Annotated in this window: 51 protein-coding genes, 2 tRNA genes and 1 riboswitch (1 of these 54 only partly in view); of the genes, 35 read left to right on the top strand and 18 right to left on the bottom strand. The window is 72.2% G+C overall.

The window, feature by feature from the left end; translation table 11 throughout:
- The 5 genes from ACIQK6_RS23120 to nudC all read left to right on the top strand — a co-directional run.
- Positions 1-228, top strand: the 3' portion of a protein-coding gene (locus ACIQK6_RS23120; RefSeq protein ID WP_329099165.1) for an MGMT family protein. The gene continues 135 nt to the left of window position 1, outside the view; only the last 228 of its 363 coding nucleotides appear in the window; its start codon lies off the left edge, out of view; its stop codon occupies positions 226-228.
- Positions 229-486: 258 nt separating this feature from the next.
- Positions 487-4,227, top strand: coding sequence for a UvrD-helicase domain-containing protein (locus tag ACIQK6_RS23115; RefSeq protein ID WP_402695469.1), 3,741 nt, complete (start codon positions 487-489; stop codon positions 4,225-4,227).
- 63 nt (positions 4,228-4,290) lie between these two features.
- A complete protein-coding gene (locus tag ACIQK6_RS23110; protein ID WP_402695359.1) occupies positions 4,291-8,223 on the top strand; it encodes a UvrD-helicase domain-containing protein in 3,933 nt (1,310 codons plus the stop codon).
- 9 nt (positions 8,224-8,232) lie between these two features.
- Positions 8,233-9,639, top strand: coding sequence for a dipeptidase (locus ACIQK6_RS23105; RefSeq protein ID WP_402695358.1), 1,407 nt, complete (start codon positions 8,233-8,235; stop codon positions 9,637-9,639).
- A 54-nt stretch (positions 9,640-9,693) separates the two neighbouring features.
- Positions 9,694-10,650, top strand: coding sequence for an NAD(+) diphosphatase (gene nudC / locus ACIQK6_RS23100; protein ID WP_329099161.1), 957 nt, complete (start codon positions 9,694-9,696; stop codon positions 10,648-10,650).
- 94 nt (positions 10,651-10,744) lie between these two features.
- Here the strand turns inward: nudC and ACIQK6_RS23095 are convergent, their stop codons facing one another.
- Positions 10,745-11,005, bottom strand: a complete 261-nt coding sequence (locus ACIQK6_RS23095) for a mycoredoxin (RefSeq protein WP_329099160.1) — start codon at positions 11,003-11,005, stop codon at positions 10,745-10,747.
- 110 nt (positions 11,006-11,115) lie between these two features.
- On the opposite strand from ACIQK6_RS23095, the gene ACIQK6_RS23090 reads away from it, so the two are divergent.
- From ACIQK6_RS23090 to ACIQK6_RS23070, 5 genes are all read left to right on the top strand, one after another.
- Positions 11,116-13,350: an ATP-dependent DNA helicase UvrD2 gene (locus ACIQK6_RS23090; RefSeq protein ID WP_402695468.1), complete on the top strand. Its 2,235-nt coding sequence runs from the start codon at positions 11,116-11,118 to the stop codon at positions 13,348-13,350.
- A gap of 179 nt (positions 13,351-13,529) precedes the next feature.
- The gene (locus ACIQK6_RS23085) at positions 13,530-13,841 is read left to right on the top strand and encodes a hypothetical protein (RefSeq protein ID WP_329107659.1); all 312 of its coding nucleotides are present in this window, start codon (positions 13,530-13,532) and stop codon (positions 13,839-13,841) included.
- 179 nt (positions 13,842-14,020) lie between these two features.
- A complete protein-coding gene (locus tag ACIQK6_RS23080) occupies positions 14,021-14,392 on the top strand; it encodes a WhiB family transcriptional regulator (protein ID WP_030010480.1) in 372 nt (123 codons plus the stop codon).
- Positions 14,389-14,718, top strand: a complete 330-nt coding sequence (locus ACIQK6_RS23075; protein ID WP_329099158.1) for a hypothetical protein — start codon at positions 14,389-14,391, stop codon at positions 14,716-14,718. The genes ACIQK6_RS23080 and ACIQK6_RS23075 overlap by 4 nt, the downstream gene beginning before the upstream one ends.
- A gap of 221 nt (positions 14,719-14,939) precedes the next feature.
- Positions 14,940-15,146, top strand: a complete 207-nt coding sequence (locus tag ACIQK6_RS23070; protein ID WP_329099157.1) for a hypothetical protein — start codon at positions 14,940-14,942, stop codon at positions 15,144-15,146.
- A gap of 13 nt (positions 15,147-15,159) precedes the next feature.
- Here ACIQK6_RS23070 and ACIQK6_RS23065 read toward each other — a convergent pair whose 3' ends face one another.
- Positions 15,160-16,488: an AarF/ABC1/UbiB kinase family protein gene (locus ACIQK6_RS23065; RefSeq protein WP_329099156.1), complete on the bottom strand. Its 1,329-nt coding sequence runs from the start codon at positions 16,486-16,488 to the stop codon at positions 15,160-15,162.
- Between the two features lie 72 nt (positions 16,489-16,560).
- Positions 16,561-17,694 carry a ThiF family adenylyltransferase gene (locus tag ACIQK6_RS23060; protein WP_329099155.1) on the bottom strand — a complete coding sequence of 378 codons (1,134 nt, stop codon included), beginning with the start codon at positions 17,692-17,694 and terminating at the stop codon, positions 16,561-16,563.
- 195 nt (positions 17,695-17,889) lie between these two features.
- Between ACIQK6_RS23060 and ACIQK6_RS23055 the strand changes: the two genes are divergently transcribed.
- From ACIQK6_RS23055 to ACIQK6_RS23040, 4 genes are all read left to right on the top strand, one after another.
- On the top strand, positions 17,890-18,528 hold the full coding sequence (locus tag ACIQK6_RS23055) for a M48 family metallopeptidase (protein WP_402695357.1): 639 nt from the start codon (positions 17,890-17,892) through the stop codon (positions 18,526-18,528).
- A 162-nt stretch (positions 18,529-18,690) separates the two neighbouring features.
- Complete coding sequence (locus ACIQK6_RS23050; RefSeq protein ID WP_402695356.1) at positions 18,691-20,346, top strand: TerD family protein; 1,656 nt, start codon at positions 18,691-18,693, stop codon at positions 20,344-20,346.
- A 20-nt stretch (positions 20,347-20,366) separates the two neighbouring features.
- Positions 20,367-21,047 carry an AIM24 family protein gene (locus ACIQK6_RS23045; RefSeq protein WP_266606616.1) on the top strand — a complete coding sequence of 227 codons (681 nt, stop codon included), beginning with the start codon at positions 20,367-20,369 and terminating at the stop codon, positions 21,045-21,047.
- Positions 21,048-21,064: 17 nt separating this feature from the next.
- Complete coding sequence (locus ACIQK6_RS23040) at positions 21,065-21,820, top strand: AIM24 family protein (RefSeq protein WP_329099153.1); 756 nt, start codon at positions 21,065-21,067, stop codon at positions 21,818-21,820.
- 74 nt (positions 21,821-21,894) lie between these two features.
- Here ACIQK6_RS23040 and ACIQK6_RS23035 read toward each other — a convergent pair whose 3' ends face one another.
- Positions 21,895-22,425: an NUDIX hydrolase gene (locus ACIQK6_RS23035; RefSeq protein WP_329099152.1), complete on the bottom strand. Its 531-nt coding sequence runs from the start codon at positions 22,423-22,425 to the stop codon at positions 21,895-21,897.
- On the bottom strand, positions 22,422-23,828 hold the full coding sequence (locus tag ACIQK6_RS23030; RefSeq protein ID WP_329099151.1) for a zinc-dependent metalloprotease: 1,407 nt from the start codon (positions 23,826-23,828) through the stop codon (positions 22,422-22,424). Before ACIQK6_RS23030 ends, ACIQK6_RS23035 begins: the two co-directional genes overlap by 4 nt.
- Before the next feature lie 192 nt (positions 23,829-24,020).
- Here ACIQK6_RS23030 and ACIQK6_RS23025 point away from each other — a divergent pair, with 192 nt between their 5' ends.
- The 4 genes from ACIQK6_RS23025 (at position 24,021) to ACIQK6_RS23010 (ending at position 27,415) form a co-directional block, all read left to right on the top strand.
- A complete protein-coding gene (locus ACIQK6_RS23025; protein ID WP_329099150.1) occupies positions 24,021-25,187 on the top strand; it encodes an SDR family oxidoreductase in 1,167 nt (388 codons plus the stop codon).
- A 145-nt stretch (positions 25,188-25,332) separates the two neighbouring features.
- The gene (locus tag ACIQK6_RS23020) at positions 25,333-25,794 is read left to right on the top strand and encodes a molybdenum cofactor biosynthesis protein MoaE (protein ID WP_329099149.1); all 462 of its coding nucleotides are present in this window, start codon (positions 25,333-25,335) and stop codon (positions 25,792-25,794) included.
- A 145-nt stretch (positions 25,795-25,939) separates the two neighbouring features.
- Positions 25,940-26,155 carry a hypothetical protein gene (locus tag ACIQK6_RS23015; RefSeq protein WP_329099147.1) on the top strand — a complete coding sequence of 72 codons (216 nt, stop codon included), beginning with the start codon at positions 25,940-25,942 and terminating at the stop codon, positions 26,153-26,155.
- Between the two features lie 174 nt (positions 26,156-26,329).
- Positions 26,330-27,415, top strand: a complete 1,086-nt coding sequence (locus ACIQK6_RS23010) for a PDZ domain-containing protein (protein WP_329099146.1) — start codon at positions 26,330-26,332, stop codon at positions 27,413-27,415.
- Positions 27,416-27,475: 60 nt separating this feature from the next.
- Here the strand turns inward: ACIQK6_RS23010 and ACIQK6_RS23005 are convergent, their stop codons facing one another.
- Complete coding sequence (locus tag ACIQK6_RS23005; protein WP_329099145.1) at positions 27,476-28,045, bottom strand: PPA1309 family protein; 570 nt, start codon at positions 28,043-28,045, stop codon at positions 27,476-27,478.
- A 127-nt stretch (positions 28,046-28,172) separates the two neighbouring features.
- Here ACIQK6_RS23005 and ACIQK6_RS23000 point away from each other — a divergent pair, with 127 nt between their 5' ends.
- From ACIQK6_RS23000 to ACIQK6_RS22990, 3 genes are all read left to right on the top strand, one after another.
- Positions 28,173-31,052: a UPF0182 family protein gene (locus ACIQK6_RS23000; protein WP_402695467.1), complete on the top strand. Its 2,880-nt coding sequence runs from the start codon at positions 28,173-28,175 to the stop codon at positions 31,050-31,052.
- Between the two features lie 49 nt (positions 31,053-31,101).
- A tRNA-Met gene (locus tag ACIQK6_RS22995) sits at positions 31,102-31,175 on the top strand.
- A gap of 201 nt (positions 31,176-31,376) precedes the next feature.
- Positions 31,377-33,239 (top strand): tetratricopeptide repeat protein, encoded by a 1,863-nt coding sequence (locus ACIQK6_RS22990; RefSeq protein WP_402695355.1) that lies wholly within the window; start codon positions 31,377-31,379, stop codon positions 33,237-33,239.
- A gap of 27 nt (positions 33,240-33,266) precedes the next feature.
- Here the strand turns inward: ACIQK6_RS22990 and ACIQK6_RS22985 are convergent, their stop codons facing one another.
- Positions 33,267-33,452: a hypothetical protein gene (locus tag ACIQK6_RS22985; RefSeq protein ID WP_402695354.1), complete on the bottom strand. Its 186-nt coding sequence runs from the start codon at positions 33,450-33,452 to the stop codon at positions 33,267-33,269.
- Positions 33,453-33,632: 180 nt separating this feature from the next.
- Between ACIQK6_RS22985 and ACIQK6_RS22980 the strand changes: the two genes are divergently transcribed.
- Both ACIQK6_RS22980 and ACIQK6_RS22975 read left to right on the top strand, forming a co-directional pair.
- Positions 33,633-34,229 carry a TetR/AcrR family transcriptional regulator gene (locus ACIQK6_RS22980; RefSeq protein ID WP_329099142.1) on the top strand — a complete coding sequence of 199 codons (597 nt, stop codon included), beginning with the start codon at positions 33,633-33,635 and terminating at the stop codon, positions 34,227-34,229.
- Positions 34,230-34,276: 47 nt separating this feature from the next.
- Positions 34,277-34,350, top strand: a tRNA-Met gene (locus tag ACIQK6_RS22975).
- A gap of 129 nt (positions 34,351-34,479) precedes the next feature.
- Here the strand turns inward: ACIQK6_RS22975 and ACIQK6_RS22970 are convergent.
- Complete coding sequence (locus ACIQK6_RS22970; RefSeq protein WP_266604713.1) at positions 34,480-34,896, bottom strand: Fur family transcriptional regulator; 417 nt, start codon at positions 34,894-34,896, stop codon at positions 34,480-34,482.
- 148 nt (positions 34,897-35,044) lie between these two features.
- Between ACIQK6_RS22970 and ACIQK6_RS22965 the strand changes: the two genes are divergently transcribed.
- A complete protein-coding gene (locus ACIQK6_RS22965) occupies positions 35,045-36,496 on the top strand; it encodes a catalase (RefSeq protein WP_329099141.1) in 1,452 nt (483 codons plus the stop codon).
- Between the two features lie 69 nt (positions 36,497-36,565).
- Here the strand turns inward: ACIQK6_RS22965 and ACIQK6_RS22960 are convergent, their stop codons facing one another.
- Both ACIQK6_RS22960 and hisN read right to left on the bottom strand, forming a co-directional pair.
- Positions 36,566-36,958: a CBS domain-containing protein gene (locus tag ACIQK6_RS22960; RefSeq protein WP_329099139.1), complete on the bottom strand. Its 393-nt coding sequence runs from the start codon at positions 36,956-36,958 to the stop codon at positions 36,566-36,568.
- A 169-nt stretch (positions 36,959-37,127) separates the two neighbouring features.
- The gene (hisN, locus tag ACIQK6_RS22955) at positions 37,128-37,931 is read right to left on the bottom strand and encodes a histidinol-phosphatase (RefSeq protein ID WP_329099138.1); all 804 of its coding nucleotides are present in this window, start codon (positions 37,929-37,931) and stop codon (positions 37,128-37,130) included.
- A gap of 125 nt (positions 37,932-38,056) precedes the next feature.
- Between hisN and ACIQK6_RS22950 the strand changes: the two genes are divergently transcribed.
- Positions 38,057-38,599, top strand: a complete 543-nt coding sequence (locus ACIQK6_RS22950) for a TetR/AcrR family transcriptional regulator (RefSeq protein WP_266604721.1) — start codon at positions 38,057-38,059, stop codon at positions 38,597-38,599.
- Here the strand turns inward: ACIQK6_RS22950 and ACIQK6_RS22945 are convergent.
- The 4 genes from ACIQK6_RS22945 to ACIQK6_RS22930 all read right to left on the bottom strand — a co-directional run bounded on the left by ACIQK6_RS22945 (position 38,565) and on the right by ACIQK6_RS22930 (position 42,162).
- Positions 38,565-38,888, bottom strand: a complete 324-nt coding sequence (locus ACIQK6_RS22945) for a multidrug efflux SMR transporter (RefSeq protein WP_329099136.1) — start codon at positions 38,886-38,888, stop codon at positions 38,565-38,567. The genes ACIQK6_RS22950 and ACIQK6_RS22945 overlap by 35 nt on opposite strands.
- 103 nt (positions 38,889-38,991) lie before the next feature.
- Complete coding sequence (rsgA, locus tag ACIQK6_RS22940; RefSeq protein WP_329099135.1) at positions 38,992-40,002, bottom strand: ribosome small subunit-dependent GTPase A; 1,011 nt, start codon at positions 40,000-40,002, stop codon at positions 38,992-38,994.
- Positions 40,003-40,010: 8 nt separating this feature from the next.
- Positions 40,011-41,384: a 3-phosphoshikimate 1-carboxyvinyltransferase gene (aroA, locus tag ACIQK6_RS22935; protein WP_329099134.1), complete on the bottom strand. Its 1,374-nt coding sequence runs from the start codon at positions 41,382-41,384 to the stop codon at positions 40,011-40,013.
- Between the two features lie 64 nt (positions 41,385-41,448).
- Positions 41,449-42,162: a M50 family metallopeptidase gene (locus ACIQK6_RS22930; RefSeq protein ID WP_329099133.1), complete on the bottom strand. Its 714-nt coding sequence runs from the start codon at positions 42,160-42,162 to the stop codon at positions 41,449-41,451.
- 53 nt (positions 42,163-42,215) lie between these two features.
- On the opposite strand from ACIQK6_RS22930, the gene ACIQK6_RS22925 reads away from it, so the two are divergent.
- The 8 genes from ACIQK6_RS22925 (at position 42,216) to def (ending at position 49,740) form a co-directional block, all read left to right on the top strand.
- Positions 42,216-43,034, top strand: a complete 819-nt coding sequence (locus tag ACIQK6_RS22925) for an SOS response-associated peptidase (protein WP_329099132.1) — start codon at positions 42,216-42,218, stop codon at positions 43,032-43,034.
- A 19-nt stretch (positions 43,035-43,053) separates the two neighbouring features.
- The gene (locus ACIQK6_RS22920) at positions 43,054-43,704 is read left to right on the top strand and encodes an alpha/beta family hydrolase (RefSeq protein WP_329099131.1); all 651 of its coding nucleotides are present in this window, start codon (positions 43,054-43,056) and stop codon (positions 43,702-43,704) included.
- A 307-nt stretch (positions 43,705-44,011) separates the two neighbouring features.
- The gene (locus tag ACIQK6_RS22915) at positions 44,012-44,656 is read left to right on the top strand and encodes a sigma-70 family RNA polymerase sigma factor (RefSeq protein WP_030012983.1); all 645 of its coding nucleotides are present in this window, start codon (positions 44,012-44,014) and stop codon (positions 44,654-44,656) included.
- Entirely contained in the window at positions 44,653-44,958 is a 306-nt protein-coding gene (gene rsrA, locus ACIQK6_RS22910; protein WP_030012982.1) for a mycothiol system anti-sigma-R factor, read from the top strand. The genes ACIQK6_RS22915 and rsrA overlap by 4 nt, the downstream gene beginning before the upstream one ends.
- 200 nt (positions 44,959-45,158) lie before the next feature.
- Positions 45,159-46,646: an HD-GYP domain-containing protein gene (locus ACIQK6_RS22905; protein ID WP_402695353.1), complete on the top strand. Its 1,488-nt coding sequence runs from the start codon at positions 45,159-45,161 to the stop codon at positions 46,644-46,646.
- A complete protein-coding gene (locus ACIQK6_RS22900; RefSeq protein WP_329099129.1) occupies positions 46,643-47,902 on the top strand; it encodes an HD domain-containing protein in 1,260 nt (419 codons plus the stop codon). Before ACIQK6_RS22905 ends, ACIQK6_RS22900 begins: the two co-directional genes overlap by 4 nt.
- A gap of 130 nt (positions 47,903-48,032) precedes the next feature.
- Entirely contained in the window at positions 48,033-49,022 is a 990-nt protein-coding gene (locus ACIQK6_RS22895) for a hypothetical protein (RefSeq protein WP_329099128.1), read from the top strand.
- 82 nt (positions 49,023-49,104) lie between these two features.
- Positions 49,105-49,740, top strand: coding sequence for a peptide deformylase (def, locus tag ACIQK6_RS22890; RefSeq protein ID WP_329099127.1), 636 nt, complete (start codon positions 49,105-49,107; stop codon positions 49,738-49,740).
- Between the two features lie 5 nt (positions 49,741-49,745).
- Here the strand turns inward: def and ACIQK6_RS22885 are convergent, their stop codons facing one another.
- Positions 49,746-50,711 (bottom strand): helix-turn-helix domain-containing protein, encoded by a 966-nt coding sequence (locus ACIQK6_RS22885; RefSeq protein ID WP_329099126.1) that lies wholly within the window; start codon positions 50,709-50,711, stop codon positions 49,746-49,748.
- An 81-nt stretch (positions 50,712-50,792) separates the two neighbouring features.
- Between ACIQK6_RS22885 and ACIQK6_RS22880 the strand changes: the two genes are divergently transcribed.
- Positions 50,793-51,020 (top strand): hypothetical protein, encoded by a 228-nt coding sequence (locus ACIQK6_RS22880; RefSeq protein ID WP_329099125.1) that lies wholly within the window; start codon positions 50,793-50,795, stop codon positions 51,018-51,020.
- Between the two features lie 90 nt (positions 51,021-51,110).
- Here ACIQK6_RS22880 and ACIQK6_RS22875 read toward each other — a convergent pair whose 3' ends face one another.
- The 3 genes from ACIQK6_RS22875 to ACIQK6_RS22865 form a co-directional block, all read right to left on the bottom strand.
- Complete coding sequence (locus tag ACIQK6_RS22875) at positions 51,111-52,127, bottom strand: ribonucleotide-diphosphate reductase subunit beta (RefSeq protein WP_030385960.1); 1,017 nt, start codon at positions 52,125-52,127, stop codon at positions 51,111-51,113.
- Complete coding sequence (locus tag ACIQK6_RS22870; protein WP_402695352.1) at positions 52,127-54,505, bottom strand: ribonucleoside-diphosphate reductase subunit alpha; 2,379 nt, start codon at positions 54,503-54,505, stop codon at positions 52,127-52,129. The genes ACIQK6_RS22875 and ACIQK6_RS22870 overlap by 1 nt, the downstream gene beginning before the upstream one ends.
- Positions 54,506-54,647: 142 nt before the next feature.
- Positions 54,648-54,777, bottom strand: a riboswitch (cobalamin riboswitch).
- Positions 54,778-54,821: 44 nt separating this feature from the next.
- A complete protein-coding gene (locus ACIQK6_RS22865) occupies positions 54,822-55,319 on the bottom strand; it encodes a GNAT family N-acetyltransferase (protein ID WP_329099122.1) in 498 nt (165 codons plus the stop codon).
- A gap of 78 nt (positions 55,320-55,397) precedes the next feature.
- Between ACIQK6_RS22865 and ACIQK6_RS22860 the strand changes: the two genes are divergently transcribed.
- Positions 55,398-55,982 carry a Uma2 family endonuclease gene (locus ACIQK6_RS22860; protein WP_329099121.1) on the top strand — a complete coding sequence of 195 codons (585 nt, stop codon included), beginning with the start codon at positions 55,398-55,400 and terminating at the stop codon, positions 55,980-55,982.
- Positions 55,983-56,100: the final 118 nt, after the last annotated feature.

The following is a 56,100-nucleotide window of genomic DNA, read 5'->3' as shown; positions in this document are numbered from 1 at the left end:
ATGGCCCTGTACGGGGGAGCCGTTCCCTGGTGGCGCGTGGTGCGGGCGGACGGCCTGCCGCTGCCCGGCCACGAGGTGCGCGCCCTGGAGCACTACCGGACCGAGGCCACCCCGTTGCGCCTGACGGCGGGCGGCGAGCCGCGGCTGGACATGCGCCGGGCGCGCTGGGACGGGTCCCCCGGACAGGATGGGGGACAGGACGGCGCGCGCGACGAGGCTCACACCTGACAGCTTCGGCCATACGGGGCCCGGACGGGCGATCGGGCGACGGCCCGAACGCCCGTCCGGGGTACCCCGGGGGACTGCGCGGCGTCGGCGGGTTGCCGTAGCGTTGCCACTTCGGCTTCCGCGGTGGCTTCCGCGCGAGCCGTCACGGCAGCACCGCCACACCCCGCAGACCCACCAGGACCGGCACCCCACGTGATCACCTCTTCCTCGGACCGCACCGAACGGCGGCGTACGCGGACCCCCGATGCGTACCGCCTCGTGCGCACCGGGCCGGAACGGGTGGATCCTCCTGTGCTGGACGCAGCACAGCGCGCGGTGGTTGACCACGCCGGCGGACCGCTGCTGGTCCTCGCCGGACCGGGCACCGGAAAGACGACCACGCTGGTCGAAGCCGTCACCGCCCGGGTGGAAGCGGGCGCCGACCCCGCCCGGATCCTCATCCTCACCTTCAGCCGCAAGGCGGCGGTGGAACTGCGCGACCGGGCCGCCCTGCGGCTCGGCGGCGCGCGCGCCCCGCAGGCCACCACCTTCCACTCCTTCTGCTACGGACTGGTCCGCGCCCACCAGGACACCGACCTCTTCGCCGACCCGCTGCGGCTGCTGTCCGGCCCCGAGCAGGACGTGATGGTCCGTACCCTCCTCGAGGGCCAGCGCCGGATCCGCTCCATCCGCTGGCCGGACGACCTGCGCGCCGCGCTGACCACGCGCGGGTTCGCCGACGAGGTCCGGGCGGTGCTCGCCCGTGCCCGCGAGCTGGGCCTCGGGCCGCAGGCCCTCTCCTCGTTCGCCGACCGCATCGGCCGCCCGGACTGGAAGGCGGCGGCGGCCTTCCTCTCCGAGTACCTCGACGTCCTCGACATGCAGGGCACGCTGGACTACGCGGAACTCCTGCACCGGGCGGTGCTCCTCGCGGAACGCACGCCGTCCCTCGCCTCCGCCTACGACGCGATCTTCGTCGACGAGTACCAGGACACGGACGCTTCGCAGCTGCGGCTGCTGCGCGCCCTCACCGGCCCGGGCGGCACGCTGGTCGCCTTCGGCGATCCCGACCAGTCGATCTACGCCTTCCGCGGCGCCGACATCAACAACGTCCTGGACTTCGGGTCGGCCTTCCCCGGCGCGCAGGTCAAGGCCCTCACCGTCGGCCGCCGCTCCGGCGCGGCCCTCCTGGCGGCCACCCGGCTGCTCACCACCCGGATGCCGGTCCCGCGACTGCCGGCCGAGGCGGTCCGCGCCCACCGGAACCTCGCACCGGTGCGGGAGGGCGGGCGGGTGGAGGTGTTCACGTACCCGACGGCGGGCGCCGAACTGGACAACATCGCCGACGTCCTGCGGCGGGCCCACCTGGAGGACGGGGTGCCCTGGCAGGACATGGCCGTCCTGGTCCGCGCGGGAGGTCGCACCCTCCCGGCCATGCGCCGCGCCCTGATCTCGGCGGGAGTGCCGGTCGAGACGGACGGCGCGGACACGCCCCTGCGCCACGAACCGGCGGTCGCCCCCCTCCTGACGGCCCTGCGCGTCTCGGCCACCGAGGCCGAACCGGGCGCGGACCTCCCGGAAGCCGAGCCCGCCGCGGCCGAGCCCGGCTTGGGGCAGAGCCCCGCCGTGTCCGACGCCGTCGAAGCGGGCCCGGGGCAGGCCGCGGACCCCGGCGTGTCCGACGCCGTCGGGTCCGACCCGGGGCGGAGCCCCGAAGCCCCGACCGGCTCCGCGGACCCGGCACCGGCCGTCCCGTCCGCTCCGCAGGAAGGGGCCGACGCGGTCGAGCTGGGCCCGGGCGGGCGCGTCGGCGAGCTCTCTCGGGCCTTCGGGGCGGGTGGGCGGGAAGCCCCACCTGCCGAAGGCGAGCCCGACGCCGTCGAAGCGGGCTCGGGGCGGAGCCCCGGCGACCCCGGCGACCCCGGCGACCCCGGCGACCCCGGCGACCCCGGCGACCCCGGCGACCCCGGCGACCCCGGCGTGTCCGGCGTGTCCGGCGTGTCCGACGCCGTCGGGTCCGACCCGGGGCGGAGCCCCGAAGCCCCGACCGGCTCCGCCGACGCGTCGCCGTCCGCTCTGCAGGACCAGCCCGACGCCGTCGAAGCGGGCCCGGGGCGGAGCTCCGTGGGTCCCGCCGACCCCGCCGGAGGCGTCACCGTCGAGGCCGCCCTCACGCTGCTCGCCTCGCCCCTCGGCGGGATGGACGCCGCCGACCTGCGACGGCTCGGCCGCGCCCTGCGCGAAGAGGAGCGCGCCGCCGGCGTCAAGGTGCCCGCGCCCTCCGACGTACTCCTCGCCCGCGCCCTCGCCGAGCCCGAGCGGCTCACCGCCCACGACCCCGCCTACGCCCGCGGCGCCCAGCGCCTCGGCCTGCTCCTGCGCAAGGCCCGCGAACTGCTCCAGGGCGGCGGCACCGCCGAGGAGGCCCTGTGGGTCCTCTGGGACGGCACGCCCTGGCCGCAGCGGCTGGAGCGCAGCGCCCGCCGCGGCGGCCCGGCCGGCCGCAACGCCGACCGCGACCTCGACGCGGTCTGCGCCCTCTTCGACACCGCCGCCCGTGCCGAGGAACGCACCGGAGGCCGCGGCGCGCTCAACTTCCTCGAACAACTGGAGGCGGAGGACATCGCCGCCGACACGTTGACGGCCCGCGCCACCCGCTCCGACGCCGTCCGGCTGATGACCGCGCACCGCTCCAAGGGACTGGAGTGGTCCCTCGTCGTCGTCGCGAGCGTCCAAGAGGGCTTGTGGCCCGACCTTCGCCGCCGCGGTTCCCTCCTGGAGGCCGACCGCATCGGCCGCGACGGCCTCGCCGAGCCCCTCACCCCCGGCGCCCTGCTCGCCGAGGAGCGCCGGCTCTTCTACGTCGCCGCCACCCGCGCCCGCGACCGCCTCGTCGTCACCGCCGTCAAGGCCCCCGCCGACGACGGCGACCAGCCCTCCCGCTTCCTCACCGAGCTCGGCGTCCCCCCGCGGGACGTCACCGCCCGCCCCCGCCGCCCCCTCGCCGTCGCCGCGCTCGTCGCCGAGCTGCGCGCCACCACCGTCGACCCCGCCGCCTCGCCCGCCCTGCGCGACGCGGCCGCCCGCCGCCTCGCCCGCCTTGCCGCGCTCACCGACGACGAGGACCGCCCGCTGGTCCCCGCCGCGCACCCGCAGCGCTGGTGGGGCCTGTACGAGCCCACCCGCAGCAGCGTCCCCCTCCGCGACCGGGACCGGCCCGTCGCCCTGTCCGGCAGCGCCCTGGAGCAGCTCGCCAACACCTGCTCCCTCCAGTGGTTCCTCGGCCGCGAGGTCAAGGCCGACACCCCCTCCACCGCCGCCCAGGGCTTCGGCAACGTCGTCCACGTCCTCGCCGACGAGGTCGCCTCCGGCCGCACCCCCGCCGACCTCGCCGTCCTCATGGAGCGCCTCGACTCGGTGTGGGACGCCCTCGCCTTCGACGCCCCCTGGAAGTCCCGCCAGGAGAAGGACAACGCCCGCGCCGCCCTGGAACGCTTCCTGCGCTGGCACACCACCGACCGCGGCGGCCGCGCGGCCGTGGCCACGGAGCACGAGTTCGACGTCACGCTCGAAGCCGGTGAGGTCGCCGTCCGCATCCGGGGCTCCATGGACCGGGTCGAATCGGACCCGCAGGGGCGTGCGTACGTCGTCGACTTCAAGACCGGCAAGTCGGCGCCCACCAAGGACGAGGTCGCCCGCCACCCCCAGCTCGCCGTCTACCAGCTCGCCGTGCGCGAGGGCGCCGTCGACGAGGCCTTCGACGGCCTGCGCCCCGCGCCCGGCGGCGCCGAGCTGGTCCAGCTCCGCCAGGGCGCCGCGGTCCGCGAGGGCGGCGACGCGGTGCCCAAGGTGCAGGCCCAGCAGCCGCTCGACGGGGAGTGGGTCGGCGACCTGCTGGCCACCGCCGCGGGCCGGGTCCTGGACGAGCGGTTCGCACCCGCCGCGGGCCGCCACTGCGACCACTGCTCCTTCCGCAGCTCGTGCAGCGCCCGCCCGGAGGGCCGCCAGACCATCGAGTGAGCCCGGGCCGCGTGCACGAGCTCGGCGGTCGGGGCTGTCGGTGCGGGCGGCTAGCCTTTTTGGGTGCCCGCGCGTCCGCCCGCCCTCTCCGACCCCGAGCAGCTCAAGGAGCTCCTCGGGATCCCCTTCACGCCCGAGCAGATGACGTGCGTCACCGCCCCGCCCGCCCCGCAGGTCGTCGTCGCGGGCGCCGGCTCCGGCAAGACCACCGTCATGGCCGCCCGCGTCGTCTGGCTCGTCGGTACCGGCGCGGTCGCACCCGAACAGGTGCTCGGCCTGACCTTCACCAACAAGGCCGCCGGCGAACTGTCCGAGCGCGTGCGCAAGGCCCTCGCGCGGGCGGGCATCACCGACCCGGACCCCTCCCCGGCGGACGCGGACGCGGTCGGCGGCGAGCCCCGCATCTCCACCTACCACGCCTTCGCCGGGCAGCTCCTGAAGGACCACGGCCTGCGCATCGGCCTGGAGCCCAGCTCCCGGCTGCTCGCCGACGCCACCCGCTTCCAGCTCGCCGCGAAAGTGCTGCGCGAGGCCCCCGGCCCGTACCCCTCGCTCACCAAGTCGGTCCCCGACCTGGTCGGCGACCTCCTCGCGCTCGACGGGGAACTCTCCGAGCACTTGGTCGAGCCCGAGCACCTGCGCCTGCACGACACCGGACTGCTCGACGTGCTCGCCGGCACCAAGCTCACCAACGAGGACCTCCGCAAGGTTCCGGAGGCCGTGCGCGGCCGCATCGAGCTGCTGGAACTGGTCGTCCGCTACCGCGCCGCCAAACGCTCCCGAGACCTCTTCGACTTCAGCGACCAGATAGCCCTCTCCGCGCAGCTCGCCACCACCCGGCCCGAGGTGGGGGCGCTGCTGCGCGAGGAGTTCCGGGTGGTCCTGCTCGACGAGTACCAGGACACCTCCGTCGCACAGCGGTTGCTGCTGTCCGGCCTCTTCGGCGCGGGCTCCGGCCACGCCGTGACCGCCGTCGGCGACCCCTGCCAGGCGATCTACGGCTGGCGCGGGGCCTCCGTCGCCAACCTCGACGACTTCCCGGAACACTTCCCGCACGCCGACGGGACCCCCGCCACCCGGCTCTCCCTCAGCGAGAACCGGCGCAGCGGCGGCCGCCTGCTGGACCTGGCCAATGGACTCGCCGCCCCGCTGCGCGCCATGCACGAAGGCGTGGAGGCGCTGCGTCCGGCGCCGGGCGCGGAGGCCGCCGGGCAGGTCCGCTGCGCCCTGCTGGAGACCCACGCACAGGAGCTCGACTGGCTCGCCGACTCCGTCGCCCACCTGGTCCGCACCGGGACGGAGCCGCGCGAGATCGCCGTACTGTGCCGCTCCGCCGGAGACTTCGCCCAGATCCAGGCCGTGCTGGTGGACCGGGACGTGCCCGTCGAGGTCGTCGGCCTCTCCGGGCTGCTGCACCTGCCCGAGGTCGCCGACCTCGTCGCCGTCTGCGAGGTCCTCCAGGACCCGGGCGCCAACGCCTCCCTGGTCCGGCTCCTGATCGGCCCGCGGTGGCGGATCGGCGCGCGCGACCTGGCCCTGCTGGGCCGCCGGGCGCGGCTCCTGGTGAGCCGCGCGCCCGCCGGGTCCGACCCGGACGAACGCCTCGCGGCGGCCGTGGAGGGCGTGGACCCGGCGGAGATCGTCTCGCTGGCCGACGCCCTGGAGACCTTCCTCGACGGCGCCGGGCAGGCCCCGGACGACCTCCCCTTCTCGGCGGAAGCGCGGATCCGCTTCGCGCACCTCGCCCAGGAACTGCGCGACCTGCGGCGCTCCCTCGCGGACCCGCTGATGGACGTCCTGCACCGGGTGCTGACCGCCACCGGCCTGGAGGTGGAGCTGTCGGCCTCCCCGCACGCGCTGGCGGCCCGCCGGCGCGAGACGCTGTCGAACTTCATGGACGTGGCGGCCGGTTTCGCCGCCCTCGACGGCGAGGCCACGCTGCTGGCCTTCCTGGCGTTCCTGCGCACGGCCGCCCAGTACGAGAAGGGCCTGGACCACGCGCTGCCCGGCGGCGAGAACACGGTCAAGGTGCTCACCGCCCACAAGTCCAAGGGCCTGGAGTGGGACGTGGTGGTGGTTCCGGACCTGTGCGCCGGCGCCTTCCCGAAGGAGAAGCCGCCGGAGGCCTGGACCTCGTACGCGAAGGTGCTCCCGTACGCGCTGCGCGGCGACGCGCCCACCCTGCCCGGGGTTCCGGCCTGGACCTCGGCGGGGTTGAAGGCCTTCAAGGCCGCGCTCAAGGACCACAAGTCGGTGGAGGAGCTCCGCCTCGGCTACGTGACCTTCACGCGGCCGCGCTCCCTGCTGCTGGCTTCGGGCCACTGGTGGGGCCCGAGCCAGAAGAAGCGCCGCGGCCCGTCGCCGTTCCTCGAAGCCCTGTACGAGCACTGCGCGGCCGGTTTCGGCGAGATCGAGGCCTGGGCGGACGAGCCCGACCCCACCGCCGAGAACCCGGCGCTGTCCGGCGATTCCACCCCAGACCACTCCTGGCCGCTCCCGCTCGACCCGTACTCCCTCACCCTGCGCCGCGCGGCGGCGGCCCTGGTGGAGTCCTACCTCGCGGCCCCGCCCCCGGAGGAGGACGAGTACCTCTGGCCCCCGGACTGCGAGGAGCCGTGGCCGGCCGAAGACCCCTGGGAACCGGACCCCGCCGACGACCCCTGGCCCTCCGGGCCCCCGGTCACGGCCACCGGGCCTTCCGAGCCCGATGCCCGGGCCCGGGCCGACGACCCCTACGAGCCTGCGGCCGGCACGCGGCCCGCACCCGAAGCCCGGCCCGGCGAAGCCTGGCCGCCGCCGGGCACCGTCCGACTGCCCGCCGACGCGTCCGCCGTCACGGGGCCGGACCCCGACGACCTCTGGTCCGGCGAGGCCCGGGCCCGTACGCCCGCCGACGCGTCGGGGGCCGCCGGGCCGGACTCCGACGACCCCTGGGCGGTCGAGGCCTGGGCCGAAGCCCTGCCCGGGGACGACGCTGCCACGCGGGATTCCCACGGGCCCCGGGGCGGTACCCCGGGTCCGGGACGGGGCAGGGCAGGGGACGACCTCCCGGCCGCCCCCGGCGCGCCGCTCGACGGCCCCCGGCCCGGAGCATCCCCGGCCGCCGCGGGAGCGGCCGTGCCGACCCCCCGCGCCGAGGCGGTCGTACCCGCCGGGAGCCGGTCCGTCCCGGAGGGCGACGACCTGTGGGCCGACGAGGCCACCGCCGGCGCCGGCGCGGCCGTGCCGCATCCGCGTCCTGTGACGGCCGACCCCGCCGGAGGCGACCTGGTTCCCGACGAGGCCCGCGCCGTCGCCTCCTGGGACCGTGATCTCGACGCCCTCGAGGGCGAGCTCCGCCGTGCCCGCGCGGCCGTTCGTGACGTCGAGCTGCCGTCCGCCCTGTCCGCCAGCCAGCTGCTCCGGCTCGCCGCCGACGAGCAGGGCTTCGCGCGCGACCTCGCCCGGCCCATGCCGCGGCCCCCGCAGCCCGCCGCCCGCCAGGGCACCCGGTTCCACGCCTGGGTCGAGTCCCGGTTCGACGAGCTGCCGTTGCCGTTCCTCGACGTCCTCGACCCCGTCACCGACCTCCCCGGCGCAGGCTCCGACCAGGAGATCGTCGACGAGGCCGACCTCGACTCCCTCAAGGCCGCCTTCGAACGCAGCCCGTACGCGGACCGACCCCCCCACCGCATGGAGGCCCCGGTCCAGCTCACCCTCGCCGGCCGGGTCGTGCGCGGCCGGATCGACGCCGTCTACCGCAACCCGGACGGCTCGTACGAGATCGTCGACTGGAAGACCGGCCGCACCACCCAGGCCGACCCCCTCCAGCTCGCCGTCTACCGCGTGGCCTGGGCCGAGGCCACGAACACCCCGCTCGAGCGGGTCTCCGCCGCCTTCCTGCACGTCCGCAGCGGCCGCGTGATCCGCCCCCGAAACCTCCCGGACCGCGCCGGCCTTGAGCGGATCCTCCAAGGCGAACCGGACCCGGACGGTGACCAGCAGGCGGACGGCTAGGCTCAGGGCATGAGCGACACCCCGCCGGACAGCGTCGTCCGCACGTACATCGACACACACCGCGCCGCCTTCCTCGACGACCTCGCCGAGTGGCTCCGCATCCCCTCCGTCTCGGCCCAGCCCGAGCACGCGGGCGACGTACGCCGCAGCGCCGAATGGCTCGCGGCCAAGCTCAAGGAGACCGGCTTCCCGGTCGCCGAGGTGTGGGAGACCCCCGGCGCGCCCGCCGTCTTCGCGCACTGGCCGAGCGAGGACCCGCACGCCCCGACCGTCCTCGTGTACGGGCACCACGACGTGCAGCCCGCCGCCCTCGCCGACGGCTGGCACACCGACCCGTTCGAGCCGGTGGTCCAGGGCGGCCGCATGTACGCGCGCGGCGCCGCCGACGACAAGGGGCAGGTGTTCTTCCACACCCTCGGGGTACGGGCGCACCTGGCGGCCACCGGCGCCGCCGCCCCCGCCGTTCACCTCAAGCTCCTCATCGAGGGCGAGGAGGAGTCCGGCTCGCCGAACTTCCGCGACCTCATCGAGGCCCGCGCCGCCGAGCTCGCCGCCGACGTCGTGATCGTCTCCGACACCGGCATGTGGTCCGAGACCACCCCCACCGTCTGCACCGGCATGCGCGGCGTCGCCGACTGCGAGATCGACTTCCACGGCCCGGACCAGGACATCCACTCCGGCGCCTTCGGCGGGGCCGTGCCCAATCCGGCCACCGTCGCCGCCCGCCTGGTCGCCTCCCTGCACGACGCCGACGGGCGGGTCACGATCCCCGGCTTCTACGACAACATCGCCGAGCTGACGGACGCGGAGCGCGCGCTCATCGCCGAGCTGCCCTTCGACGAGTCCGAGTGGCTGCGCACGGCCAAGTCCCACGCGGCCGCGGGCGAGGCCGGGTACTCCACCCTGGAGCGCGTCTGGGCCCGCCCCACGGCCGAGGTCAACGGCATCGGCGGCGGCTACCAGGGCCCCGGCGGCAAGACCATCGTGCCGGCCTCCGCCCACCTGAAGCTGTCGTTCCGGCTGGTGTCCGGGCAGGACCCGTACGAGGTCGAGGCGGCCGTCCGGGACTGGGTCGCGGCCGGGATCCCGGCCGGGATCCGCCACTCCATCACCTTCGGCGCGCCGACCCGCCCGTGCCTGACCCCGCTGGACCACCCGGCCCTGCAGTCGGTCGTCCGGGCCATGGGCCGCGCCTTCGGCGAGAAGATCCGCTTCACGCGGGAGGGCGGCTCCGGCCCCGCGGCGGACCTCCAGGACGTCCTGGACGCACCCGTCCTCTTCCTCGGCATCTCGGTCCCGTCCGACGGCTGGCACGCTCCCAACGAGAAGGTCGAGCTGGACCTCCTGCTGAAGGGCGTCGAGACGACCGCGTACCTGTGGGGAGACCTCGCCGCCCACCACCGAACCACCGCCTGACACCCGACGCACACACCTGCCGTACCGAGCCTGCCTGTCCCACCACCGGGGGAGTTGGAAGTACCTGTGAGCACCCATACCGAGCGCCCTCCCACCGAGCGCCCCCTTTCGCTCGCCGCGCCCAGCGGGATCGACCGCGCCGCGCACCACCGGCTCGACGAGGCGTGGCTCGCCGCGGCCTGGAGCCACCCCACGACCCGGGTATTCGTCGTTTCCGGCGGCCAGGTCCTGATCGACGACACCCCCGACGGCGGCACCGGCATCGTGATGACCCCGGCCTTCGAGGCCCCGGTCACCGAGACCCACCGCTACTTCCTGGGCACCGACGAGGACGGCGTACGGTACTTCGCGCTGCAGAAGGACGCGCTGCCCGGCCGCATGGACCAGTCGGCCAGGCCGGCCGGCCTGCGCGAGGCCGGCCTGCTGCTGTCCCCGCGCGACGCCGGGCTGATGGTGCACGCGGTGGCGCTGGAGAACTGGCAGCGGATGCACCGCTTCTGCTCGCGCTGCGGCGAGCGCACGGTGGTCGCGGCCGCCGGGCACATCCGCCGCTGCCCGGGCTGCGGCGCCGAGCACTACCCGCGCACCGACCCGGCCGTGATCATGCTGGTCACGGACGAGCACGACCGGGCGCTGCTGGGCCGCCAGGTGCACTGGCCGGAGGGCCGCTTCTCCACGCTGGCGGGGTTCGTGGAGCCCGGCGAGTCGATAGAGCAGTCCGTCGTCCGCGAGGTGTGGGAGGAGGCGGGCGTCCGGGTCGGCGAGGTCGAGTACGTGGCCAGCCAGCCGTGGCCCTTCCCGTACAGCCTGATGCTCGGCTTCAGGGCCCGCGCCACCACCTCGGAGATCACGGTGGACGGCGAGGAGATCGAGGAGGCCCGCTGGTTCTCCCGCGAGGAGCTGCGCGCGGCGTTCGCGTCGGGCGAGGTGCTGCCCCCATCGGGCATCTCCATCGCCGCCCGGCTGGTCGAGCTCTGGTACGGCGAGCCGCTGCCGAAGGCGGCCGCGTAACCTTCGTCACTTCCCCGGCCCGCGCCGGGCCCCGTGACAGCGGAGGGCCCCCGCCTCGGCGGGGGCCCTCCGCTGTGTGCGCTCCGGGAGCCGATCAGACGGCGAGGGCCTGCTTGACCTGGGCCAGGCTCGGGTTCGTCATGACGGACTCGTTGCCCGTGGCGGACGTCACGAGCACGGTGGGAACCGTCTGGTTGCCGCCGTTGGCCTTCTCCACGAACGCGGCGGACTCCGGGTCGAGCTCGATGTTGATCTCGTTGTACGCGATGCCTTCCCGGTCCAGCTGGGTCTTCAGCCGACGGCAGTAGCCGCACCAGGTCGTGCTGTACATCGTGACGGTGCCCGTGTCCTGCATGCTGCGCTCTCCTTCGTGAGGGCTCGGTGGTCCGAGTACTCGAACGTACGGGACCCTGCGGCCATTCCCTTACGGTCACCCCGGCGCACCCGGTGTGACCGATACGACTGATCCGTGCCGCCTGTGGACAACTTTCCCGCCCGACCCACGAGACCTGGCAGCATGGCGGGGTGACAGCAGCAACGCACTCCTCCTCGTTCCCGGGTGGCTCCGCCTCCGCCGACTCGGCCGATGCGGTGCTCCTGGGCCTCGACCCGGAGCAGCGCGAGGTCGCGACGACCCTGCGCGGGCCGGTGTGCGTGCTGGCGGGTGCCGGTACCGGCAAGACCCGCGCGATCACCCACCGCATCGCCTACGGCGTCCGGTCCGGGCAGCTCATGCCGGCCAGTGTGCTGGCCGTCACCTTCACCAACCGCGCCGCGGGCGAAATGCGCGGACGCCTGCGCACGCTGGGCGCGGGCGGGGTCCAGGCCCGCACCTTCCACTCCGCCGCCCTGCGCCAGCTCCAGTACTTCTGGCCGAAAGCGGTCGGTGGCGAGCTGCCCCGGCTGCTGGAGCGCAAGATCCAGTTCGTCGCCGAAGCTGGCGCGCGCTGCCGCATCCGTCTCGACCGCAACGAGCTGCGCGACGTCACGGGCGAGATCGAATGGGCGAAGGTCACCCAGACCGTGCCCGCCGACTACCCGGTGGCCGCCCTCAAGTCGGGCCGCGAGGCCCCCCGGGACCTGGCCGAGATCGCCCAGATCTACGGGACGTACGAGCAGCTCAAGCGCGACCGCGGCATGATCGACTTCGAGGACGTGCTGCTCCTGACCGTCGGCATCCTCCAGGACCGCCACGACATCGCCGAGCAGATCCGCACGCAGTACCAGCACTTCGTCGTCGACGAGTACCAGGACGTCAGCCCGCTCCAGCAGCGGCTGCTGGACCTGTGGCTCGGCGAGCGCGACAGTCTCTGCGTCGTCGGTGACGCCAGCCAGACCATCTACTCCTTCACCGGCGCCACCCCCGACCACCTGCTGAACTTCCGCACCCGCTACCCGCAGGCCACGGTGGTCAAGCTGGTCCGCGACTACCGTTCCACCCCCCAGGTGGTCCACCTGGCCAACGGGCTCCTGAACCAGGCCAAGGGCCGGGCCGCCGAGCACCGGCTGGAGCTGATCTCGCAGCGCGAGACCGGCCCCGACCCCGTCTACGCCGAGTACGCGGACGAGCCCACCGAGGCCGAGGGCGTCGCCCGCCGGATCCGGGACTTGATCGCCGCGGGCGTCCCGGCGGGCGAGATCGCCGTGCTCTACCGCATCAACGCCCAGTCCGAGGTCTACGAGCAGGCCCTCGCCGACGCCGGTGTCCCCTACCAACTGCGCGGAGCCGAGCGATTCTTCGAGCGCCAGGAGGTCCAGAAGGCGATCCTCGCGCTGCGCGGAGCCGCCCGCTCCGGCGGGAACGACCCGCTGCTCGACGACGTCGTGGAGCTGGGCTCCCAGGTCCGGGCGGTGCTCAGCTCCACCGGCTGGAGCACCGAGCCGCCCGCCGGCTCCGGCGCCGTGCGCGACCAGTGGGAATCGCTGGCCGCGCTGGTCCGCCTCGCCGAGGACTTCGCCCGGGCCCGCCCCGCAGCGACCCTGGCGGACCTCACGATCGAACTGGACGAACGCAAAGCCGCCCAGCACGCCCCGACCGTCCAGGGCGTCACCCTGGCCTCGCTGCACGCGGCGAAGGGTCTGGAGTGGGACGCCGTGTTCCTCGTCGGCCTCACCGACGGCATGATGCCGATCACCTATGCGAAGACCGACGAGCAGGTCGAGGAGGAACGGCGGCTGCTCTACGTCGGCGTCACCCGGGCACGGATCCACCTGAGCCTGTCGTGGGCGCTCTCCCGCGCCCCCGGCGGCCGGCCCTCCAGGCGCCCCAGCCGCTTCCTGAACGGCCTGCGGCCGGGCTCCGCGGCCCGGGGCACCGGAGCGGCCTCCACGGCGGAGCGAGGGGCGCGGGGGCGCGTGCGTCGTGGTCCGGCACTGTGCCGGGTCTGCGGCAAGACCCTGACCGAGGCCGGCGAGCTGAAGCTGATGCGCTGTGAGGACTGCCCGTCCGACATGGACGAAGGCCTCTACGAGCGGCTGCGGGAGTGGCGCGCGGGACAGTCGAAGGAGCAAGGCCTGCCCGCCTACTGCGTCTTCACGGACAAGACGCTGATGGCCATCGCGGAGGCCGCGCCGTCCGAGGCGGGGGAGCTCTCGATGATCTCCGGAGTGGGTGGCCGTAAGCTTGATCGGTACGGAGCCGATGTCCTGGCCATCTGCGCAGGTCAAGAGGTTGGGGCCGGGCATCCTGACGACGCGTAGAAACTCGTCGGAAAAATAGTTTGCACATGCCCAGCGAAGACCCATAGGTTCTTAGCAACGGAAACGGTGGCTTCTCCGAAGCCCGGGATCCGTGCTGTACTTATCCGAATACGTATGGGACAGGCCCCCGGGCCGGGTCCCCGAGACGCCGAGAGGAGGCGAGACCAGTGACCAGCTTCATGACCTTCACCAAAATGACCGATCGCTCGGTCGATGCTTCCTGCCTGCTCGGTTCCGTCTCCCCTCTGGGTACCGGTGCGTCCGCGATTTCCGCCGACGCCCCCGCCCTGCTGGCGATCCTTCCGGTCAGTGAGCGCAATGAGCGACCGACCATGGCACCGGTGGCAGTACTGGCAGCAGAAGCGCAGGCGCATGGCGCCTATGGATTCGCTGCCGCAGCCGGTGCCGGATCCCAGAAGAAGCAGACGAAGCAGCAGCACCACCTGATGTGGGCCTTCCGTGGGCTCGAACCCTGGAGTGATCCAGCCTGATCGCATGATCAGGCCGGCGCCTTCAGGGCCGCGGAACCCCACCCGGGATCCGCGGCCCTTCTGTTTGTCCCGAACCGGGACGACGGAGCGAAGGGGCCTCGGGACTGGCAGCCAGGTACCAGCCGAACCCGGCCGACCGGCCGGAACGACTAGCCGAACAAGACGAGGAAGAAAACACCGTGCAACTCGAAGCGCACGCCCCGTCCGTACCGCAGACCCAAATGATCTCCCCGCCCGCAGTCCCGGAGGACCACACCTTGACCCCGCTCACCGCGCTGACCGCGCTCGACGACGCCATCGAGAACCTCGGTGTGCCCGTCCCCTGCCGCACCTTCGACCCCGAGGTCTTCTTCGCCGAGTCCCCGGCCGACGTCGAGTACGCCAAGTCCCTCTGCCGCACCTGCCCGCTGGTCGAGGCCTGCCTCGCCGGAGCGGTCGAGCGCCGCGAGCCCTGGGGTGTCTGGGGTGGCGAGCTCTTCGTCCAGGGTGTCGTCGTCGCCCGCAAGCGTCCCCGTGGCCGTCCGCGCAAGAACCCGGTTGTCACGGCATGACCGCCATCGGAACCATCGACCGCCCCCTGACGCACGACCCCTTGAAGCAGGCCCCCATGACCTCCTACACCACGAGCGAGCAGCCCCACGGCGCCGCCCACGCAGACTTCATCACCGCCGGCGCGATCACCTCGCGTCAGAACAGGACCCGCGAAATGCAACTCATCCCAGAAGCCCTGGCTCGCGCCCATATGGACGACCGCATGCGTGAGGCGGACGCCGAGCGTCACGCCGTGCGCCTGGTCGCCGCCCGCCGCATGCAGCGGCGTGCCGAGCGCGTCTCCATGCGCGCCCGGCGCGCGCTGGCCATGGCCGTCATGAACTAAGAGCTGAAGAAGCAGCGGGCGTCGGCCCCCATCACCCGGACCGCCGGGCGGTGGGGGCCGACGCCCGTTCGCATTCCGCCACGTTCCGGCACGCCCGCTCCGGGCGCGAACGCGGCCCCGGCGGGGCCGCCCGCGCGGTCGTCGACGGAATCCGCAGGCTCGCCGCGGCCGTCGGGGCGTTGCGCGGGCCCGTCCGCCCCGGACGGGGATATCGTCTGGAGGTGGACCAGCCGACTCCCCACCCCGACCCGTCGGGATCCGAGGCCCAGCCCGTCGTCTGCGCGGGCTGCGGCGCGAAGGCCCCGGGCGAGATCCCACCCACCTGGACCTGCTCGGTGGAGAACGGGATCAGACAGTACTTCTGCGTCGACTGTGCGCGCGCCAACCTCCGGGCGATCGAGGGCAGACTCGACTCGTCCTGGTGGTGACGCGCCCGCGCAGTCACTCGGCGGAGGCGAACCCCGGCAGCCAGGTGTCCAGTTCGTCTCGCAGTCGCACCGTCGCGCCCAGCTGGCACAGCACCCCGATGGTGCTCAACGTCACGCGGTGGATCAGCAGGTAGGACGGCGGCAGGTTGATCTGCCGGCCCAACTGGTGCGCGGGGGAGCGGGGATCGGCGATCCGCGCCGCCTGGCCGCGCAGCCACGGCCGGGTGAAGGTGAACTCCTCCGCCTCGGCGGGCTCGATGATCGGTTTCAGGTAGTCCAGCACCGCGTCGGGGTCGAGCTCGACGGACTCCTTCACGAACCCCTCGGCGCACAGGTGCCCGTAGACCCCCTCGGCGTCACCGTCCAGCGTCATCCGCAGCGATCTGCCGATCGGTTTGGGCCAGCCACCGGGCAGCCGGTCGACCGTGCCGAAGTCCAGGACCCCCAGCCGCATCCGGCCGTCCGCCCCCGGTATCAACCGGAAGTTGCCCGGGTGCGGGTCCGCGTGCAGCAGGCCGGTGCGCGCCGGACCAGAGAACAGGAATCCGGCCAGCAGTTGTCCGGCGCGATCCCGCTCCTCCTGGGTGCCGTCGGCTATCACCTCCGACAGCGGGGTCCCTTCCATCCACTCGGTCACCAGCACCTGGTCGCCCTGGTGCACGACGTCCGGCACGACCACGTCCGGATCGTCCACGAAGGCGTCCGAGTGCGTCCGTTGGGCCTCGGCCTCCAGTTCGTAGTCGAGTTCCTCGGCTACCCGGTCGCGCAACTCCTTGATCAGCGGCTTGATCTCCATGCCGGGGATCAGCGGCCCCAGCAGCCCCGCGAACCGGCCCAGTTGCTTCAGGTCCGACAACAACGCCTCACCGGCGCCCGGGTACTGGACCTTGACGGCCACCTGCCGGCCGTCGTGCCACACCGCCCGGTGCACCTGCCCGATGGAGGCCGCCGCAGCCGGCTGGTCCTCGAACTCCTCGAACAGATCCCGCCAGTCTGCGCCGAGACGGTCCGTCAGCACCTGGTGCACCGTCGCCGCGGGCAGCGGCGGGGCCGCCTCCTGAAGCTTGGTCAGCGCCGCCCGGTAGGGCCCCGCGATCTCCTCGGGCAGGGCCGACTCGAAGACCGACAGGGCCTGCCCGAACTTCATGGCACCGCCCTTCAGCTCCCCGAGCGTGCGGAACAACTGCTCTGCGGTGCGCTGCTGGAGCTCGCGCGCCACGATCTCCGCGGACTTGCCCCCGATCCGCTTGCCCAGCCCCCACGTGGCCCGGCCCGCTATGCCGAGCGGCAGCGCGGCCAGCTTGACCGTACGGGTGACCGCCTTCCGGGGAAGATCAGACATACGCCCCTCCATGTCCCAGACCGCTGCGCCGCGAACGACGGACTCCGGAAGGGCTCCGTCGCCCCGACACCTTCAGCGCATCCTGTCATGGCCCTCCCGGCCGGTCCCCGCCCGATCCGCCTCCGGTGCCCCACCCGCCCCACAGGGGCAGTCGGGATGTGGGGGGACCGGTGTGGATTCCCAGTGCAGCGCGGGGAGGGCGGCCTCCCAGCGGGAGCCCGTGGAAGCGGGCAATTGTCCGTCGAGGAAGGCCAGCGCGTGCGCCGCGGCCAGCCCGGCCACCGCCGTGGACAGGCCCAGGTCGCAGGCAGCACCCGCGCGGCGGCGGTGGGCCGAACGCCACTGCACGAGCATCCTCGGCCAGGCGGCGTCCCGGTCCACGCGGTCGCGCTCCATGCACCCCGCGCAGGCCGTCGACCCCGGCAGCACCAGCGGCCCCACCAGCCCCGTCCCCTCCAACACCCCCGCGTACAGGTGCGGGATGCCCGAGGCGATCCAGTCGGCTGCGGTGTCCGGATCCGGGGCCCAGGCGTGCAGCCCGTCCCGGGGCGCGACCACCACCAGGGCCAGTCCCGGCTCCGCCCCCGCCTCGTCCCCGGCCCGCGGGGTGCGCCCCGGGGCCGATTCGCGCACCAGCCTGCCCGCGGATTCGGCCCGCGGCCGGCCCACGCTCCCGGGGTCCAGCCCGCCCGGCGCCACGTCCGCCGGCTCCACCCGGCCCCCGTCGAGCACCTCGACCCGGCCCACGCCGGCTCCCGCCAGGACCGCGGCGATCACGGCCCCCACCCGGCCGCTCCCGCGCACCCGGACCCGTATCGCCCGGCGGGCGACGATCCCCCGTAAGTCCCCGCCGGGCTCCCGGTGGACCAGGGACAGCGAACCCAGGTCGGGGCCCAGCCGCTCCACGGTCTGCGGATGCTCCCGCAGGGCTTGGGCCCGCGGGCCGCCCGCCGTGACGTCGTCGAGCAGGCCGGCCCCCGCCAGCGTCCTGACCACCTCGTCGGCCCGGCCGTCCGGCAGCCCCATCCCCGAGGCCTCGGCCCGCAACAGTTCCATCCCCCGGGTCCCGTCGATCCGGTCGATCAGCGTGCCCGTCGCCGTGTCCACGGGGCCGAGCACCACCGCATGGGCGGGCGTCACCCCGAACTGAACCGTCTGCAGATCCCGCCACGCCCGCGCCAGCGCCGGCTTCACCTTCGGATACATGTCCCGTCCTCCTCGATATCCCATGCGCACTCGTGCGGACTCGTCGGCAGTCGTGCGCACTTGTGCGTACTCGTGCGTTCTCGTCGGCAGTCGTGCGCACGTGCACGGCCCGTTTCCCGTTCTTCCGCAACAGTGCCCGCCCGCCGGAATCCGTGCCGAATTTTGTCCACAGGTGCGAGGTATTAGGCATATGAGATGAAGGGAAATGGGGTTCCGGAAAACGGCCGTGAATCCCTCGTGTTCGAACCGCGGACGGGCGGGACTTTCGCCACCGCAACCGGGTACCGTCGTGGCGTGTCCGCCGACCCACCGCAGCGCGCCGTCGAAGTCCGCCGGAGCGCGCGCCGCCGCAGGACCGTATCCGCCTATCGCGAGGGTGACCGTACGGTCGTGCTCATCCCTGCCCGGATGTCCGAGGCGGAGGAGCAGCGCTGGGTGGGGGTCATGCTCGACAAACTGGCCGCCCAGGAGAGCCGGCGCACCTTCGGGGACGCGGAACTCACCGAGCGCGCCGCGCAGCTGTCCGAGCAGTACTTCGACGGCCGCGCCCGCCCCCGCACGGTCCGCTGGGTCACCAACCAGAACACCCGCTGGGGCTCCTGCACCCCCGCCGAAGGCAGCATCCGGCTCTCGCACCGGCTCCAGGGGATGCCCGAGTACGTCGTCGACTACGTGCTCCTGCACGAGCTGGCCCACCTGCTCGTACCCGGCCACGGGCCCCGCTTCTGGGAACTGCTGGAGGCGTACCCGCGCACCGAGAGGGCCCGCGGCTACCTGGAGGGCGTGGTCGCCGCCGAGCGCCTGCCGAAGGTCCCCGCGGCCCGCGAGGAATGAGCCCGCAGGCGCCCGCGCCGGTCCACCCGTCGGCCCGCCGGCCGCCGCCCGGGCAGCACGCACGGTTTTGTACCGGGTCGGTACCGGCTTGGCCGGATGTCGGCAATTGCCGTTAGCCTGAGCGCCACGCATTCACAGTCGGGATGGGGGACGGTCGTACGTATGGCCAGGGAATTCCAACGCGGCCACAAGGCCAAGATCAGTGATCTCACGGCGGGCACCGATCTGTACGTAGGCGTCCAGATCGCCGGATCAGGACTCGCCTTCGACATCAGCTGTTTCGGCCTCGACGCCAACGAGCAGCTGTCGGACGACCGTTACTTCGTCTTCTTCAATCAGCCGAAGTCGCCGGAAGAGTCCATTCAGCAACTCGGTGCGCAGTCGGGTGACACCGAATCCTTCCGGGTGACGCTGGACCGCATTCCGGCGTCCATCCACAAGCTGTCCTTCACCGCCACCATCGACGGCGCCGGACAGATGTCGCAGATCGGCCCCGGCTACATCCGGATCGTGGCCGGCGGCGAAGAGGTCGTCCGGTACTCCTTCACCGGCGCGGAGTTCACCACTGAGCGGGCCGTGATGCTCGGTGACTTCTACCTGAAGGACGTGTGGCGCTTCGCCGCCGTCGGCCAGGGCTTCGACGGCGGGCTCGACGCGCTGCTGCGGAACTTCGGCGGCGAGGTCGCCGAGGACGAGCAGCCGGCGCAGCAGGCCCCGGCCGCGGCCTCGCCCGGGTTCGCCCCGCCGCAGGCGGCCGCCCCGGCCCCGGCCTTCGGCGCCCCGGCCCCCGCTCAGCAGGCCCCGCAGGCCCCGGCCCCCGCGCCGTCCTTCGGCGCGCCCGTGCCCGCGCCCGGTGCCCCGCAGCCCCAGTACCAGCAGCCCGCGGCCCCGGCCCCGGTGCACGCCGCGCCGACCATGGCCGCGCCGCTCGCCCCGCCGGCCCCCGCCCCGTACGGCCAGCCGCCGCAGCCGCCCCAGCCGTCCTACGGCCAGGTGCCGCCGCCCGCGCCGGCCCCCGCGCCCTACGGACAGCCGCCGCAGCAGCCCTCCTACGGCCAGGTCCCCGGCCAGCAGCCGCCCCCGTACGGGCAGCAGCAGCCCGCCTTCGGCCAGCAGCCGCCGCAGTACGCGCAAGCGCCGCAGCAGACGGCCGCCGGAGCGGGCCTCGCCGCCGCGCTCCAGCCGTACAAGGAAGCCCCCACCGGCGCCCGCTGGACCCCGCAGAACCAGCAGCTCATGCGCGTCGACCTGTCGATGGGCGGCCAGGCCGTCCTCGCCCGCCAGGGCAGCATGGTCCTGTACCAGGGCAAGGTCGACTTCAGCTACAAGGGGGCGGGCTTCGCCGGCCGCATCGTCGGCAACGCCACCGGCCAGGAGATGCAGCTCATGCGCTGCACCGGCCGCGGCCAGGTCTTCCTCGCGGAGAACGGCGCCCACCTGCACGCCATCGAGCTCCAGGGCGACGGGATCTGCGTCTCGGCCGAGGCGGTCCTCGCCTTCGACGAGTCGCTCCAGCACGAGGTCCGCCGCATCGAGGGCCACGGCATCCCCGGCGGCGCCCTGTTCACCATGCAGTTCCAGGGCACCGGCACGGTCATCGTCAAGACGCACGGCGTCCCGGTGGTCCTGCCCGTCACCCCGACCACCTTCGCGGACAGCAACGCCATCGTCGCGTGGTCCTCCGCCTCGCAGGTGATCATCTCCAGCCAGGTCCGGCTGCGGCGCAACGCCTACCCCGGCCACAGCGGGGAGACCGTGAACCTCCAGTTCCGCGGCGCTCCCGGCAACTTCATCGTCGTCCAGCCGTACGAGGTCTGAGGGAGCCCGACATGAACGCAATGAACCAGCAACTCGCGGGCTTCGCCCCGACCCCCGTCACGGCCCGCATGGAGAACCACGGCCGGGCCATGCTCAAGGTCGCCATGCAGAGCGGCCAGGACCTCTTCGCCCGTACCGGCTCGATGGTCGCCTACGAGGGCTTCGTCCAGTACGAGCCCAACCCGCCGGCCGTCCGTCAAATGGCCTCGCAGTGGATCACCGGCGAAGGCGCGCCGCTGATGAAGTGCACCGGCGACGGCCTGCTCTACCTCGCCGACTACGGCGCCGACGTGGTCGTCATCAACCTCAACAACGACTCGCTCTCGGTCAACGGCACCAACCTGCTCGCCTTCGACGCACACCTCCAGTGGGGCGTCGAGCGAGTCAAGGGCCTCGCCAAGTTCGCCGGCCAGGGCCTGTTCAACGTTCAGATCGCGGGCACCGGGTGGGTCGCCCTGACCTCCCGCGGCACCCCGATCGTGGTCGACTGCGGCCGCGGCGACGACGAGACGTACGTCGACCCCGACGCGCTCGTCGCCTGGTCGCCGAATCTCAAGGTCAAGGGAAAGCGCAGCTTCAAGGCCTCGTCGATGATCGGCCGGGGCAGCGGGGAGGCCTACCAGATGGCCTTCTCCGGCCAGGGCATCGTCGTCGTACAGCCCAGCGAGGACAGCACCGACCGGCTCCGGGCCCGGGGCTGAGGGGGAGCGGACACATAATGCAGAGCGCACTTTTCGCCCACGCCGAGGCGCAGTCCCAGGAGCGGTACGCCATCCAGAACCCGCAGCTGCTGCGGGTCTCGCTGACGGGCTCCGACGACGTGCTCGCCCGCAAGGGCGCCATGGTCGCCTACCAGGGACTCATCGACTTCGACGGCGAGTACCAGACCACCAGCCAGCGCAATGCCCGTCGCCGCACCGGCGAGGGCCTCGACCTCATGCGCTGCTCCGGGCAGGGCACGGTCTACCTGGCCAACCTGGCCCAGTACGTGCACGTCGTGGACGTGGACCAGGACGGCCTCACGGTCGACAGCAGCTACGTGCTGGCCCTGGACTCCACCCTGCACACCGAGGTCATCGCGGTGGACAGCCAGTACGGGATCTCCGGCTCGGGCAAGTACCAGCTCAACATCTCCGGCCGCGGCAAGGTCGCGCTGATGACCTCCGGGCAGCCGCTGATGATGCACGTCACGCCCGACAAGTACGTCAACGTCGACGCCGACGCGATCGTGGCCTGGTCCACCTCGCTCCGGGTGCAGATGCAGGCCCAGACGCACTCCAGTGGGGTGTGGCGGCGGCGCGGCAACACCGGCGAGGGCTGGGAGCTGAGCTTCCTCGGCACCGGCTTCGCGCTGGTGCAGCCCAGCGAGGTGCTGCCGCCGCAGAACGCCCAGCTCGGCCAGGGCGTCGCCGCGCAGTTCGGCATGGGCCAGCACGGCTCGCACGCGCAGAACCAGAACAACGCCTGGAACTGACACCTCCCGGCACGGCGAAGGGGCGGCCCCACCAGGGACCGCCCCTTCGCCACGTCCGCGGACGCGGGCCCGGCTCAGCCGTCGAGCCGCGCCAAGGCCGCCTCCAGCAGCCGTACGACGGACGCGTCGGCCACCGCCGCCACCTCCTCGTACGGGAACCAGCGCAGGTCCAGGGACTCCTCGCTGATCTCCGCCACCGCGCCGGCCGGAGCCAGCGCCGCGTACTGCACGTCCAGGTGCCAGTTGCAGGGCGCCGGGATCGGGTGCCGGTCCAGGCGCACCGGCCCGCCTTCGACCAGCGTCAGCCCCGACGCGATGCCCGACTCCTCACGGGCCTCGCGCAGCGCCACCTCGGCGAGGGTCCGGTCACCGGCCTCGCAGTGGCCGCCCATCTGGAGCCACATGCCGAGCTTCTTGTGCAGGGTCAGCAGGACGCGCCCCCGCACCGGATCGATCACCAGTGCGCTGCCCGTGACGTGCCCGGCCCCACAGGGCTTGTAGACCCCGTCCGGGTGGGCCGCCAGGTGCTCCAGGTACAGGTCGCGCAGCTCCGGCTGGTCCTCGTACGCCTTCAGGACGAGGACCGCGTCTTCGTGCAGGCTCACTTCTTCTCGTCGCCGTCCTGTTCGCGCTTCTCGGCGGCCTCGCCGAGCATCTTGTCGATCTCGGAGAAGTCCAACTGCTCGCGGTGCACGAAGCCGTCCGGGTCGTCCAGGTCGGAGGCCGTCGGCAGCATGTCCGGGTGCTCCCAGAGACCGTCGCGGCCGTCCACCCCCCGCGCATCCGTGAGGGAGGCCCACAGCCGCGAGGCGTCGCGCAGCCGGCGCGGGCGCAGCTCCAGGCCGATCAGCGTCGCGAAGGTCTGCTCCGCGGGGCCGCCGGAGGCGCGGCGCCGCCGCATGGTCTCGCGCATCGCGTCCGCCGAGCTCAGCCGGGGCTTGGCGGCCTCGTGCACCACCGCGTCGACCCAGCCCTCGACCAGCGCGAGCGCCGTTTCCAGGCGGGCCAGGGCGGCCTTCTGCTCGGGGGTGTCCTGCGGCTGGAACATGCCGCCCTGGAGCGCTTCCTGCAGCTGCTCCGGGTTGGACGGGTCCAGCTGGCCGACGACGTCCTCCAGCTTCGAGGTGTCGACCTTGATGCCGCGGGCGTAGCCCTCGACCGCGCCGAACAGGTGCGAGCGCAGCCACGGCACGTGGGCGAAGAGGCGGGCGTGGGCCGCCTCGCGCAGGGCCAGGTAGAGCCGCACCTCGTCCGAGGGCACGCCCAGGTCCTTGCCGAAGCCCTCGATGTTCAGCGGCAGCAGCGCGGCCTTGCCGGCCGGGCCCAGCGGCAGGCCGATGTCCGTCGAGCCGACGACCTCGCCCGCGAGGGTGCCGACGGCCTGGCCGATCTGCTGGCCGAACATGGCGCCGCCCATGGAGCGCATCATGCCGAGCAGCGGGCCCGCCATGGCCTGCATCTCCTCCGGCAGCACGCCGCCCATGGCCGCGCCGACCCGCTCCGCGACCGGGTCCACGAGCTCCTTCCACACCGGCAGGGTCGCCTCGACCCACTCGGCGCGGCTCCAGGCCACGGCCGTGGTGGCGCCCGAGGGCAGCGAGGTCACGCCGTCCAGCCAGTGGTCGGCGAGGCGCACGGCCTCCTCGACGGCGGACTTCTCGGCGACGCCGACGCTCGTGTCCTTGACGCCGTCCGAAGTGCCCTGCGCGACGGTCTGGCGGGCGATGTCCTTGGCCATGTCCCAGTTCACGGGACCGCCCTCGTAGCTGAGCATCTGGCCGAGCTGCTGGAAGGCGGCACCGAGGTCGTTCGGGTTCATCGAACCGAACATCGCGGCGAACGGGTTGTCCGCTCCGGGAGCGCCCGCCCCGCCCGGCAGACCCATGCCGGGGAACCCGAAGGGATTCGCCGGGCCGCCCTGACCGCCCTGGTTGCCCTTCTTCTTGCCATCGTCGCCGTTCTCCGGCTCCTCCGGCGGAAGGCCGAATCCGAATGGGGTGTCGCTCACGGGTTTCCTCGGCTCGTAGGGCCGCCGGCGGGAGCCGACGGGTAATGGACAGACAACACCACCCAGCCTAGACACCGCGGCCGCATCCGGGCTCGGTGCTCCGCCGACTCCTGGGCTGCGGCAGGATGGACATCACCTGGTGGGTACGCGTCACGACGCGCCCCTACTGAAGACAACCGCTGGAGACGCCCGGTGAGTTCCCCAGATCCGCAGTTTCGCGCGATGCACGACGACGAAAACAGCTCCGAGCACGCTGAGGGCGCCCCCGGCGTTCGCCAGCCGCGAAACCCGGAGGCGCTCCGCCGGCGCAGCCCGGTGATCGCCGTGACGGGCGCCGCCTCGGGAGTCGGCGCGGCCCTCGTGAGCCGTCTGGCCGCCTCCGACGAGGTCAAGCAGGTCGTCGCCATCGACGAGCGACGGGGGGACTGCGCCGCCGCGCAGTGGCACGTCCTCGACGTACGGGACCCCGCGATCGCCGAGAAGCTGCGCGGCGCGGACGTCGTGGTCCACCTCGCGCTGGACCTCGACCTGGAGACCGATCCGGCCGCCCGTACGGCGTACAACGTGCGCGGCACCCAGACCGTCCTGACGGCCGCCGCCGCGGCGGGCGTGCACCGGGTCGTGCTCTGCACCTCGGCGATGGTCTACGGGGCCCTGCCGGACAACGACATCCCGCTGTCCGAGGACTCCGAGCTGCGGGCCACCGCCGAGGCGACCGGCGTCGGCGACCTGCTGGAGATCGAGCGCCTCGGCCGCCGGGCCCCCCGCGCGCACCCCGGACTGAACGTCACCGTGATCCGCCCGGCCGTCCTCGTCGGCGGCACCGACACCGCCCTGACCCGGTACTTCGAGTCCCCGCGGCTCCTCGTGGTGGCCGGATCCCGCCCCACCTGGCAGTTCTGTCACGTGGAGGACCTGGTCAGCGCCCTGGAGTACGCGGCCCTGGAGAAGGTCGAGGGCGAGCTGGCCGTGGGCTGCGAGGGGTGGCTGGAGCAGGAGGAGGTCGAGGAGCTGAGCGGCATCCGCCGCATGGAGCTGCCCTCCGCGGTCGCCCTGGGAGCGGCGGCCCGGTTGCACCGGATCGGCCTGACCCCGTCCCCGGCGGGGGACCTCGCCTACACGATGCACCCGTGGGTGGTCAGCGTCAGCGGGCTGCACGCGGCGGGCTGGCGGCCGCGCTGGACCAACGAGGAGGTGCTCGCCGAGCTCCTCCAGGAGGTCTCGGGACGCCACACGGTCGCGGGCCGCCGGCTGGGCCGCAGGGACGCCGCCACGGCCGCCGGAGCGGCCGGCGCGACGGTGGCCCTGCTGGGCGCGGCCGCGGCGGTCCGCCTGGCGCGCAAGCGGCGCGGGATCTGACCGGACCCGCGGCGCCGCACGCGCCGTCCGGCCGGGCGGACCGCGGGGCTGTGCGGACCGCCCTGTAGGAGGCTCCCAAGGCGGGGCCCCCGCCCCGGGCGAATCTGCTATTTCGCCGTGTCAGCGGCTAGGGCACGATGAAGGCATGGCACCGCACTTCGACCACCCAGGTGAGCAGGCCGCTCCGGACCCGATCCGGCTGCTCCAGATCCGCGAGACCGCCCTGTCGATCGACGAGGTCTTCCAGGCCGTCGGCGACGACGCGTCGGGCGGTACGACGCTCTTCGTCGGTACGGTGCGCAACCACGACGGCGGGGCGGACGTCGACTCGCTCGGCTACTCCTGCCACCCGACCGCCGAAGCCGAGATGCGCCGCGTCGCCGAGCGCGTCGTGGCCAAGTTCCCGGTCCGCGCCCTCGCGGCCGTGCACCGCGTCGGTGACCTGGCCGTGGGGGACCTGGCCGTCGTCGTCGCCGTGTCCTGCCCGCACCGGGGCGAGGCCTTCGAAGCCGCCCGGATGCTGATCGACGACCTCAAGCACGAGGTCCCGATCTGGAAGCACCAGACGTTCAGCGACGGCACCGAGGAGTGGGTCGGCGCCTGTTGAACCCCCGGTCACGGAGCGCCACCCGGAAGGCGGTAGCCTCGCACCCGTTCGGCCGCGCAACACGCCCTCGATTTGCGTAACCCCCCCACGGGCACGAGCGTTGAAGCCACCAACGAAACGTACTTCGGGGTAGGGAGACACGCCCATGGCGTCTTTGGCGTGGTTGCTGATTCCGCTGTTCGCCGCGATCGGAGCGGCGATATGGGGCAGCTGGGCGGCACGCGACCGCACACACGGTGACATATCCGAGCTCGCGGGCTACGCGCGATTCCGGGAAGCCATGGCCACCGCCGATCAGGCGAGGGTGAAGGCCGATGCCCATTCCTCCCCGTCTGCCCACTCCGCCTCCGACGCCGTCTGACGCGTCCGCCGCCGTCCGCCGTCGTCCCGGTCGTTCGCAGCCGTTCGACGCTCCGCGTCCGCTGCGCTCCGGTCCGCCGCCTTCCGTGAGATTCCGCTGAGAGTTTCGCGTACGGACCCCGTACGGACCGGCCCCGAGGGTCGCCCGCCGAGGCCGTCCCGTACTGTCGGATCCATGCCACGCCGCACCGCGACGATGCTCGCTTCCACCCTGGTGCTGTTCGCGCTGCTCTGCGCAGGGGTGTTCATCAAGGTTCCGTACTCCGAGATGAGCCCCGGCCCGACGGTGAACACGCTCGGGGAGTCGCACGGCGCGCCCGTCCTCAACATCGCGGGACGCAAGACGTACCCGACCAGCGGTCACCTCAACATGACCACGGTCCGCGTCACCGGTGCGGACTACGAGATGAGCCTGGTGGAAGCGGTCTACGGGTGGCTGGCCGGCGACAACATCGTCGTCCCGCACGAGAACCTCTACCCGAACGGGAAGTCGGAGGCGGAGTCCACCCAGGAGAACGCCGAGGAGTTCAGCCAGTCGCAGCAGAGCGCCAAGGTGGCGGCCCTGAAGCAGCTCGGCATCCCGGTCACCGCCCGGGTGATCGTCTCCACCGTGGTCAAGGACAGCCCCGCCGAGGGACAGCTGCACGCCGGGGACGTGATCAAGGCCGTGGACGGCACCGCCGTCATCGCCCCCGAGGACGTGGCCAAGCTCGTCACCAAGCACAAGCCGGGCGAGCCGGTGGAGTTCACCATCGTGCCCGCCAAGGAGGCGACCGAGGCGGCGAAGGCCGGAAACAACGCCCCCGCCACCTCGAAGCTGACGATCACCGCGGGCAAGGCGGAGGGCGACGGCCACGCCATCGTCGGCATCCGGGCCGGTACCGACCACACCTTCCCGTTCACGATCGACATCAAGCTCGCCGACGTCGGCGGCCCGAGCGCCGGGCTGATGTTCGCCCTCGGAATCGTCGACAAGCTCACCCCGGAGGACCTGACCGGCGGGAAGTTCGTCGCGGGCACCGGCACCATCGACGACGCCGGCAAGGTCGGCCCCATCGGCGGCATCCAGATGAAGACCATCGGCGCCCGCAAGGCCGGTGCCGAGTACTTCCTGACGCCCGCCGAGAACTGCGCCTCCGCGGCCTCCCACGTCCCCGACGGGCTGACCCTGGTCAAGGTGTCCACCATCGACGACGCCGCGAAGGCACTGCAGAAGATCAGCAAGGGGGACACGGCCGGGCTGCCGCGGTGCACGAGCTAGTGCCGGTCACAGCACTAGCCACGACCGCCCCGTCCCCCTGACGGGCAGGACGGGCAGGGCCTACGAGAAGGTCGCCGCCAGGGCCTCCGCCAGGCCCGGCACCAGGCCCGCACCGGTGAGGACCTCCGTCGAGGAGTCCTTCTCGCGCAGCCGCACGGCCGACTCCCGCGATCCGTCGCGCAGCACGGCCACGGTGAGGCGCACCTCCTGCCGCTCCGGGTGCCCGGCGACCCACTTCGACAGCTGCTTGTCGTTCAGTCCCTCCGGTACGGAGGACTCCGCGGACGGCGGCAGCATCAGGCGCTCCACCGTCAGTGCGCAGCCGACGACGGCGTCGGGCCAGGCGATGGTGCCGAGGAACTTGTCGAGCGGCGTCCCCTTCGGGACCTCGTCCTGCTCGATGGGGGTGAGGGAGGACTTGCCGGCGTCGTCGTGGTCGAGGCCGAGCTGGCTCGCCAGCCGCGGTTCCTGCTTCTTGAGCCGGCCGGTGTCGACGAGGGCGAAGAGTCGTGCGGGCTTGTCCCAGCCGAGGCCGGCCGCGTACTCGTCGATCTCGAGGCAGGCGCGGGTCAGCGGGCTGGCCGCCATGGGGGTGCCGGGGGAAGGCGAAAGGTTGGACATGGACAACATCCTGCCTCCTTTCCATCGATTACCGGGAACTGACCGAAGCCTCAGTAAGTTGCATGAGTGGGCCCTACGATCGGGGGCCCGTTCATTACCAGACTCAGCTTTCGAGGTGCGCACCTTGGCTTTCCAGATGCCGGACCGCGGCGGAGGCCCTTCCGGGCCACGGATGAGAGTCGGCCGCCCCTCCCGGCGGGCGAGAACTCTCCTCATGACCTTGGGCGTGCTGGCCGTCCTGGCCATGCTCTTCATCATGTTCGCGGGCTTCTGGACTGACTGGCTCTGGTTCCGCTCCGTGAAGTACTCCACCGTCTTCACCACCACCCTGTGGACCAAGATCGGCCTCTTCGCCGTCTTCGGTCTGCTGATGGCCGGTGCGGTCGGGCTGAACATCTGGCTGGCCCACCGGCTGCGGCCGCCGCTCAGCGCGATGTCGATGGAGCAGCAGAGCCTCGACCGCTACCGGATGAGCATCGCCCCGTACAAGAAGTGGCTGCTGCTGGGCATCGCGGTGCTCGTCGGCCTGATCGCGGGCGCCTCGGCGGCCGGCCAGTGGAAGACCTGGCTCATGTACGTGAACGGGGTGCCCTTCGGTTCGAAGGACCCGCAGTTCCACATGGACGTGTCCTTCTACACCTTCGACCTGCCCTGGTACCGCTTCCTGCTCGGCTTCGGCTTCGCCGCCGTCGTGCTGTCGGTGATCGCCGCGTCCGTCGTGCACTACTTGTACGGCGGACTGCGCGTGACGAGCCCGGGTGCGCGGGCCACCGCCGCCGCCACCGGGCACCTGTCGGTGCTGCTCGGCCTCTTCGTCACGCTCAAGGCGGTCGCCTACTGGCTCGACCGGTACGGGCTCGCCGTGAAGTCCAGCGACTTCAAGGCCGCCGACAACTGGACGGGCCTGCGCTACGTCGACGCGAACGCCTACCTGCCGGCGAAGACGATCCTCGTCGCCATCGCCGCGATCTGCGCCGTGTTGTTCTTCGCGACGCTGTGGCGCCGCACCTGGCAGCTGCCGGTCATCGGCTTCGGCCTGATGGTGCTCTCGGCGATCCTGATCGGCGGACTCTACCCGGCGATCGTGCAGAAGTTCCAGGTCCAGCCGAACGAGCAGGCCAAGGAATCCCCGTACGTCCAGAAGAACATCAAGGCCACGCGCGACGCCTACGGCATCGCCGGCTCGGAGGTCACGGACTACCCGGGCGTTCCGCAGACGGAAGACCGGGGCAAGCTGCGGCCGCAGGCCGACACCACGGCCAGCATCCGCATCCTCGACCCGAACATCGTCTCGCCGGCGTTCCAGCAGCTCCAGCAGGTCAAGGGCTACTACGCCTTCCCGTCCACGCTCGCCGTGGACCGGTACAGCGGCCAGGACACCGTCATCGGGCTGCGCGAGCTGAACATCGGTGGCATCCCGAAGAACAACTGGATCAACGACCACTTCAAGTACACGCACGGTTACGGCGTGGTCGCGGCCAAGGGCACCACCGTGAAGGAGGGCGCCCCCGACTTCACGCAGGCCGACCTGCCCTCCAAGGGTGTGTTCGGCACGGACTTCGAGCAGCGCATCTACTACGGCGAGCAGACGAAGCAGTACTCGATCGTCGGCGGCCCGCAGAAGGAGCTCGACTACTCCGACGACAAGGGCGAGAAGGAGACGAGCTACAAGGGCGACTCCGGCGTCAACCTCGACAACCCGGTCAACCGGGCCGCGTACGCGCTCACCTTCAACGAGCCGCAGATCCTCTACTCGGGCGCCATCGGCGACGGCTCGCGGATCCTCTACAACCGCACGCCCAAGCAGCGCGTCGAGGCGGTCGCCCCGTGGCTGACCATCGACGGCGCGCCGTATCCGGCCGTGATCAACGGCCGGATCAAGTGGATCGTCGACGCGTACACGACCACCAACGGGTACCCGTACGCCTCGCGCACCACGCTCGGCCAGAGCACCGCGGACTCGCTGACCAACAGCCAGCGCGCGGTGGTCGCGCAGGAGAACCAGGTCAACTACATCCGCAATTCGGTGAAGGCCACCGTCGACGCCTACGACGGCTCGGTCGACCTGTACCAGTGGGACACCGCGGACCCGGTCCTGAAGACCTGGATGAAGGCGTTCCCGGGCACGGTGAAGCCCAAGGCCGAGATCAGCAAGCCGCTCATGGACCACCTGCGGTACCCGCAGGACCTCTTCAAGGTCCAGCGCGAGCTGCTGACCCGCTACCACGTCACCGACCCGCAGACCTTCCTCAGCGGCAGCGAGGCGTGGGCGGTTCCGGACGACCCGACGACCAAGGCCGGTACGGCCGTTCCGCCGTACTACCTGTCGATGAAGATGCCGGGCCAGAAGGAGAAGGGCCAGGTCTTCTCGCTCACCACGACGTTCACGCCGAACGAGCGGCCCAACCTGAGCGCCTTCATGGCGGTCAACGCCGATCCGGGCACCCCGGACTACGGCAGCATCCGCATTCTGAAGATGCCGACCAGCAAGCCGCCGGACGGCCCGAGCCAGGTGCAGAGCAAGTTCCAATCGGAGCCGAAGATCGCCGAATCCATCCGCCTGCTGCGCGGTGGTGACTCGGAGATCGAGTACGGCAACCTGCTCGCGGTGCCGCTCGACGGCGGAATGCTCTACGTCGAGCCGGTCTACGTCCGCAGCTCCACCCTCAAGTACCCGCTGCTGCGCAAGGTGCTGGTGACCTACGGCAACCAGACCGCCTTCGAGGACACCCTGGAGAAGGCGCTGAACGTGGTCTTCGGGGCCGAGGCGCCGACCGTTCCGGTGCCCCCGGAGCAGCCGCCGGGTGAGGGCACCGTCACGCCGCCGACCATCCAGGACCCGACGGTCAAGGCGGCCCTCGGCGATGCGCAGAAGGCCATCGAGGACGCCGAGAAGGCCCGGCAGGCCGGCGACTGGGCGGCCTTCGGCAAGGCCCAGGAGGAGATCAAGGCGGCACTGAAGCGGGCCATCGAGGCCGAGGCGAAGCTGACGGCGCCCGCCCCGTCCGGCCAATGATCAATCGGTAATGGTTCCACCCCGCGTCGTGATACTGTGGTTTCACCGACGCGGGGTGGAGCAGCTCGGTAGCTCGCTGGGCTCATAACCCAGAGGTCGCAGGTTCAAATCCTGTCCCCGCTACTGAAGACGAAGGCCCGGATCCATGGGATCCGGGCCTTCGTCATGTCCGGGACGGACACGCGGTAGCCGGGGAGGGTGACTTGTGGGTGGAGCGTGTTTGACTTGCCTCACTGTGGGCATGTCGACAAAACGCTGTAGTGACCTCACTGGCTGCGACATAGCAGGTGTACGCGGGTAGCAGGTGATGCGACGATGGGATTCATGGGGGACAGGTCAACTCTGCTGGAGACAGGGCGGTTTGTGAGGGCGGAGTCCGGGACGGACACAGAGGCCGAGGGGGCGGCTCCGGTCGTCGACGCACAGACCGCACTGACCGATGCGGACTTCTTGGACAAGCACAGCACGGAGGAGATGTTCGCCGAGACCGACGCGGCGAGCGACGCCGAGCTAGAGGCCCGGCACCGGGTGGCCGCGGACAAGGGCGACCCCGGAGCCATGAGCGTGCTCGGCGCGCTGCTGCTGCGCCGCGGCGACCTCGACGGCGCCGAACCGTACCTGAGGGGAGCCACCGGCGAAGGGGACCGCGCCGCCGCGAACAACCTCGGCGTGCTGCTCCACCAGCGGGGATACCCGGAGGACGCGGCCGGCTGGTGGCGGGTCGCCGCCGTCGCCGGATCGGCCCCCGCCGCGCACGCCCTCGGCCGCTACTTCCGTGAGCGCGGGGACGAGCCCGCCGCCGAGTACTGGATGCGGCAGGCCGCCGAGTCCGGCCACGCGCTGGGCGCGTACGGGCTGGCCGACCTGCTGGAGCACCGCGGGGACAAGGGCGTCGAGCGGTGGTTCCGCGCCGCCGCCGAACAGGGGCATCGCGAAGCCGCGTACCGGCTGGCGAGGCACCTGCGCAAGGGTGACCCCACCGAGGCCGAGCAGTGGTACCGGCAGGCGGCCGCGCGCGGGCACCGGCGCGCCGCCCTGCACCTGGGCGCCCTGCTGGAGGCGCGCGGCGAGCTCAAGGAGGCCGGGCGCTGGTACCTGACCTCCGCCAAGCAGGGGGAGGCCAGGGCGGCGTGTGCGCTCGGCTTCCTGCTGCGCGACGCCGGCGACGAGGAGAGCGCCGCCGTGTGGTGGCACCGGGCGGCGCAGGACGGCGACGGCAACGCCGCCAACGCACTGGGCGCGCTGCACGCCGCACGCGGCGAGACCCAGACCGCGGAGCGCTGGTACCGGACCGCCATGGACGCGGGCGATCAAAACGGGGCGTACAACCTTGCTCTGCTGTGCGTCGCACAGGACCGGACCGCGCAGGCCGAGCAGTGGTACCGGCGGGCCGCCTACGCCGGGCACCGCGAGGCGGCCAACGCACTGGCGATCATGTTGCTCCAGGTCGGGGACGCGGCGGGTGCCGAGCCGTGGTTCTCGAAGGCCGCCGAGGCGGGCAGCGTCGACGCCGCGTTCAACCTCGGGATCCTGTTCGCCAGCCGCGACGAGGACCGGACGGCGCTGAAGTGGTACGAGCGGGCCGCTTCGGCCGGTCACACCGACGCGGCGCTCCAGGTCGGCATCGCGCTGGTGCGGGACGGTGAGGACCGGGCGGCCGAGCGGCACCTGCGCTGCGCGGCGGGCGGCGGCAGCGCGGAGGCGGCGTTCCGCCTGGCCGCGCTGCTGGAGTCGCTGGCCCCGCCGCCGGAGCCGGTGGCCCTCGGCGAGTCCGTGGGCAGCGCCCCCCGCACCGAGAGCGAGGAGTGGTACGAGCGGGCCGCCGAGCTGGGGCACCGCCGGGCCCAGGTGCGGGTCGGCATGCTGGCCGCCGCCCGCGGCGACCTGACCGTCGCCGCGCGCTGGTACCGGGAGGCGGCCGAGGCCGGCTCCCGCAACGGCGCCTTCAACCTCGGGCTGCTGCTGGCACGCGAGGGCAACGAGCCGGAGGCCGCCCTGTGGTGGACCCGCGCGGCGGTGGCGGGCCACGGTCGCGCCGCCCTGCGCCTCGGGCTGCTGGCGGCCCGCCACGGGGACCTCGCGGAGGGTCAGAAGTGGTGCGTGCGCGCCATGGAACTGGGCCCGGCCGAGGTCTCGCAGCGCGCGGCCCGGCTCCGCGAGGCCCTGGCGGAGGAACTCTCGGCCTGAGCCCCGGCGGGGCGCCCGCACCACCCCCTAGCGGTAGAGCCAGGAGGTGGAGCGGGCGTAGACGTGCCGGAAGGCGAGCGGCATCAGCAGGTCGTTGACCCGGCGCTGCACCGTGCCCGGGGTCTTCGAGTCGCGGTTCGTCGCCGCGGACCGGGTCATCCGGGACACCCGCGGGCGGCGCAGCCGGGTGTACTCGGCCAGGGCCCGGTCCACGCCCGGAACCCCGGCGCAGGGCGATCGCGCCCGCCGACCCGGCGACTCCGCCCCCGATGACTGACACACGCATGCCCGACCCCTTTCGCTGAATCCATATTCACTGAACTATGATTCGGTGAAACTCGGTTCAGTATGATGAGGCTGAGAAGACGGCGTCAAGCGGGAGCGGGGATCGCGGTGGGAGTGCGCAAGGAGCGGGCGGCCGGCACGGAGGCGGCGCTCAAGGAGGCGGCGCGGGCGCTCTTCCTGGAGCGCGGCTACGCGCAGACGAAGATCACCGACATCACCAAGGCCGCCGGCCGGTCCACCGGGTCCTTCTACGAGCACTTCGCGGGCAAGGACGAGCTGCTGGACGCGCTGCTCGCGGACATGGGGGCCCAGGTGGACGCGGAGGTCGGCGCCCATGACCACCCCCGCGAGCACGACCTCGCCGACCGGGCGCAGCTGCGGACGCATGTAGCGGCCACCTGGAGCGTCTTCCGGGATCATCTGCCCGTCGTGGTCGCCCTCTTCCAGAAGTCCATGGTCGAACCGCCCGGCTCGGGGCAGGTCTGGGGGCGTCTCCTCGGGGACACCGCGCCGCTGCGCGAGCACCTCGCGTACATGCGCGAACAAGGTCGTGAGCTGCCCGGGGACCCCGAACTGATCGCCGCGGCGATGGGGGCGATGATCTCGATGCTGGGGTACGCCGCCATGACCGGCGGGGCCGGACTCGATGACGACGAGGTGGTGGAGACGCTGACCGGGCTCCTGCACCGGGGGCTGGCCGGTTAACCGATTTGCATCTGTCGCAGGCCTTCACGTAACGTTGGGTTCACCGACGCGGGGTGGAGCAGCTCGGTAGCTCGCTGGGCTCATAACCCAGAGGTCGCAGGTTCAAATCCTGTCCCCGCTACTAAAGGCCCGAGGCCCGGATCCCATGGATCCGGGCCTCGAGTCGTTCCCGGCCCGTTTCCGCCTGCAAGTAGGCGAACGCGAAGGGCTCGGACCCCCGGGGGGTCCGAGCCCTTTCGCATGCGTGCGCTCAGGCGGCCGCGCAGTTCGGACAGACGCCGCGGTAGGTCACCTCGACCGCCGACACGATGAAGCCGAAGCGTTCGGCGTCCGGCAGGTCGGCCAGCGGGTTGCCCGCCGGGTGGACGTCGCGGATCGCACCGCACTGGGCGCAGACCAGGTGCTGGTGGGGCCGGTGGGCGTTCGGGTCGTACCGCTTGGCGCGGCGGTCCGTGGAGACCTCCAGCACCTCGCCGAGCGTGACGAGTTCGCCCAGGGTGTTGTAGACGGTCGCACGGGAGATCTCGGGCAGCTTGGCCACCGCGAGCGCGTGCACCTCGTCGGCCGTCAAGTGCACGTGGTCACCGTCGAGCACCTCGGCCACGACGCGCCGCTGCGCCGTCATGCGCCAGCCGCGTCCGCGAAGTCGATCCAGCAGGTCACTCATAGACATCAGCCTAACAGTGAGGGGATTCGGTGTAACTCCCGAACCGGTGCGGACTTGGATGCTTACTTGACTTAGACAAAGTCCATCGTAGGATCGGTTACGGCGAACGCCAAGGACAGGACATGCAGGGACGACGCAGGAGGCGCACGTGACGCAGGGACCGCTCACCACGGAGGCCGGAGCGCCGGTTGCCGACAACCAGAACAGCGAGACCGCCGGCGTCGGCGGCCCCGTTCTGGTCCAGGACCAGCTGCTGCTCGAGAAGCTCGCGCACTTCAACCGCGAGCGCATCCCGGAGCGCGTGGTGCACGCCCGCGGCGCCGGTGCGTACGGCACCTTCACGCTGACCCGCGACGTCTCGCAGTGGACCCGGGCCAAGTTCCTGTCCGAGGTCGGCAAGGAGACCGAGACCTTCCTGCGCTTCTCCACCGTCGCCGGCAACCTCGGCAGCGCCGACGCGGTCCGCGACCCCCGCGGCTGGGCGCTGAAGTTCTACACCGAAGAGGGCAACTACGACCTCGTCGGCAACAACACCCCGGTGTTCTTCATCAAGGACGCCATCAAGTTCCCCGACTTCATCCACACCCAGAAGCGCGACCCGTACACGGGCTCGCAGGAGGCGGACAACGTCTGGGACTTCTGGGGTCTGTCGCCCGAGTCGACCCACCAGGTGACCTGGCTGTTCGGTGACCGGGGCATCCCGGCGTCCTACCGCCACATGAACGGCTACGGCTCGCACACGTTCCAGTGGAACAACGAGGCCGGCGAGGTCTTCTGGGTCAAGTACCACTTCAAGACCGACCAGGGCATCAAGAACCTCACCCAGGCCGAGGCCAACCAGCTCGCCGGCGAGGACCCCGACTCGCACCAGCGCGACCTGCGCGAGTCCATCGAGCGCGGCGACTTCCCGACCTGGACCGTGCAGGTCCAGATCATGCCCGCGGCCGAGGCGGCCCAGTACCGCTTCAACCCGTTCGACCTCACCAAGGTGTGGCCGCACGAGGACTACCCGCCGATCGAGATCGGCAAGCTGGAGCTCAACCGCAACCCGGAGAACGTCTTCGCCGAGGTCGAGCAGTCCATCTTCAGCCCGGCGCACTTCGTCCCCGGCATCGGCCCGTCCCCGGACAAGATGCTCCAGGGCCGCCTCTTCGGCTACGGCGACGCCCACCGCTACCGCGTCGGCATCAACGCCGACCACCTGCCGGTGAACCGCCCGCACGCCACCGAGGCGCGCACCAACTCCCGCGACGGCTACCTGTACGACGGCCGCCACAAGGGCGCGAAGAACTACGAGCCGAACAGCTTCGGCGGCCCGCACCAGACGGACCGCCCGCTGTGGCAGCCCATCGACGTGACCGGTGGCACGGGCAACCACGCCGCCGCCGTCCACGGCGAGGACAACGACTTCGTCCAGGCGGGCAACCTCTACCGCCTGTACTCGGAGGACGAGAAGTCCCGTCTGATCGAGAACCTGTCCGGCTTCATCGCCAAGGTCTCCCGCGACGACATCGTCGAGCGCGCGATCAACAACTTCCGTCAGGCGGACGGTGACTTCGGCAAGCGGCTCGAAGCCGCGGTCCAGGCCCTCCGCGGCTGACACGGAGCGCTTGCCGTAGCAGTACGCCGGGCCGCAGCCCTCCTCGGAGGGCTGCGGCCCGGCGTCGTTTCACGCGGCGACCGTGCGTCGCGCCGGGACCCAGCAACGGATGACGTCGCGCACGGACACGATGCCGACGGGTCCGCCGTGCTCCAGCACGATCAGGTGCCGGAAACCGCCGTGGGTCATGGCCTCGGCGGCTTCCTGCACGGTGGCCTCCGGGGTGCAGAACACGACGTTGTTGGTGGTGTGCGCTCCCACGGACTCCCGGTCCGGGTCGTGCCCCGCGCCGATCGAGTTGAGGATGTCGCGCTCGGTCAGGATGCCGATTCCGCTGTGGTCGGGGTCGAGGACGACGGCCGCGCCGACGCGCCGGCCGGACATCAGGCAGGCTGCCTGTCGGAGGGTGTGTGCGGGTCCGAGGGTGAGGATCACGGTGCTCATGGCGTCACGGACGAGCATGAAGAGAGCCACCTCCTGGGGTGAGTCCCCCGCCTGGGTGGGTGCGACTGCGGAGCCGCCTCAAGAGAAACGGTTCACAAGCGCACAAGCGTGGGGAGTATCAGATTCCCACGGACCCGCAGGGCCGACAAGAAGGCGCGGGACGGAGCGCGAACAGCGCGCGGCGGGCTCAGGCGCGCGGACGCAGCAGGTCCAGCATCTCCTCGTGGAGCAGTCCGTTCGAGGCGGCTGCGTTCCCGCCGTGCACCCCGTCCACGCCGTCCAGGCTGGTGAAGCGGCCGCCCGCCTCCTGGACCACGACCGCGATGGCCGCCATGTCCCAGAGGTTGAGTTCGGGTTCGGCGCACAGGTCCAGCGAGCCCTCCGCGACCATCATGTACGGCCAGAAGTCCCCGTAGCCGCGGGTCCGCCAGCACGCCCGGGTCAGGTCCAGGAACCCGGCCAGCCGGCCCTGCTCCTCCCAGCCGCTCAGGGAGGAGTACGCGAACGAGGCGTCGCCCAGCCCGCCCACCTTCGACACGCCGATGGCGCCGGTCTCGCCGAGGGCGCCGCCCGCGTACGCGCCCCCGCCCCTGGTCGCCCACCAGCGGCGGCCCAGCGCCGGTGCGGACACCACGCCGACCACCGGGCGGAACTCGCCGTCGGGGTCCTGGGCCATCAGGGAGATCAGGGTCGCCCAGACGGGGACCCCGCGCACGTAGTTCTTCGTGCCGTCGATCGGGTCCACCACCCAGCGGCGCGGACCGCTGCCCTCGAGCCCGTACTCCTCGCCGAGGACGGCGTCGTCCGGCCGCGCGGCCGTGATTCCGGCCCGGATGATCTCCTCGGCGGCCTTGTCCGCCTCGCTCACCGGGGTCATGTCCGGCTTCGTCTCGACCTGCAGGTCGAGGGCGCGGAAGCGCTCCATCGTGGCGGCGTCCGCCGCGTCGGCGAGTTCGAGGGCAAGGCGCAGGTCATCGTCATACTCGGGCATGCCCGAACAGTATCGAGACTCCCGGAGCCCGACCAACGCTGTCCACGGTACGGCCCCGACGCGCCCTTGACAGGATCTGGCGGCCCGTCAACTCTGACCGGAGGGAACCGAACGGGGAGGCGCGGATGCCGGCAGCCCGGGAGTCCTTGCTGGAGGCGGCGGGAGCGGCGCTCTCGGCGCGCCCCTGGCCGGACGTGCGCATGGTCGACGTGGCCGCCGCGGCGGGAGTGTCCCGGCAGACCCTCTACAACGAGTTCGGCGGCAAGGCGGGCCTGGGTCGCGCCCTGGTCCGCCGCGAGGCCGACCGCTACCTCGACGGGGTCGACCGGGCCCTGTCCGTTCCGGCCCAGGCCGCCGAGCGGCTCGCCGCCGTCGCGGAGTGGACCGTACGGGCGGCCCGCGCGCAGCCCCTCGTACGGGCCCTGCTCACCGGTGCCTGGGACGCGGGCCTGCCCGCGGCGGGCGGCCGGGCACCCGGGCCCGGCGAGCTGGCCCGGGCCGTCCGGGACCGGGCGGCCGCCGCGCTGACGCCGGGGGAGGGCCCGCAGCGCTGCGAACTCGCCGTGCGCCTCGCCCTCTCCTACGTGATCGCCCCGGGGGAGGAGTCGGGGTCGGGCGAGCTGCGCAGGCTGCTCAGTGCGCCGACCCGGACAACTGGAGCCCGATGACGCCCAGGATGACCAGCGAGATCGAGACGAGTTTGAGGGTGGAGACCAGGTCGCCGAGGAAGACCATGCCGTAGATCGCCGTACCGGCGGCGCCGATGCCCGTCCACACCGCGTACGCCGGTCCCACGTCCAGCTTCTTGAGCGCCAGGGTCAGCAGCCCGAAGCTGCCGAGGGCGAAGCAGGCGAAGGCGATGGTCGGCCACAGCCGGGTGAATCCGTGGGAGAGCTTGAGGCAGACCGCAAATCCGGTTTCCAGGAGTCCCGCGACCACGACCAGCAGCCACGCCATGTCGAATGCCTCCCCGCGTCACGTGACATCGCGTCACTTGGTGCGATTATGCATTTATCCAGACACGGCCCTCGACAAACGCGGCCGGACCTTCGCCGGACGGTCAGTCGCCCTCGCGCCGCTCGCGCGTCTCCAGCAGCCGGCGCAGCGAATACAGCCGCGCCGGGTCCGCGTGGCCGTCCTCCACCCACTTGTCGAGCGCGCAGTCCGGCTCGTCGTGGCTGCACGCGCGCGGGCACTCCTCGGTGCCCGGCACCAGGTCCGGGAAGGCCAGGATCACCCGGGACGGGTCCACGTGGTGCAGGCCGAAGGAGCGCACGCCCGGGGTGTCGATGACCCAGCCGTCGCCGCTCGGCAGCGGCAGCGCGAGCGCCGAGGTGGTGGTGTGCCGACCGCGGCCGGTCACCGCGTTGACGTGCCCGGTGGCTCGCTGGCGGCCCTCGGCGACCAGCGAGTTCACCAGGGTGGTCTTGCCGACGCCCGAGTGTCCGACGAAGGCCGTGATGCGGCCGTCGAGCCGCTCGCGCACCCGGTCCGCCGCGTCACCCGTGGCCAGCTCCTCCCGGTTGGTCACCACGTAGTTCACGCCGAGCGTCGCGTAGATCTCCAGGATCTTGTCCGCGGAGGTCAGGTCGGACTTGGTGAGCACCAGCAGCGGTTCCAGCCCGGCGTCGTACGCCGCCACCAGGCAGCGGTCGATCATCCGGGGCCGCGGCTCCGGGTCGGCCAGGGCCGTGACGATGGCCAGCTGGTCCGCGTTGGCGACGACCACCCGCTCGTACGGGTCGTCGTCGTCGGCGGTGCGCCGCAGGACGGACTTGCGCTCCTCGATCCGCACGATGCGGGCCAGCGTGTCCTTCTTGCCGGACAGGTCACCGACGATCCAGACCCGGTCGCCGACCACCGCCGCCTTGCGGCCCAGCTCGCGGGCCTTCATCGCGTGTACCGAGCGGCCCTCGACCAGACAAGTCAGCCGGCCGCGGTCCACCGTGAGGACGAAGCCCTCGGCCGCGTCCTCGTGCTTGGGCCGGATGCTCGTCCGCGGCCGGTTGCCCTTGGGGTTCGGGCGCTGGCGGATGTCGTCCTCGTCGGTGTGCTTGCCGTACCTGCGCATGACGGGCCCTACGCTCCCGCACCCGCTCCGGGTGCCCCGGAGCCACCGGCGTCCCCGGCGAGCATGTCCGTCCACATCTTCGGGAAGTCCGGCAGGGTCTTCGCGGTCGTCGCCACGTTCTCGATCTGCACGCCTTCGACCGCCAGGCCGATCACCGCACCCGCGGTGGCCATCCGGTGGTCGTCGTACGTGTGGAAGGTGCCGCCGTGCATCCGGCGCGGCCGGATGCACAGGCCGTCCGCGGTCTCGGTGACATCGCCGCCGAGCGCGTTGATCTCATTGGTCAGCGCGGCCAGCCGGTCCGTCTCGTGCAGCCGCAGGTGCGCGACGCCGCGCAGCACCGAATCGGAGTCGGCCAGGGCGGCCACGGCCGCGATGCCCGGGGTGAGCTCGCCGACCTCGCTCAGGTCCACGTCGATGCCGTGGATCTTGCCGGTGCCGGTGAACACCAGGCCCGCGTCGGTCAGCTCGCAGGAGCCGCCCATCTCGGTGAAGATCCGGCGCAGCGCGTCGCCCGGCTGGGTGGTGCGGCGCGGCCAGTCGGGGATGGTCACCGTACCGCCGGTGATCAGGGCCGCGGCCAGGAAGGGCTGCGCGTTGGAGAGGTCAGGTTCCACGACCATGTCGCGGCCCAACAGCGCCCCGGGGGCCACCCGCCAGACGTCCTTCTCGCCGCCCGCCTCGGGGGTGTCGACCTGGGCGCCCGCCGCGCGCAGCATCTCCACGGTCATCCGGATGTGCGGCATCGACGGCAGCTTGCCGCCCACGTGCCGGACCTCGACACCCTGGTTGAACCGCGGGGCGGACAGCAGCAGGGCGGAGACGAACTGCGAGGAGTTACTGGCGTCGATCTCGACGGTGCCGCCCTCCAGGGCCCCGCCGCCCTGGACGGTCATGGGCAGCGCGCCCCGGCCGTCGTCGTCGATCCGGGCGCCGAGCGCGCGCAGGGCGGTGATGACCTGGCCGAGCGGGCGCTCGTAGGAGCGCGGGTCGCCGTCGAAGCGGATGTCGCCGTCGGCGAGGGTGGCGACGGGCGGCAGGAAGCGCATGACCGTGCCCGCGTTGCCGACGTCCACGGTCGTCGGGCCGTGCAGGGCCGCCGGGATGATCCGCCAGGCCTCGCCGCCCGCACCGTCACTGGCGGAGCTGGACGAGACGGTTTCCTCAATGCCGACGCCCAGCGCACGCAGCGCGTCGGACATCAGCTGCGAGTCGCGCGAGCGCAGCGGACGGCGCACCCAGCCGGGCTCGGCGGCGAGCGCGGCGAGCACGAGGGCCCGGTTGGTGACCGATTTGGAGCCCGGCACCGTGACGGTGGCGTGGACGGTCCCGTCGGCGAGCGGAGCGGGCCAGAGGGCGGGGAGCGCGGGGGTCTCGGTCATGGCCACCACTTTAGTGGCTTCCCCCGACCCCAGATCTTGATCCCGGCCCCGTCTCAGGGAGCGGTCACAGGGCGAGCAGCCAACGGGCCCCGCCGATCAGCGAGCACAGCGCGACGACGTGGAAGAAGAGCAACCACACCACCGGGTGCAGGTGCGTGAGCCGGCCGAGCTGGTCGGCGTCGGAATCGGGGGCCCCGCCGCCCCGGCGCTTGGCCCCCAGCTCGAAGACCGGCCGGACCCCGCCGAACAGCAGGAACCAAACGACCAAGTAGGCGAAACCGGCCTGGACCCCGGCCGGGGCCAGCCAGGACACCAGCAGGAAGGTTCCGCCGGTCAGTACCACCGTCAGTGCCCCGTACGCGTTCCGGATCATCACCAGCATCGCCACCAGCAGGGCGGTGGCCACCCACAGCAGCAGCGTGATCCGGTGCGCGGACAGCAACGCCGCCCCGCCCAGCCCGAGCAGCGAGGGCGCCGTGTACCCGCCCGCGGCGGTCAGGATCATCCCCAGCCCGGTCGGCTTGCCCCGGCTGACGGTGACCCCGCTGGTGTCCGAGTGCAGCCGTATCCCGCTCAGCCGCCGCCCGGTCAGCAGCGCCAACAGCCCGTGCCCGCCCTCGTGCGCGATGGTGACGGCGTTGCGCGAGAGCCGCCACAGCGGGCGGGGCCCCACCGCGGCCGCCGCGACGAGCCCCGTCACGATCACCAGCCACAGGTCGGGCGAGGCCTGTATGCCCGTGAGCCGGTCCCACAGACCGGCGGTCGTGCTGCTGTCCATAAGGTGGCGGACTCCTTGCGGTGAGGTGCGGGCGACATGGCAGTGTGACAGCCATGTGCGGACGGTATGCGGCGAGTCGTAGGCCCGAGGACCTCGTGGAGGCCTTCGGCATCGAGAGGTGGGAGCCGGAGGAGGCCCTGGCCCCCGACTTCAACGTGGCGCCGACGAAAGAGGTCCACGTGGTCCTCGACCGTCCCCTCAAAGACGCCCCGCACTCCCGTCCGGTTCGCCAGCTGCGCGTCCTGAAGTGGGGGCTGGTCCCCTCCTGGGCCCAGAACCCCGACGGCGCCGCGCGGATGATCAACGCCCGGTCCGAGACCCTGCACGAGAAGCCCTCCTTCCGCCGGCCCTTCGCGCAGCGCCGCTGCATCGTCCCCGCCGACGGCTACTACGAGTGGGTCACCGCCCACGACGAGCGGCAGCTGGAGGTGGAGGGCAAGAAGAAGCGGGCCCGCAAACAGCCCTACTTCGTGCTCCCCTCCGACGGCTCCGTCTTCGCCATGGCCGGCATATACGAGTTCTGGCGCGACCGGACCCTGCCCGACGACCACCCGCTCTCCTGGTGGGTCACCTGCTCGGTGATCACCACCGAGGCCGAGGCCGGCCCCCTGGGCGCGGCCCCCGCCGAGGGACCGCGCTCGCTCGCCGACATCCACCCGCGGATGCCGCTGATGCTGACCCCGGACCGCTGGGACGCCTGGCTGGACCCGGCGAACACCGACACCGAGGGCTCGCTGAGGGAGCTGCTCGCCCCGCCGCCCGGCGGGCTGATGCGGGCCTACCCGGTCTCGACCGCCGTGAGCAACGTGCGCAACAACGGCCCGGAGCTGCTGACGGAGCTGGCCGCGCCGGAGGAGGGCACCCTCTTCTGACCCGGGCAGGATGGGACGCATGACCACGCGTACCGAGAGCGTCGACACCACGGCGGGCGAGGCCCGCATCACCTGGCACCCGGCGCCGGAGCCGAGGCTCGTGCTCGCCGTGAGCCACGGCGCCGGCGGCGGCATCGAGGCCCGGGACCTCCGGGCACTGGCCGCCGCCCTGCCCGCCCGCGGAATCACGGTGGCCCTGGTCGAACAACCCTGGCGGGTCGCCGGGAAGAAGGTCGCCGCCGCGCCCAAGGTGCTGGACGAGGGCTGGCGCGGGCTGTGGCCGGCGCTCACGGAGCCCAGGCTGCCGGTCGTCGCGGGCGGGCGCAGCGCCGGGGCCCGGGTGGCCTGCCGGACCGCCGCCGAGCTGGGAGCAGCCGGGGTACTGGCACTGGCCTTCCCGCTGCACCCGCCGGGCCGGCCGGAGAAGTCCCGCGCCGACGAGCTCACCGGGGCCGGCCGGCCCGCCCTCGTGGTCCAGGGCGGCCGGGACCCCTTCGGGCGGCCCGAGGAGTTCCCGCCACCGAGCGCGCAGGACCCGTACGAGCTCGTGGAGGTGGCGTACGCCGATCACGGCTTCGCGGTGCCGAAGAAGGCGGACACCACCCAGGAGGAAGCGCTCCTGACGATCACCGAAGCGGTGGGGGAGTGGCTCGCGCGGCTCTCCGTCTGAGGCCGCCCGCCGGCCGCGTCCCGGGGAAAGCCGGAAAGCCGAAAAGCCGAAAAGCCTTCCGGCGCCCGGGAATGCGCCGCCCGCCCCTTCTGTTGTCTCGGATGTCGGAACGTAGGGGAACTCGTCGGAGGAGAGGGAGCGCATGACCCAGGTCATCAGCCAGAACCGTCGGCAGGCCGCTGACCTGGACTGGACGGTGCTGCCGGCACCCAAGCGCGGCTCGCTTCGGGCGGCGGAGGGCCGGGAAGGTCGACTATTCTCCGATTCGAGCGGATCCGCTTTCGGAGCCGCCACGCTGTCGGAGGAGGTGGGTCCTGTCGCTGGGACCGACGAAGGCCACGCGGAGGAGACGACCCTGGAGCGCAATGCGCGCTTCGAACGGGACGCCCTCGGCTACCTCGACCAGATGTACTCGGCCGCGCTGCGCATGACGCGCAATCCGGCCGACGCCGAGGACCTGGTCCAGGAGACGTACGCGAAGGCGTACGCGTCCTTCCACCAGTTCCGCGAGGGCACCAACCTGAAGGCGTGGCTCTACCGCATCCTGACGAACACCTTCATCAACTCCTACCGCAAGAAGCAGCGCGAGCCCCAGCGCAGCGCAGCGGAGGAGATCGAGGACTGGCAGCTGGCGCGCGCCGAGTCGCACATGTCGACCGGACTGCGCTCCGCCGAGTCGCAGGCGCTCGACCACCTGCCGGATTCTGACGTGAAGGAAGCCCTGCAGGCCATTCCGGAGGAGTTCCGCATCGCGGTCTACCTTGCCGACGTAGAGGGCTTTGCGTACAAGGAGATCGCGGACATCATGGGTACACCCATCGGTACGGTCATGTCGCGACTGCACCGTGGCCGCCGTCAACTCCGCGGAATGCTGGAGGACTATGCCCGTGAGCGCGGGCTGGTTCCCGCGGGCGCGGGAGAGTCGAACGACCGGAAAGGCTCGGACTCATGAGTTGCGGAGAGCCGCACGAGACAGAGTGCTCTGAGGTCCTGGATCACCTGTACGAGTTCCTCGATCAGGAGATGCCGGACAGTGACTGCACGAAGTTCGAGACGCATTTCGGCGAGTGCAATCCCTGCCTGGAGAAGTACGGCCTCGAACAGGCCGTGAAGAAGCTGGTCAAGCGCTGCTGCGGGTCGGACGACGTGCCGACCGACCTGCGGTCGAAGGTGATGGGCCGGATCGAACTGATCAGGTCCGGTCAGGCGGTTCCCGACCATGACGTCACCGCCGACAATCCCGCTCCCGGCTGACCCGCGCCGGTGACCGGCTAGACGACGGAACACCCGCCCCCGGAAGAGCAGTTCATTCACCCGAATGTGCTAATCCGGGGGCGTCCGCATGGCCCAATGCCGAAATGTGGCCCACCTCGCTCCGGGCCCCACCTATTCTCCCCATTCGGTGCTGGCTCGATTCAGCAGCCGGTGTGCACGGCACAGGGGAGGAGAGCGCCATGCGGGCACTTCCGCCGGGGGCGCGCGGATTCATCCTGTGCGCCGTTCTCGCTGCCGTCGCGTGCACCACCCCCGCCCTCACGGATTCCGGTACGCCCTGGGCGGCCGTGGCCCTGCTCGCCGTGCTCTACCTCGGTGGCGAACTCCTCAAGGCCTGCCCGCCGCTGCGCAGCCGGGTGCCGGAGGGCATCGGCCCCTTCTTCCCCGTGGTCCTCGCCGCCGTCTTCCTGCTGCCGCCCGCCGCCGCCGCGCTCGTGGCCCTGCCCGGAGGGCTCGCGGGCACCGTCGTCCAGCGACCCGCCCGGGTGCGCCGTCTGTGGCACGGCGCACAGCAGGCGACAGCGGCCTGGGTCGCGGGCCAGGCCTACGGGCTGCTGCGCGGCCCGGCCACACTCAGCTCCGGGCCCCTCGTAGGACCGGCCGACTTCCCCTCCGTGCTGCTTCCCGCGACGGCCGCGGCCATCGCCTTCTGCTTGGTGCTCACCGTCCTCGACGGCGGTATCCTGGCCGTCGCCGAACGCCGCCCGGCCGCCACCGCCTGGCGCGGGCTCCTGACCTCATCCCTCGCCCCGCACTGCGTCCACGGCCTCGCCGGCCTGATGATGGCCGTCATGTGGCGCAGCCCCTACGGGCCCCCGGCCGCGCTGCTCGTCCTGCTGCCGATGTACATCTCCTGCTGGGTCTTCGCCCAGTACCACCGCGAGCGCACCGCCCACCAGGCGACCATCCGCGCCCTCGTCCAGGCCGTCGACATCAAGGACCGCTACACACGGGGTCACAGCGAACGGGTCGGTCAGGCCTCCACGATGATCGCCCGCGAGCTGGGCATGACGGAGGACCGGCTGGAGACGGTCCGCATCGCCGGGATCCTGCACGACGTGGGCAAACTCGGCGTCCCGACCCGGCTGCTGCGCAAGGACGGGCCGCTCACCCCGCAGGAGCGCCGGATCATCGAACTGCACCCCGAGTACGGGCACGAGATGGTGCGCGGCATCGGCTTCCTCGGCGAGGCTCGGTCCGCGATCCTGCACCACCACGAGCGCGTCGACGGCTCCGGTTATCCGTACGGCCTGACCGGTGAGCAGATCCCGGTACTGGCCCGGGTCGTGGCGGTCGCGGACGCCTTCGACGCGATGACCTCGACCCGCTCGTACAGCCGGGCCCGCCCGGTGCCGGTCGCCCTGGCGGAGCTGGAACGGTGCGCGGGGGTGCAGTTCGACCCCTCGATGGTGCGGGCGCTGGTCGACGCGATCGGCCGGACCGGCTGGCACCCGGTGGTGACCTCGGACGAGGACCTCCAGGTGATCCCGGCGGCTGCCGCTGCCGCTTCCGCGGGGCCGGTGCCGGTGCCCTCGGCCCTGGCCGGGATGCCGGAACAGGGCTCCCGTCCGGTCGCAGCGGCCCCACCGCCGGACAGGGTCCCCGCGGCCCCCGGCCCCGCCGGCGGGGCCGGGCTGGACGCGGACGGCACCGGGGCGGGCGGATGAGGGGCCCGGCCGCGTGGACCGTGCGGGGGGCCGCCGGGGTGCTCACCGCCGCCGCACTCGGCCACACCCTGTGGACCGGCCTCGCCGAGCCCGGCGCCGCCCTCGCCTTCGCCGCCCTGATCACCGTAGGGGAGGTCGCCCGCCGGGACCGCCAGGACCCCCTCGGCCGCCACCCCGCACCGCTCGGCTCCGCCGGAGCCCTGGCCTACGCCCTGCTCGGCCAGAACGCCGGACAGCCCACCCACCACGGGGTGCTCCAGACCGTCGCGGTCGTCGTCGCGGCCGTCCTCCCCGGGATCGTCCCGCACATCGCCCGCGGCCGCGGCCCCGCCCTCGACCACCTGTCCCGCCGGGTGCTCACGGTCGCCTTCGCCGCCGCCTGTTTCCAGCCGCTCTACAACTCGGGCCGACTGGAGCAGTGGGTCGGCCAGGGCCCGTACCTCGTCGGCTTCCTGCTCTTCCTCCTCGGCCTCACCGCCCTGTGCGACGCCGTGCTCGCCGCCGCCCTCGCCGGGGCCCGGACCGGGCGGCCGTACGGCCCGCTGCTCCACGACGAACTGCGCTCCCAGCTCGGCGTCGGCTCGGCCATCTGTGCCACCGGGGTCGTGATGGCGCTCGGCGCGGCCGTCGCGGGCCTGTGGGCCATCACCGTCTTCAGCGTGCCGCTGCTGCTGACCCAGCTGTCCTTCCACCGGATCACCGCGATCCGCACCACCTACCGCCAGACCATCACCTCGCTGGCCCGCGCCACCGAGATCGCCGGCTGCACCCGGCCGGGCCACTCCCGCCGGGTGGCCGCCCTGAGCTGCGCCGTCGGCCGGGAGCTGGGCCTGTCGGAGCGGGAGCTCACGGTGCTGGAGTACGCCGCCCTGATGCACGACATCGGGCAGCTCTCCCTCGTCGACCCGGTCCCGGACGGGGCCACGGCCGGGCTGCCCGACGGTGAAGCCCGCCGGATCGCCGAGCTGGGCGGGGAGGTGGCCCGGCAGACCGGGGTGCCGGCCGAGGTCGCCGTGGTGGTGGAGCGGCAGGCGGATCCGTACCGTGAGCAGCCCACGGCGGCCCGGATCGTGCGTACGGTGAACGCGTACGACGATTTGGTCGGCGGGAGCCGTCACCCGGCTGGCTCACTGGCCGCCCTGGAGCGGCTCCGTCTGGGCACCGGGCATGATTACCAGCCGGAGGTCGTGGAGTGCCTGGCAAGGGTTCTGGCCAGGGGCGGACGTGGCAGAGTGGTGCCCGTCCCGCCTGGGTAACCCATGGGTAATGAGCGGCCGTCCGAGTGGGCATGGTTGGATGCCAGTAAGAGGGACCGTAGGAGTGTCCGCAAGGCTGCACCGTTGTCCCCAGCAACCGCTGGGAGGTGCCCCCAGGCAGGCGGGAATCGTGAGGATCTTCGGGAAGGTACGGCATCGGCCCTCCGCCTCGTGGCGGCAGGCCACCGACCGCGCGTTCACGCTGATCGGCGACGGTCGGTACGAGGACGCGGGCGCGCTGCTGACCAGAGCGGCGGACCTGGAGCCCTGGCTGTCCGAGTCCTGGTTCAATCTGGCCCTGCTGCACAAGTTCCGGCACGACTGGGAGCAGGCGCGGGCCGCCGGGCTGCGTGCCGTGGCCCTGCTGGACCGTGAGACGGGCGCCCCGGACTGGTGGAACGTGGGGATCGCCGCCACCGCGCTGCAGGACTGGCCGCTGGCCCGGCGGGCCTGGCAGGCGTACGGGCTGAAGGTGCCCGGGGACGCGGCGGGGGCGAGCGAGCCGGTCGGGATGGAGCTCGGCAGCGCCGCCGTTCGGCTCTCGCCCGAGGGCGAGGCCGAGGTGGTCTGGGGCCGCCGGCTGGACCCGGCCCGGCTGGAGGTCCTGTCGATCCCGCTGCCCTCCTCGGGGCGGCGCTGGGGCGAGGTCGTGCTCCACGACGGGGTCCCGCACGGCGAGCGGATGACCGCCGCCGGGCCCTCCTACCCCGTGTTCGACGAGATCGAGCTGTGGGCGCCGTCCCCGGTGCCGACCTGGGTGGTGCTGCTGGAGGCGGCCACCGAGGCGGACCGCGACGCGCTGGAGCAGCTGGCCTCGGACGCCGGATTCGCCGCCGAGGACTGGTCCTCGTCGGTGCGGCTGCTGTGCCGGACCTGCTCGGAGAGCGAGATGCCGAGCGACGAGGGCGACGGTGAGCAGCACCTCGATCCGCACGACCACAGCGAGCCGGGCCATCCCGGACCGCTCGGGCACCGTACGGCCGGCTCCGGCTCCCTGTGGGTCCCCGAGCGCGAGTGCGGGATCGCGGCACCGGCCGGTCTGGTGCGCGGACTGCTCGACGGCTGGGTCGCGGACAGCCCGGATACCAGGGAGTGGCGGGATCTCGAAGAAGTCTGCTGACCCGGGGCCGTAGGCTGTACGGGCACATCGGTGGCCACCACGGCCATCGGTGACCGGCACTTACGGAAGGCGTACGGCGGACATGGCGCAGCAGGAGAACGAGGTTGTCGAGGGCGTGAACGACGGGTACGTCGTGGACACCGAGGACTGTGAGGCGCGCGAGCTCGCCCACCGTCAGCGCGGCACGGCCCGTCCGATCACCGTGGTCGGCAACCCGGTCCTGCACCGGGAGTGCAAGGACGTCACCGAGTTCGGCGACGAACTGGCGCAGCTGATCGACGACATGTTCGCCAGCCAGAAGGCCGCCGAGGGCGTCGGCCTGGCCGCGAACCAGATCGGCGTGGACGCCAAGGTCTTCGTCTACGACTGCCCGGACGACGACGGCAAGCGGCACACCGGTGTCGTCGTCAACCCGAAGCTGATCGAGCTGCCGGCCGGCGCGCGGGTGCTGGACGACTCGAACGAGGGCTGCCTGTCGGTCCCGACGGCGTACGCCTCGCTGGCCCGCCCGGACTACGCCGAGGTCGAGGGCCAGGACGCGCAGGGCAACCCGATCAAGGTGCGCGGCACCGGCTACTTCGCCCGCTGCCTGCAGCACGAGACCGACCACCTGTACGGCTACCTCTACATCGACCGCCTCTCGAAGCGCGACCGCAAGGACGCCCTCCGCCAGATGGAAGAGGGCACCCCGCGCTACGAGACCGTCCCCAACGCCTGATCGGCCTAGGCGGCCTGCGGGCCCCGGAAGGCGCGCCGGAACGAGTTCGGCGTGGTGCCCAGGGTCCGCAGGAAGTGATGGCGCAGGGCCGCCGCGTTGCCGAAGCCGCAGCGGCCGGCGATCGCGTCCACCGTCTCGCCGGTCGACTCCAGCAGCTCCTGCGCCAGCAGGACCCGCTGGCGCAGCACCCACTTGTACGGGGTGGTGCCGGTCTCCTGGAGGAAGCGGCGGGCGAAGGTCCGCGGGGACATGTGCGCGCGCTCCGCGAGCTGCTCGACGGTGATCTCCTCGTCCAGGTGGCGGGCCATCCACTCGATCACCTCGCCCACCGTGTCACAGGCCGTGCGCGGCAACGGTCGCTGGATGAACTGGGCCTGTCCGCCGTCCCGGTGCGGCGGTACGACCATCCTGCGCGCGATGATGTTGGCCACCTCGGCCCCGTGTTCCTGGCGGACCACGTGCAGGCACGCGTCGATGCCCGAGGCCGTGCCGGCGGCAGTGATCACCGAACCCTCGTCCACGTAGAGCACGTCCGGGTCGACGACGGCCCGCGGGAAGCGGCGGGTCAGGGCCGCGGCGTGCATCCAGTGCGTGGTGCACCGGCGGCCGTCCAGCAGCCCGGCGGCGCCGAGGACGTAGGCCCCGCTGCACACGCTGAGGACCCGTGCACCCCGGTCCACGGCCCGGCGCAGGGCCGCCAGCAGCGGCTCGGGATAGATGCGTGCGGCGGCGTCACCGGCGGCCGGCAGACAGACGAGGTCGGCCTCCTCCAGTCGCTCCAGTCCGTGCGCGGGGGTGATCCCGAAAGCGCCCCCGCCCACGGTCAGGGGCCCGTCCTCCGCCGCGCACACGGCGAAGTCGTACACCGGTACGCCCATGTCACTGCGATCGATTCCGAACACCTCGCAGAAGATCCCCAGCTCGAAGGGGGCGACTCCGTCGACGAGGGCCACGGCCACGTTGTTCAGCATGACCCCAGTGTGGCAGTAATTCGGTCTTCTATGACAGTACTGCCACTGTCGATCATGGGCGATCAGGCGGACAGTAGAGCTATGACCACCTTCGTGAACTACCTCGCCGTCCTCGCCATCGCCGCCCTCCTGCTCGGGCCCAGCCTGTACGGGATCCTGCGCGACCGGCGGATCGACCAGCAGATCCGGGCCGTCGCGACCCGGCTCGTGTGGCTCCCCCGCCAGCGTGCGGGCGGCCTCCCGCCCACCCCGCGCCGGCGCACCTTCCGGCCCTCCGCCCGCAGGTACTGGGGCCCCATCGCCCACTGACCACCGGGGAACGCGAGAAGCCGGGACACGGAAACCCCGCATCCCGGCTCCCCGGTCACTTCCCCGGAACCCCTTGACGTACGTGAAGTACTAGAAGTCCTCGTCCAGGTCCACCGTGCCCTCGACCGCGACCTGGTAGGCCGACGGACGGCGCTCGAAGAAGTTCGTCAGCTCCTGCACGCCCTGCAGCTCCATGAAGGAGAACGGGTTCTGCGAGCCGTACACCGGCGGGAAGCCCAGACGGACCAGGCGCTGGTCCGCGACGCACTCCAGGTACTCGCGCATCGACTCGGTGTTCATGCCCGGCAGGCCGTCACCGCACAGGTCGCGGCCGAACTGCAGCTCCGCCTCCACGGCCTCCTTGAGCATGTCGGTGACCTGCTGCTGGAGGGCGTCGTCGAAGAGCTCCGGCTCCTCCTTGCGGACCGTGTCCACGACCTCGAAGGCGAAGTTCATGTGCATGGTCTCGTCACGGAAGACCCAGTTGGTGCCGGTGGCCAGGCCGTGCAGCAGACCGCGCGAGCGGAACCAGTACACGTACGCGAAGGCGCCGTAGAAGAACAGGCCCTCGATGCACGCGGCGAAGCAGATCAGGTTCAGCAGGAAGCGGCGGCGGTCGGCGGCCGTCTCCAGCCGGTCGATCTTCTCGACCGAGTCCATCCACTTGAAGCAGAACTGCGCCTTCTCGCGGATGGAGGGGATCTCCTCGACCGCGTCGAAGGCCGCCGCGCGGTCGTCCGGGTCGGGCAGGTAGGTGTCGAGCAGCGTCAGGTAGAACTGGACGTGCACGGCCTCCTCGAACAGCTGGCGCGACAGGTACAGGCGCGCCTCCGGGGAGTTGATGTGCTTGTAGAGCGTCAGCACCAGGTTGTTCGAGACGATCGAGTCGCCCGTCGCGAAGAACGCGACCAGTCGGCCGATCATGTGCTGCTCGGAGGGCGTCAGCTTCGCGAGGTCCGCGACGTCCGAGTGGAGGTCGACCTCCTCGACGGTCCAGGTGTTCTTGATCGCGTCCCGGTAGCGCTCGTAGAAGTCCGGGTAGCGCATCGGGCGCAGCGTGAGCTCGAAGCCCGGGTCCAGGAGGTTCTTGTTGTCGTTGGAGCTCATTACTGGCAGGCCTCGCAGGACTCGGGGTTCTCAAGGGAGCAGGCCAGCGCCTCGGCGTCGGCGACCGCCTGCGGCAGCTCGACGGGGGTGGCCGCCTGCGCGGCGCGGGCGATCTTCGTCGCCGGGCGCGAACGCAGGTAGTAGGTGGTCTTCAGACCCTGCTTCCAGGCGTACGCGTACATCGAGCTGAGCTTGCCGATGGTGGGCGTCTCCAGGAACAGGTTCAGCGACTGCGACTGGTCGAGGAACGGCGTACGGGCCGCCGCCATGTCGATCAGACCGCGCTGCGGGATCTCCCACGCCGTGCGGTACAGCTCGCGGACCTCGGCCGGGATCCAGCCGAAGCCCTGGACCGAGCCGGAGGAGTCGCGCAGCGCCTCGCGGGTCTGGGCGTCCCACACGCCGAGCTGCTTCAGCTCCTCCACCAGGTAGCCGTTCACCTGGAGGAACTCACCGCTGAGCGTCTCGCGCTTGAAGAGGTTGGAGACCTGCGGCTCGATGCACTCGTACACGCCGGCGATCGAGGCGATCGTGGCCGTCGGGGCGATGGCCAGGAGCAGGGAGTTGCGCATGCCGGTCTCGGCGACGCGGGTGCGCAGCGCATCCCAGCGCTCCGGCCAGTTCAGCTCGACGTCGTAGTGGTCGGGGTGCAGGACACCGCGGGCGGTACGGGTCTGCTCCCAGGCCGGGAGCGGGCCGCTGCGCTCGGCGAGGTCGCAGGAGGCCTCGTAGGCGGCCAGCATGATGCGCTCGGAGAGCTTGGTGGACAGGGCCTTCGCCTCGGGAGAGTCGAAGGGCAGCTTCAGCTTGAAGAAGACGTCCTGGAGGCCCATCGCGCCCAGGCCCACCGGGCGCCAGCGGGCGTTGGAGCGGCCGGCCTGCTCGGTCGGGTAGAAGTTGATGTCCACGACGCGGTCGAGGAAGGTGACGGCCGTGCGGACGGTCTCGTCGATCCGCTCCCAGTCGATCTCGCCGTCCACGACGAACGCGCCCAGGTTGACCGAACCGAGGTTGCAGACGGCCGTCTCGCCGTCGTTGGTGACCTCGATGATTTCGGTGCACAGGTTCGAGGAGTGCACGACGGTGCCCGGCTCGGCCGTCTGGTTCGCCGTGCGGTTGGAGGCGTCCTTGAAGGTCATCCAGCCCTGGCCGGTCTGCGCGAGGGTGCGCATCATCCGGCCGTACAGGTCGCGCGCCGGCATGGTCTTGCGGGCCAGGCCGTCCGCCTCGGCCTTGCGGTAGGCGGCGTCGAACTCGTCGCCCCACAGGTCGACCAGCTCGGGCACGTCGGCCGGGGAGAACAGCGACCACTCGGCGTCTGCGTTCACGCGGCGCATGAACTCGTCCGGCACCCAGTGGGCCAGGTTCAGGTTGTGGGTGCGGCGCTGGTCCTCACCGGTGTTGTCGCGGAGCTCCAGGAACTCCTCGATGTCCGCGTGCCAGGTCTCCAGGTAGACGGCGGCGGCGCCCTTGCGGCGGCCACCCTGGTTCACGGCGGCGACGGAGGCGTCGAGGGTCTTCAGGAACGGCACGATGCCGTTGGAGTGGCCGTTGGTGCCGCGGATCAGCGAACCGCGGGCGCGGATGCGGGAGTACGAGAGGCCGATGCCGCCGGCGTGCTTGGACAGGCGCGCGACCTGGTGGTAGCGGTCGTAGATCGAGTCGAGCTCGTCCAGCGGGGAGTCCAGCAGGTAGCAGGAGGACATCTGCGGGTGCCGGGTGCCGGAGTTGAAGAGCGTGGGGGAGGACGGCAGGTAGTCCAGGCGGCTCATCAGCCGGTACAGCGAGGCCACTTCCTCCACTGCCTGGACGCTCTCGTCGGCGGCCAGGCCGCAGGCCACGCGCAGCATGAAGTACTGCGGGGTCTCGATGACCTGACGGGTGATCGGGTGGCGCAGCAGGTAGCGGCTGTGCAGGGTGCGCAGACCGAAGAAGCCGAAGCGGTCGTCGGCGCCCTCGGCGAGGGTCAGCTCGACGAGCGAGTCGAGCCGGGCCGCGTGGGTGCGGACGAACTCGGCGGTGCGGTCGGCGATGAGGCCCTCGCGGTGGCCGACCTCGACGGAGGCCGAGAAGGAGGTGGAGCCCTGGCTCGCGGCCTCGTCGCGCACGGCCAGCGTCAGCAGGCGGGCGGCGAGCCGGGAGTAGGCCGGGTCCTCCGAGATCAGACCGGCGGCGGCCTCCGTGGCCAGCCCGCGCAGTTCGGCGTCGTCGGCCGCGGAGCTGCGGCCGCGCAGCGCGGAGGCCGCGACCCGGCCGGGGTCGGTGTCGGGGAGGTCCGCCGTCAGTTCGGTGAGGGTACGCAGCAGCGTGGCCCCCGGGCCCTCGGTGTTGTCGCCAGAAGTGGACTCGGCGCGCGGTGCGGAAGGCGCGATGGTCACGGCGGGAGCTCTCCCTCGCTCGGCCCGGTCATCGGCGGGGCGGGGCGCGAGCGGGCGCACGCGGGCGCGACGAGAACGCGTACCCCGCATGGCGTCCACCGGCCCAACCGCGAGGCCCGGACGAATCGGCACCCGGTTCGGTCGAGCCGGGCGCGCTGTCGGCAGGTCATCGGACTTGGCGTCCGGTAGCCGGACACTTCATACCGTTGCGGGACAGTTCCGGATTCGCACCGGATTCCCCTGCAGCGACAGCAGGCATGAGCATACATGTGGGGGCGGCCCTGTGCGGTAACCCCCACATGTAGTGTCGGCGTGGCTACAGCTTGAGCCGGTAAGTGAGGAGTGTCAGGCCCTCGATCGGCGCCCAATCCCGCCCCGGAGTGCGTACGAAGCCCAGGCGCGCGTAGATCCGATGGGCGCCGGCCATGCTGCGCTGGGTGGACAGGGCCAGGCCGCGCACGCCCTCCACGGCCCGCGCCCGCTCGATGCAAGCCCGCACCAGAGCCTCGCCGACGCCCTGGCCGCGCGCCTCGTGGGCCACCGCGAGCATCCGGAACTCCGCCTCGTCGGGGGCCGCGACGTCGGCGAGCGGACTGCCCGGAGCGGCGAACGTCACACCGCCCAGCAACCGTCCGTCCCGCTCGGCGACGAGCACCTCGGCCCGGGCGGCCCGGCCGGCCACGTCGCGCAGCACGTTCAGGTAGGCGTCGTCCTCGTTGAAGTCCAGGTGCCCGTCGGCGAGGTAGGCCCGCGCCGTGATCTCGCCCAGCTCCGCGTAGTCGGCGGGCACCGCCGTTCTGATCACCATGTCCATGCGGTCGAGTGTGCAGGACGGGTGTCCACGCCCGGCGCTATCGTCGGAAGCAGCACCGTCGAGGAAGGTGAGCGAGGCATGACCGTGATGACCGACCGCCCCCACATGCTGACCGAGGAGTTCGAGACCCTCGCGCGTATAGGCGCCAGAGAGGTGGAGGGGCTGCGGTTGGAATTCATCGATGGGAAGCTGGGGGTTAAGGCGGTGCCGGACGGGGACCACGGACTGATCATCGAGTGGCTCATGCGCATCTGCATCCAGCATCGTCCTGAGCTCTTCCTCTATGGCGAGCAAGGTTTGCAGGTGCAGCAGTATCGCGATGGGCGTGCCCGGCCGGATGGGGTCCTGGCGCCGAGCGGCTTCATGAAGGCGCAGGGCGAGTGGGTTGCCCCGGACGCTGTTCTGATGGTCGTGGAGGTCACTTCGTACGACTCCGACACCGACCGCCGTGACCGGATCGAGAAGCCGCGGGCCTTCGCCGAGACCGGCATTCCCGTCTATCTGCTGATCGACAGGGACAGCTGTGAGGTCTCGGTCCACAGTGAACCCGACGGGCATCGGTACGAGACCGTCCGCACCGTCCCCTTCGGCAAGGACGTCAAGCTCCCCGACCCCGTCGGCATCACCCTCCCGACCGAGCCCCTCAAGGACTGGGTGCGCTGACCACGGCCGAGGGGCCCCCCCCCCGGGGGGGGGGGGGGGCCCCCCCCCCCCCCCCCCCCCCCCCCCCCCCCCCCGGGGGCGGCCCCCCGCCCGGCGCGGCGGGGCCGGGGGAAGGGGC

The sequence above is a fragment of the Streptomyces sp. NPDC091682 genome (assembly GCF_044756625.1).
Taxonomy (GTDB): Bacteria; Actinomycetota; Actinomycetes; order Streptomycetales; family Streptomycetaceae; genus Streptomyces.
The sequence above is the reverse complement of the archived record's forward strand: the minus strand, read 5'-3'. Positions and strand labels throughout refer to the sequence as shown.

Coding starts and splice junctions, on each gene's coding strand:
- rsgA (WP_329099135.1), bottom strand. CDS start 40,002: ATGCGCAGGTACGGCAAGCACACCGACGAGGACGACATCCGCCAGCGC.
- ACIQK6_RS22970 (WP_266604713.1), bottom strand. CDS start 34,896: ATGAGTGACCTGCTGGATCGACTTCGCGGACGCGGCTGGCGCATGACG.
- ACIQK6_RS23085 (WP_329107659.1), top strand. CDS start 13,530: ATGACCTTCACCAAAATGACCGATCGCTCGGTCGATGCTTCCTGCCTG.
- ACIQK6_RS22905 (WP_402695353.1), top strand. CDS start 45,159: ATGCGGGCACTTCCGCCGGGGGCGCGCGGATTCATCCTGTGCGCCGTT.
- hisN (WP_329099138.1), bottom strand. CDS start 37,931: ATGCCCGAGTATGACGATGACCTGCGCCTTGCCCTCGAACTCGCCGAC.
- ACIQK6_RS23055 (WP_402695357.1), top strand. CDS start 17,890: ATGAAGGGAAATGGGGTTCCGGAAAACGGCCGTGAATCCCTCGTGTTC.
- ACIQK6_RS22875 (WP_030385960.1), bottom strand. CDS start 52,127: ATGAGCTCCAACGACAACAAGAACCTCCTGGACCCGGGCTTCGAGCTC.
- ACIQK6_RS22990 (WP_402695355.1), top strand. CDS start 31,377: ATGGGGGACAGGTCAACTCTGCTGGAGACAGGGCGGTTTGTGAGGGCG.
- ACIQK6_RS22900 (WP_329099129.1), top strand. CDS start 46,643: ATGAGGGGCCCGGCCGCGTGGACCGTGCGGGGGGCCGCCGGGGTGCTC.
- ACIQK6_RS22865 (WP_329099122.1), bottom strand. CDS start 55,319: ATGGACATGGTGATCAGAACGGCGGTGCCCGCCGACTACGCGGAGCTG.
- ACIQK6_RS23060 (WP_329099155.1), bottom strand. CDS start 17,694: ATGTATCCGAAGGTGAAGCCGGCGCTGGCGCGGGCGTGGCGGGATCTG.
- ACIQK6_RS23040 (WP_329099153.1), top strand. CDS start 21,065: ATGCAGAGCGCACTTTTCGCCCACGCCGAGGCGCAGTCCCAGGAGCGG.
- ACIQK6_RS22880 (WP_329099125.1), top strand. CDS start 50,793: ATGACCACCTTCGTGAACTACCTCGCCGTCCTCGCCATCGCCGCCCTC.
- ACIQK6_RS23000 (WP_402695467.1), top strand. CDS start 28,173: ATGCCGGACCGCGGCGGAGGCCCTTCCGGGCCACGGATGAGAGTCGGC.
- ACIQK6_RS22950 (WP_266604721.1), top strand. CDS start 38,057: ATGCCGGCAGCCCGGGAGTCCTTGCTGGAGGCGGCGGGAGCGGCGCTC.
- ACIQK6_RS22860 (WP_329099121.1), top strand. CDS start 55,398: ATGACCGTGATGACCGACCGCCCCCACATGCTGACCGAGGAGTTCGAG.
- ACIQK6_RS22930 (WP_329099133.1), bottom strand. CDS start 42,162: ATGGACAGCAGCACGACCGCCGGTCTGTGGGACCGGCTCACGGGCATA.
- ACIQK6_RS22960 (WP_329099139.1), bottom strand. CDS start 36,958: ATGCTCGTCCGTGACGCCATGAGCACCGTGATCCTCACCCTCGGACCC.
- ACIQK6_RS23105 (WP_402695358.1), top strand. CDS start 8,233: ATGAGCGACACCCCGCCGGACAGCGTCGTCCGCACGTACATCGACACA.
- ACIQK6_RS22925 (WP_329099132.1), top strand. CDS start 42,216: ATGTGCGGACGGTATGCGGCGAGTCGTAGGCCCGAGGACCTCGTGGAG.
- ACIQK6_RS23045 (WP_266606616.1), top strand. CDS start 20,367: ATGAACCAGCAACTCGCGGGCTTCGCCCCGACCCCCGTCACGGCCCGC.
- ACIQK6_RS22885 (WP_329099126.1), bottom strand. CDS start 50,711: ATGCTGAACAACGTGGCCGTGGCCCTCGTCGACGGAGTCGCCCCCTTC.
- ACIQK6_RS22920 (WP_329099131.1), top strand. CDS start 43,054: ATGACCACGCGTACCGAGAGCGTCGACACCACGGCGGGCGAGGCCCGC.
- ACIQK6_RS23005 (WP_329099145.1), bottom strand. CDS start 28,045: ATGTTGTCCATGTCCAACCTTTCGCCTTCCCCCGGCACCCCCATGGCG.
- aroA (WP_329099134.1), bottom strand. CDS start 41,384: ATGACCGAGACCCCCGCGCTCCCCGCCCTCTGGCCCGCTCCGCTCGCC.
- ACIQK6_RS22945 (WP_329099136.1), bottom strand. CDS start 38,888: ATGGCGTGGCTGCTGGTCGTGGTCGCGGGACTCCTGGAAACCGGATTT.
- ACIQK6_RS23095 (WP_329099160.1), bottom strand. CDS start 11,005: ATGCAGGACACGGGCACCGTCACGATGTACAGCACGACCTGGTGCGGC.
- ACIQK6_RS23015 (WP_329099147.1), top strand. CDS start 25,940: ATGGCGTCTTTGGCGTGGTTGCTGATTCCGCTGTTCGCCGCGATCGGA.
- ACIQK6_RS23010 (WP_329099146.1), top strand. CDS start 26,330: ATGCCACGCCGCACCGCGACGATGCTCGCTTCCACCCTGGTGCTGTTC.
- rsrA (WP_030012982.1), top strand. CDS start 44,653: ATGAGTTGCGGAGAGCCGCACGAGACAGAGTGCTCTGAGGTCCTGGAT.
- def (WP_329099127.1), top strand. CDS start 49,105: ATGGCGCAGCAGGAGAACGAGGTTGTCGAGGGCGTGAACGACGGGTAC.
- ACIQK6_RS23050 (WP_402695356.1), top strand. CDS start 18,691: ATGGCCAGGGAATTCCAACGCGGCCACAAGGCCAAGATCAGTGATCTC.
- ACIQK6_RS23020 (WP_329099149.1), top strand. CDS start 25,333: ATGGCACCGCACTTCGACCACCCAGGTGAGCAGGCCGCTCCGGACCCG.
- ACIQK6_RS23075 (WP_329099158.1), top strand. CDS start 14,389: ATGACCGCCATCGGAACCATCGACCGCCCCCTGACGCACGACCCCTTG.
- ACIQK6_RS23065 (WP_329099156.1), bottom strand. CDS start 16,488: ATGTCTGATCTTCCCCGGAAGGCGGTCACCCGTACGGTCAAGCTGGCC.